Genomic DNA, 57,671 nt, shown 5'->3' on the forward strand with positions numbered 1-57,671 from the left:
TAATATTATATTAAATAAACAAAGTATTGTGATTTGGGTATAAAAAAACCCACTTATATGTGGGTTAACTGCTCAAGCTCATGTATTTATTAATAAGTAAGTCGATTTTTTTGCTTGATTCTACTAATTCTTCACTAAATATCTCTGGATATTCTATATATGTATTTATTTCGTCTCTAACTGATTCGATCTCAGATCTTAATTCTTCTAATTTATTATTCTCCATAATGATCTCCAGTATTAAAAAGTTTGTATTTTTATATGTATATCTTATCAAAGAACATCATATTTTGTCAATATTCTATCAATAAATCTTAATTACAATATACTATATTAAGGCAATATTTTTGGATAAAATTATACTGAATTTAGACTTTTCATAAAAAGTATTTGAATATTAGTATCCTTATTTAATTTAATATCTATTATTACGGAATTTTATACATTTCTGTCGATTAAATTATAATAAAATACACCTGTAAATGATAATAAAATACATTGTTTTTATTTTAAAAATTGTTATAAAAAAATAAAATGAACATCGCTTAATTACAGCGTCTATATTGACTTTTTTAAGTTTACTTGCTATAATAAATTAAATGAAAATGAATCTCATTAGATGGTGTTAATGATGACTGTTCCGTTATTAAAAAGTCTCTCACATCGCCATAAATATATAACATTTATTGTTAAAATACTCACTAGGAGGTGTCGACTATGACTGTTAAAGATTTGAAAGTTGGGCAAAAAGGCACTATTAATAATATATACGGAGACGAAAAATTAGCAAAGAGGCTTCTTGCTTTAGGGTGTATAAATAATACTGAAGTGGAAGTAAAAAAGATTGCTCCATTAGGAGATCCAATCGTAATTAGATTTAGAGGATTTGATCTTGCTATTAGAAAAGCAGATGCCAAAAACATTTCCTTACAACAATAAGGGGGCTTTAAATTGATAAACGTGGCATTGTTAGGTAATCCAAATGTTGGTAAAACTACAGTTTTCAATTTGTTGACAGGATCTAATCAGTACGTAGGTAACTGGCCTGGGGTTACAATTGAAAGAAAAGAAGGTTTTATTGGAAACGACATAAAGGTAACAGATTTACCCGGAATATATGCGATGGATACTTTTTCAAATGAAGAAAAAGTTTCAAAAGAGTATTTAGAGGAAGGCGATGTAGACGTAATTGTAAATGTCGTTGACTCAACAAATTTATCTAGAAATTTATATCTTACAACACAACTTATGAAATATAACAAACCAATTGTTATATTTTTAAATATGTTAGATATTGCAAAATCTAAAGGAATAAAGATTGATGCCGATAAACTTAGTAAAGAATTAGGTGTTCAGGTTGTTCCTTTGATTCACAAAGACAAACAAGAAGTAATCAAAATATCTGAAGTGATAAAATCTATCTCAGGTAGTACAGTTGAATACAAGACAAACTTTGGCGATGAAACACAAACGTATAAAAAGATCGAAGAAATTTTGTCTTTGAGTGCTTTCGAGGAAAATAAACAAAAAACTTCTATTAGTGAAAAAATAGATAACATTGTTTTAAACCCAATACTTGCTTACCCAATATTTATTGCAATTTTATTTCTATTATTCAAATTTACTTTTGACTGGGTGGGTGGACCGTTACAAGAGTTATCAGAATCTCTTATAGGACAGTTTATAGAGGCACCTGTAGCAAGTTTATTGGCTTCAGCAAGCCCATGGTTTAAATCACTTATAGTTGATGGTTTAATAGGAGGACTTGGAGGTACACTTCCGTTTTTCCCTCTTATATTTACTTTATTCTTAGGTATCTCATTATTTGAAGACAGTGGATACATGTCTAGAACTGCTTTTTTAATGGATAATATCATGAAGAAGGTAGGTCTATCTGGTAAAGCCTTTATCCCTATGGTAATGGGAATGGGTTGTTCATCACCCGCAATAATGGCTACTAGAACACTTGAAAGTGAAAAAGATAGAAAAGTAACAGCTCTTATTGCACCCCTTATGACATGTGGTGCTAAGCTACCAATATATGCATTGTTTGTAACTATATTTTTCAAAGAAAATGCAGCAATAGTTACAACATCCTTATACTTACTTGGAATAGTGGTTGCGATATTGGTTGCACTGTTTTTAAACAAAACTTTATTCCAAGCAGATGTAGAACCGTTTATACTGGAGCTACCAGAATATAAAGTTCCGAAGTTAAACTCATTGTTTAAAAGTGCTTGGAATAAATCAAAAGGCTTCTTAATTAAAGTTGTTACAATAATGTTTGCTATGTCTGTTGTTATTTGGGCTTTATCATCTTTTAATTTCAATGGATTTACAGAAGATATAAATAACAGTTTCCTTGCATCACTTGGGAAAATAATTGCTCCACTATTTAAGCCATTAGGTTTTAAAGATTGGAAAATATCAGTTGCCTTACTAACTGGACTTAGTGCAAAAGAGATAGTTGTAAATACTTTAAATATACTATACAGTAACATTTACACAACTTTGCCAACAGTTTTTACAGGAGTTACTGCATACACATTCTTAGTATTTACAGCTTTGTATACTCCATGTATCGCTGCACTTGCTACTATGAAAAAAGAATACGGCAACAAAATGATGTTTGCATCATTTGCATACCAATTTATACTTGCATGGGTAGTTGCTTTCATGGTTAATACTATTGGAGGTGTAATATTTATGAATGGATCAATATTTGAACTACTTATAGGTGGTGTTATCGTAGCTGTAGCACTATTTATACTATATAAAAATTTAAAATCTGCTAAATCAGGAAAAGGCGGATGTAGCGGATGTTCAGGATGTCCTTCAGCTTCACAAGGATGTCAAAGTGAAAAAGTAAAAGAAAAAAATTAATAAAAAGTTTTAATCCTAAATTCAAAAAAAGAGTATCTTTATGTATTAAGTACATTAAAGATACTCTTTTTGTTTTGTTATTACTTACTCATTTCTACTGATTTTTCAACACTCGCAACAACAGCTTTTATAACAGCCGATCTAAACCCTTCATCTTCAAGAACTTTTACAGCTTCAATTGAAGTGCCTGCTGGAGAGCATACCATGTCTTTTAGATCTCCAGGATGTCTTCCTGTTTCCAGTACCATCTTAGCAGATCCTAAAACTGATTGTGCGGCAAACTTATAAGCCTGTGCTCTTGGCATACCTGCAACTACTGCGCCATCTGCCATAGCTTCTATAAACATAAATACATATGCTGGAGCCGATCCACCAACTCCTATAACTGCATCCATCAAATACTCATTTATTATCTCAGCTTGTCCAAATGACTCAAAAAGAGATTTTATCTCTTGAAGTTCTTCATCTGTAACATTTTTATTTTTGCTAAGTGCTGCCATTCCTTCTCCAACTAGAGCTGGAGTATTCGGCATAGTTCTAACTACTTTTTTATCTGATCCTATAGCATCTTCTAATGATGCGATAGTTTTTCCTGCTGCTATAGATACTATTATTTTATTTGTATCTATATATTCTTTAACTTGCCCCAAAACTAATTCAACTACATTTGGTTTAAGTGCAATTATTATCACATCAGAGTTTTTTACTACCTCTGCTGAATCAGTAGTAGTATTTACACCATAATCAGCTTTAACTTTATCAAGAGCAGCCTTATTAAGGTCTGATATAGTTACATCATTTGCTTTTACTAATCCTGCATTAAGTATACCACCCAATATAGCAGTTGCCATATTTCCTGAACCGATTATCCCTAGAGTTTTCATATTATATCTCTCCTTTTAAATGTTTATTGTAACAATTCGTTAAGTGTCCTATATTAAATAATATCCTAATAAATTAATAATTATTAACTATAGATTATTTAATATCCTATGTAGTAGAGCAATAAATTTAATAAGCTAACTCCAATTTTGAAGTTAGCTTATTATTATAAGCCATGCTTATATTATATATAAGTTTAGAATATTCTACAAATTAAATTTAATCTGTATATTCGACATGATTTTCTCTAGAAAGTTTGCTCTGTTCTTCCTATTATCTCGTCTTGTAGAGTTCTACTCAGATTGTTAAAATGATCACTGTATCCTGCAACTCTAACAATCAAATCTTTATAGTCTTGAGGATTTTCTTGAGCTTTTAACAGTACATTTTTATCAAATACGTTAAACTGAATGTGGTGTCCATCCATACTGAAGTATGATCTAACTAAGTTGGCCATATTGTCTAATCCATCGTCACCTTGAACTACTGATGGAGCGAATCTTTGATTAAGTAGTGTACCACCAGTTTTTAAGTGATCCATTTTAGCACAAGATTTTATTACTGCTGTAGGACCATTTGTATCTGCACCTTTTTCAGGTGATATACCTTCAGAAACTGGTTTAGCACAAAGTCTACCATTTGGACTAGCACCCATCACTTCACCAAAGTATACGTGACAAGTTGTAGGCAACATATCTACTCTGTATTGGCCACCTGCAACTGTAGGTCTTCCAGTCACTTCATTGTAGTAAGCCATAAAAGTATCTTGCATTAAAACATCAGCATAATCATCATCATTACCATATTTAGGCGTTTTGTTTTGAAGTATATTATGAATTGCTTCATATCCTTCAAAATTAGCATCCATAGCTTTAATAAGTGTATCCATATCAAATTTTTTATTTTCAAAAACATTGTACTTAATTGCAGCTAAAGAATCAGTTATTGTTCCTATACCAACACCTTGAATATATCTAGTGTTATATCTAGCTCCACCCCTTTGATAATCCTGAGCTTTTTCTATACAATCATCAACTATAGTAGACATAAGTGGACAAGGCATGTGCTTTCCATACATTCTCTCTATTACTGAATTTCCTTCTACTTTTATATCGATTAAATATTTCATTTGTTTTTTAAATGCATCAAATAACTCTTCATAAGTTTCGAAGTTTCTTGGATCACCTGTTTTGATTCCTATTTGTCTCTTAGCAATTGGATCATATCCATTGTTTAGAGTAAGTTCTAATACTTTTGGAATGTTAAAATATCCAGTTAAGACATAAGCTTCTTTACCGTAACAACCAGTCTCAACACATCCGCTTGTTCCACCAAGTCTAGCATCTTCTATTGTCTTTCCAGCTTCCATTAATTCTTGTATTATTGCTTCTGTGTTGTAGAATGCTGGTTGACCCCAACCTTTTCTAGATATTTCACAAGCCCTTTTTAAGAATTTTTGAGGAGTTTTTTTACTTATTTGAACATTTGAACTTGGTTGAAGTAACTTCATCTCATCCATGACGTCAAGTATAATATAACTTACATCATTTACTCCATCTTGACCATCAGGGTTTACCCCTCCAGTATTGATATTTGCAAAATCTGTGTAAGTACTACTCTCTTTTAGTGTAATACCTACTTTAGGTGGAGCTGGTTGGTTGTTGAATTTAACCCACAAACACTCTAATAGTTCTTGAGCTTTGTCTCTGTTTAAAATTCCATCTTCAAAATCTTTCTCATAGAACGGATTAAGATGTTGATCAAGTCTACCAGGTGTGAACGCATCCCAAATATTAAGTTCTGTAGTAACACCTATATGAGTAAACCAATACATTTGTAACGCTTGATGATAAGTTTCTGGTTTGTGCGCTGGTACAACATCACAAACTTCAGCTATAGTTAAGAAATCTTTTTTCTTGTTTTCATCAGTTTCGTTAGCAGCCAACTCTCTTGCTTTATCTGCATATCTCTTTCCAAGGATCATCATTGCATCACAAACAATACTCATACCTTCTAAATCGGCTTTTTTATCGTAAGCTTCGGGATCATTTAAAAAATCGATTCTTGTTAATCTATCTTCTATATCTTTCTTTAGATCTAAAAATCCTTTTTTGTATATAGTATCTCCACAAACAGTATGACCAGGCGCTCTTTGCTCCATAAACTCGGTAAATATACCTGTTTCGTAAGCAGCTATCCACTCTGGAGTCATAGACTTAATTATTTTATCTCTCATCTGTCTTTTATTCCAAAATGGCATTATCTCTGTTTTGTGTATATCCCTTGATTCTTCTGATACACTAAAATTTATAATATCTCTGTTGTGCATTACCTCTAAGTCTTCCATTGTATGACAGCATAGTTCAGGATAAGTTGGAGCTCCATTTGGAGAATCTCCTTTTTCACCTACAATTAATTCACCATCATTTATACATAAACTTCTATTTTCAATATAATGTTTAAATGATAATGCACGTAATACAGGTGTTTCTACACTACCTTCATACTTCTTGTAGGCCTCAGTCATTAATATAGCTCTCTCCATAGAAATATGTGGCTCTGCATTGATACTTTGTTCTCTTAATTTTTTAGTTCTTTCAAATGTACCTCTAGACATACCATTATCCTCCAATCTTAGTATCAAAATTATTTTGTTCAAATAAATCTTTTATTTCTTCCATTTTTTCATCACTTGGCTTTTCAAATTCTTCTCCTTCATAAGTTTTATACAATCTACTATACTTATGTTTGCCTATATTGTGGTATGGTAAAAGACTTACTGCTTTTATATTTAGAGGTTTTAAAAAATCTATCATTTTTTTCACCTCTAGATTATCATCATCTACATTGACCCCTACTATAAGAGGTATTCTTATGTTGATATTCGCTTTATTGTTACTTAAAAACTCTAGATTTTTAAGTATCAACTCATTTGACTTACCTGTGAACTTTATGTGTTTTTCATTATCAATTACCTTCATATCATATAAAAATAAATCAGCGTATTCTAAAATATTCTCATAGTTTTCTGTCTTAGCAAACCCACAAGTGTCTATAGCTAAGTGAAAACCTTTGCCTTTACATCGTCTAGCAACATCTATTATATAGTCCATATCTTGTGCCATTACCTCTCCTCCAGAGAGTGTAACTCCGCCACCAGATTCTTCATAGAACATTCTATCTTTGTACAGTTCATCTACTAATTCTTTAGCAGTATACACTGTACCTGCGATTTCTCTTGCATTATTTATACAGTAATCTAAACATGTTTCACATTGATCACATTTTTCAAAGTTTAGACAGACTTTTTCATCATCTTTATATATCGCGCCATGTGGACAAACTTTAATACAAGCTTCGCATCTAGAGCATTTCTCTTCATTATATAAAACCTCTCTTGTATACGCCTGACTTTCAGGATTATGACACCACACACATTTTAGTGGACATCCCTTAAAAAACACTGTACTTCTTATTCCAGGTCCATCGTGGATGCTACATTTTTGTAAATTTATTACGAATGTATCCATAATAACTACCCCCCAACAGTTGATTAGAAATTTTCACTGTTAAATAACTATATTAATTATTTTTTAACAAACTATGATACCTCTATATTACTACACTTGTTATAATTTTGTCTATACTTTTTTAAGTAATATTAAATTTATTCACATAATTTTCACATATGTAAATTTTATATCCATTTTTTAACCTTTAATTATATTTATATTAAATTTTCGTATAAATGAAACTTTACTTTTAGTTAATTTTTTATAAAATTTTATCAAAAAATAAGACTATTATTAAATATAATATATTCATCTTCATACATATGAATACTTATAACTAACAATAGTCTTAAAATAATATAATATTTAGGATAAATTTTTTTATGTCGTTAAATTAAAATTGCGCTTTTAATTTAACTTCTTTTCCACCCCTATTTACTACTAAATCTACACTTTTGCCCTTTGAATAACTATAAAGAACTTTATTTAAGTCAGTCATTCCTGTTATTTTCGTATCTCCCACTTTTACAATTACATCTGCTGCTTTTATACCAGCTTTTTCTGCAACCGAACCAGATACAACTTCTGCCACATAAACACCTTCTTTTGCTTCTAAATCAAGTCCTGTAGCTGCCTCATAGTTTGTTAAATCCATTCCTTTTATTCCTAATGTAACTTTTTCATATTTGCCATTTGCTATAACTTCCTTAACTATACTTTTCGCTGTATTTATAGGAATAGCAAATCCCATACCTTCACCTTGAGAAGCCTTTGCTGTATTTATTCCGATAACTTGACCTTTGCTGTTAAGTAGTGGCCCTCCACTATTACCAGAATTTATACTTGCATCTGTTTGTAGAAGTCCAGTCATTTTAGCTTGTTCAGTCTCAATACTTCTGTCTAGCCCACTTATGATACCTTGAGTAACACTTTTTTGAAAATCTAATCCAAGTGGGTTACCAATAGCGATTGATATATCTCCAACTTTTACTTTGTCACTGTCACCAAATTCAGCAGGAGTAAGTCCATCTTTTTCAACTTTGACGATAGCCAAATCCATTTGTGAATCATACCAAATTACTTTACCTGAAGTATCTGTACCATCATTGAAAAGCACGTTTACACTAGTGGCACCACCATCTGAAACAACATGTGAATTTGTAAGTATATATCCTTTTGCATCTACAATTATACCTGTACCAACTCCCTTTGTTTCCGTTGGAAAAAATCCTCCGCTTCTATCAACACTAGTTGTCGTGATACCAACTACTGATGGAGTCGCTTTTTCAGCAACTGCTTGATATACATTCTCTGATTTACCATCATCATTTACAACAATGTCTTGAGTTTTAGAAGAATCATCTGAACTCAGGAATGTATTTTTAAGAACAAGTGTTGTTGCTGCCGAACTGATAATAGAACAGATAACTGCGACTAAAACAGTTGTTTTAATTAATTTTTTTCGAAACATAATAATCTCTCCAATCTGTAATATATTTATACTTTTACACTTTTTGTGATTTATATAAGTAATTTTTTTATTTTTAAGTTATTTTATAATAAAAAATGAAATCATATAGTGTAAACTTATGTCTCACTTAGTATGATTTCATTATATTATCTAAATCTTAATTTAAACTTAACTTATATTCTATTTTCTAATTTTTCTTTGTATGATTCATATCCAGGTTTACCTGAAAGTGCAAACATATTATTTTTGTATTCTTCGACTCCTGGTTGGTCAAACGGATTTACACCAAGTAAGTATCCGCTGATAGCACATGCCTTTTCAAAAAAATACACTAAATACCCAAAATTATACTCGTCCATATTTGGTATATTTATTATAAGGTTTGGAACTCCTCCATCATTATGAGCTAGAATCGTCCCTTGATATGATTTAAATCTTACAAAATCTAAGTTCTTGCCTGCCAAGAAATTAAGTCCATCTAGGTCTTCTTCATCGTACGGTATATCTAATTTACGTTTTGCATTCTCGACATTGAGTACAGTTTCAAACATGATCCTTTTTCCATCTTGTATATACTGTCCTATAGAATGTAGATCAGTAGAATAGTTTACTGATGCAGGAAATAATCCTTTATGTTCCTTACCTTCACTTTCTCCGAAAAGCTGCTTCCACCATTCGCTGATATAGTAAAGTTGCGGCTCATAATTAACTAATAATTCTACATCTTTACCACTGTTGTTAAGTATATTTCTAACTACTGCATATTGATAGCAGTCATTAGATTTTAAATCTGGAGTTTCAAATTTTTCTCTAGCATCATTTGCACCCTCCATAATTTTATCAATATCAAATCCAGATGCGCAAATAGGTAAAAGACCTACAGCTGTTAGTACTGAATAGCGCCCTCCTACATTATCAGGAATGACAAAAGTTTCATAACCTTCATTTTTAGCCATCCTCATTAGCGAACCTTTTTCTTTATCTGTAGTAACATATATTCTTCGTTTAGCTTCTTCTTTACCATATTTCTTTTCTATATATTCTCTAAATATTCTAAATGCTAAAGCAGGTTCTGTAGTAGTTCCTGATTTTGAGATTACATTTATCGAAATGTCTTTTCCTTCAATCACATCAAAAAGATCATTTATGTATGTAGAACTAAGGTTATTTCCAACAAAATAAACTTTGGGTATTCTATTTTCATTATCCAATTCATTGCTGAAAGTATGACCCAGCATACTTATTGCTGCTCTAGCACCCAAATAGGATCCTCCCACACCAATTACTAATAATACCTCAGAATCTAATTGTATTTTTGTAGAGCATTTCTTTATATTTTCAAACTCTTCTCTATCATAATTTTTCGGAAGGTCTATCCAACCTAAAAATTCATTTCCTAAACCGGTTTTATTGTGAAGCATGTAATGCGCATCATTCACACTACCTTGCATAGAATCTATATCATCTTGTGAAAAAAATCCAATAGCTTTTTTATAATCAAAACTTATCATATCCATAAATAAACCTTTCCTAATTATACTCTATTGAAATTATATCACAGGATCGACTCATAAACTACATCTTTCCTATTCTCTGAGCAATTACTTGTTGGGCTATATTAACAGCGTGGTCAGACACTCTCTCTAAATTTCCAACTACGTCTAAGTAAATTACCCCGTTTTCAATACTACAAAGATTCTCATTTAATCTTCTCATATGATTTGCTTTACAAGATTTCTCTAGCATATTAACATGTTCTTCTATTCTTAATACTTCGTATGCCAATTCTACATCATCTTTCTTTATAGATTCTATAGCATTGTTGTAACCAGATATAACTTTGCTAAACATTTCCTCTAATTCTTTTCTTCCTTCTTCAGAGAATACTATTTTAGAGTCTACAGCCTCTTGTGATAGCTCAGCTATATTATTAGCGTGGTCACCGATTCGTTCAATATCATTAACTGTATTAAACAAAGTATCCACAGTCTCTCTATCGTCATCATCCAAAGATGCTTTTGAAAGATCTAGCAAATAGTTCAGTATTTGTTTTTGTAGACTATTAATAAGTCCTTCACGTCTAAGCGATCTATTTATATCATCTTGAGATAGTTCAAACAATCCACTCATAGCTGCATTTAAACTTTCTTTAGCTTTTTCACTCATACGTATAGTTTCTTTAACTGTATTTGCAAGAGCTATTGTAGGTGTTTCAATCATTCTTGTATCCAGATATTTAACGGTTCTTGCTTCATCCTCATCAATATCCCCCTCTTTGTCAGGCACTAGCTTCATTGCCAGCTTGATTATTAACCCATTAAACGGAATCAATACTATAACAGAGATAATGTTAAATAAAGTGTGAGTGTTTGCGATCTGTCTTGCAACATTTCCTGGATCCCAAGATGTGACAACACTTACAACTGGCCTGTTGAGGAATAATAAGAATATAGCAGTACCTAAAACATTAAAAATCAAATGCATCACTGCTGCTCTCTTTGCATTTTTATTTGTTCCGATGCTTGATAACAGAGATGTTACACATGTACCGATGTTTTGTCCATAAAGTATTGGTAGTGCTGCCTCAAGAGGTATAAGGCCTTCTGCTGCTAGTGCAACTAACATTCCCATAGATGCACTTGAACTTTGAACTATTGCTGTAATTGCAAAACCAAGCAATAAACCAAGTATTGGCTTATTGCCAAACGTAACTAATAAATCCGTAAATCCCTGATAATCTCTTAAAGGTTCAACAGCACCTTTCATAAACTCCATTCCTGTAAATAAAATACCAAATCCTATTAAAACCTCGGCAAGGTTTTTAACCTTTGCATTATGAGCGAATAAATATATTATGATACCTATCCCTAAGGCAATTGGAGCCATACCATCTAGGTTAAAAGATACTAATTGGGCCGTTACGGTTGTCCCTATATTAGCACCCATTATAACGCCGATCGCCTGCTTTAATGTCATAATCCCAGCGTTAACAAACCCTACAACCATTACAGTAGTAGCACTTGAACTTTGTATAATCGCAGTAACTCCTGTCCCAACTAAAATTCCCATAATCAGATTACTTGTGAGCAATTCGATTATCTTTTTTAATTTTGTTCCTGCAGATTTTTGAAGTCCATCTCCCATCAAATTCATCCCATAGAGAAATAGCCCCAATCCTCCCATCAAATTAATTGTAATTTCCAATGTATTTCCTCCCTTTAAGAGTTTTCAGAACCTTTTTACACCTCTTGTATTTTACCAAATTTCGAGTTTTGTAGTGTTAAATATATGTTAAAAATTATATTTATATTAAGTAAGTGTTAAATCTTGGATAAATATGTTGTGGGATTTGGTTTGAAAAATAAAATTCAATTAAAAGTATACTAGGTTTTGATATTAGATTATGTTTTATGAAAGGTCATGACTTAATTCTTTTTTTTATTATATCTTATATTATACAAAAAGGATATCTTAAGTGAATTATACACACTTTAAGATATCCCATTATATTTTCTAGATGTTATTATTGTTTAGTATAAATTACATCTATATTTTCTTTATTTAAATCTACAAATAAAACTTCTTCAATTATATATTTTTTTAATTTAGTTTCAAAGTCATCTATATTGTCAATTTGTCCGTAATCTTCTACTATAGACAAAGCTTGCACCTTTTTCCCTAACCTGTTGGATAAAGAGTCTTGAACTTCTAAAATAACTACTCTAACACTACATACAAAGTTATCTTTGTCCCCAATATTTATTTCATCATCGTATTTGTATATAGAATATCCTACTTCGTTCTTATATGGAGTTATATTTTCAATTCCTATAAAATCCATATCCTTAATTACCTTCTGTTATTAGACCTTTTATTATTTTCATGTTATTAAATACTTTTTCAATAAAATTTTCTGCTTCTTCATTGTCTAATAACTCTATTTCTAGAGATTCGTCATCCAAAATACCTTTTGATTCACAGTATTTTTTAGCCATTTCTATTAACTGATCTCTTTTATCCTTTGATAAATTATATTCTTTATAGTCTATAATTATATATTGTCTTGTATCTAGGTGTCCTCCATTATTGTATCCTATTTCAATATGGTATATAAGTGCATACACTTCGTCACCTACGCAAATAGGTACTGCCGGATTTGATTTGATAAAGTTTGTTGACACTGTAATTTCTTTGCCTAGACTAAGATTCATTATCTAATACCTCTTTCTTAAACGTTGTATCATCACAGATCGTTTTTCTTTTATAATTATAAAATTATATTTTAAATTAAGTTAGCCTTACATACTAATAAGCAAACTCCAAAATTTCAAATTATTTAGCATTTTTAAATTCTTTATAACGCTTACCTAAAGTGCTTGCACTTGTATCGTACTTTTTAGCCACTTCTGCTTGAGTTGTAGCTTCTCCAATTTCTTTTTTTATATGGTACTCAACAGCTGCTGCCCAGCTGTTTTCTGATCCTTTTATTGTATCCATATTATTATTTTTGTATTCAGCCCAGAACTTTATGCATTTTGCTGAAAGCTCAGTATCTGAATTTAACATAAGCAATTTAGATACTTCACAATCTTCATTAGAAACATCCGCATCATCTAAATTAGATTCTGTATTCTCAGTTGCAGCTATCTCGTTAGATTTAATATTTTCTCTCTCTTCTTTTAAGTAGTCAGCTACTCTCTTATCAAGTAATTGTTGAATGTACTTATAAAGTATATGTGTATGGTATATTAAGAAAGTTTTCTTATCTTTGTATACATTTTTGTATTGATCGTATAAGTTATTGATATCATTAACGATAAGATTCTTAACTTCATCAGATATACTTAGTGTTATATCTATAAGTAGACTTGTATCTCCAACCTGAATTGGCCTAGCTATTATTGCACTACCAACTTTAAATTCCTTTAATAAATTAACGTCAGCTGTAGTTACTTCATCACCTGTTAAACAATCCTTTAACTTAACCTTTCCAGATGACATGTCCATTATCTCGTAAACACTTAAATACGATTCAAATAAGCTCTTTAATATGTCTATATCTACTTGAGTCAATGTGTTTTTATTTTCCTCGAAGAAATCTACTGTAATAACTTTATTTACTTCGTTTACTTCCATTATATGGTCTTGGATAAAGTAAGTATTGAAGAACACCTCAAATTTTGAATTAATCTCTTCATTATCCATTATAAAGAAAGCCTCTTTTGCCTTCTTTATTTCATCTTTATACTTATCCTGCATTGAATAATTATAAAGTCTCGTATATAAATCAGTATATTCTTTTTGTGAAAGCCCAACTTTTCTCGCAGCTCTCCCTGAAATAAGGTCTTTATTCATACAACATTTTTTATATTTTTTGCCACTGCCACATGGACATAGCTCATTTCTTCCTAACAATGTGACTTTCACTCCCCCATCAATAAATTAAAAGTACAATTCGTTATTATACCACATATTTTCATGGATATGTTAAATTCCAACGTTTTTCTAATCTTTTTCTAAGCTTTAATTTAGCAATATGTCAGTTATTTGTCAGTTGACATCACTTATCCACAATTACCACTTACGATTTTACCATATTTAGATATTTTTTTAAACAGTAATTATCAATAAGGAAAGCCTATCATATTCTGGTTTTTCATATTTAACTATTTTTTATCCATTATATCTTATAAAAGTAATATATATCTACTAATTACTTTATTTAATTTTACTTCATTAAAAATTCCAATAAGAATAAATTATAAATTATTATTGACTACCAAGTTTGTTTTTAATATAATAAAAATAGACTACACGGTCAATTTTATTTAATGTTGGAGGATTTTTATGAAACAAAAAGAAAAAAGTAAAATCAGTAAAGAAAAAATATTAAACTCGGCACTAGCAGAATTTGGCGCTAAAAGCTATGAAGGTGCTTCAATAAATAATATATGCAATGAAAATGGAATATCCAAAGGATTAATCTACCATTATTTTAAAGATAAAGAAGAATTATATCTAACATGTGTAAAAACTTGTTTTGATAAACTTACAGATTTTCTAAAAGACGTAGAAGAAAGTAATATTGTTCCTAACAAAAGCACAAACAGTATAAAAAATTACCTAGATCGAAGGGAACATTTTTTCAATATTAATCCTTTATATAGTAATATATTTTTTCAATCAATTATACAACCGCCGAGACATTTAAGAGAACAAATTAAAGAACTTAGAAAAGAATTCGATGTTATAAATATTAAATGTTACAAGAAGATAATTAATAACATTGCATTAAGAGACGAAATTACAGAAAATGAGGCATTGGAATTTTTCGTAATATTTCAGGAAATGTATAATGCTTATTTTCAAAATAAAGCATTTGGAAATTCAGACTTTAATACTTTGGTTGAGATACATGAATTAAAATTATCTAAACTACTTGATATTATACTTTATGGAATTGCAAAGGGGGAAAAGTAAATTTGATTTTATTAATAATACGTCTTATTGTCTCAATTGTATTAGCAATTTTAGTCGGGAAGATTGTTTCTAAAACCAAATTACCATCAATTTTAGGTTGGCTTTTAGCAGGAATGCTTTTGGGACCTCATGCTTTAGGTCTTATCAATAATGAACTCTTAAATTCTGATTGGTATAAAACTATTATTAGTATATTAGAATGTACAGTCGGTTTATTAATTGGTACAGAACTTGTCTGGAATAGAATAAAAAAAACTGGAAAACAAATAATTATTACAACATTGACTCAATCATTAGGTACTTATTTTGTTGTTAGCATAATATTTTGCATTGCATTTTATTTTACAGGTGTACCACTTTATCTTTCAGTTATATTTGGTGGTATTGCACTTGCAACAGCACCTGCACCAGCTCTTTCAATTGTACGTGAATTCAAAACAGATGGTCCTGTTACAAAAACCTTGATCCCTATGGCAGCACTTGATGATATGGTAGCAGTTATTGTATTCTTTACAACAATTTCTGTAGTTTCTAATCATATATCAGAACAAAAACTTCCTTTATATATGATACTAGTAGTAATTTTATTGCCTATAATAATTGGTGTAATATTTGGATTCTTTGTAGGCTTATTCTTTAAAAAAGAATATCCGACTTATGTTACAAATTTAATTTTGATAAGTACACTATTAATTGCTTCAGGCGTTGGTTTCTTTTTTAACAATATAGTTTTACCAAAACCAGTATTAAATTTCATGCTAATTGGAATGGCCTTTTCAGCTACTTTCGCCAATTTAATTACTGAAGAAAATTTAAATAAAATTATGCTCTCATTTAATCCTATACTTGGTATTTCAATGATAATAGTTATCTTAAATCTTGGTACACCTCTTGATTATAGTTTAGTTTTTGGAGCAGGATTATACACTGTTATATATATACTTGCAAGATCAATGGGAAAATACAGTGGTGCTTACTTTGGAGCAAAGATTACCAATTCTCCTAACACAGTTAAGAAGTACTTAGGACTTGTATTATTACCTCATTCAGGTGTGTCACTAGTTTTTACTGGTATTGCCGTCTCCGTATTATCTACCCCAGCTCCTGAGTGTGCAAAAATTATTCAAGGTACAATAGCTGCAGCCGCAGTTATCAATGAGATTTTGGCTGTTATAATTTCTAAAAAGGCTTTTGAATGGGCAGGTGAGTTTAATAAAAGTGACTCTGATATAGCTACAAAATAGGGTTATGTAGAAGTTGCTTTATATTATTAATAAGTTCTTTTGAATTTAATCTCTATAAGATATGACCCAGCAAAATTTATCGACGACAATTAATTTGTACCAATAAAATTAGCGTGGAGCGAATATAAATGTCGATAAATTTTCGCGGAGTCATCTTTTATAAACTTCTATTTGGGATAAAACTGCTCTGTATTAACTAATACTACAATGTCATTTCCTCCATCTTGGACTTTTAACGAAAAACTACCATCTCTACTTTGAGGTATTGGTATACTATTTAAATATCCCTTTTCTTTCAAAATTTCGACAGTTATATTATCGGACATATTTTTGTCATCACTTAACGCAATATTTGCCGCAGTTGCTATATTAGATGCATTTGTATAATCTGCATTTATTTTTGCATTTTCTTGTACCTTTCCATACTTGACAAGGGCAATACTAGATAAAATCCCCAGTATTGTAATCACAATAACCATTTCTACTAGTGTAAATCCTTTTTTCTTTTTTAGATACCTAAATTTATTATCCCTTTTTGTTAATATTTTTATCTTCAATACACCCACCTTTCTAAAACAACTTTACAGTAATTATATATATCTATACTGAAGATATTATTTCAAACATAGGTGTTACCATTGCTATTATTGAAGAGCCTATTATAGTACCTAAAACCACAATTATCGACGGCTCTAATAACTTTATCAATTGTTCTATCTTTATATTGAGTTCATTTTCATAAAATTTATTGGCTGTCTCTAAACTTTCTTCTAATTTCCCGCTTTCTTCACCTGCCTTTACCATAGATATAAAAAGTTCTGGAAAAATTTTAACTTGTTCAAGCGCGATCCCTATTGAACTTCCTTTTTTAATATGGTTATTAACGCTTGATATATCTTTATATACATATCTATTGTCTACAACATGGGCTGAAATTTCTATCGCTTCAATAATTTGTACGCCACTACTTATAAGTATCATTAACGATCTAGAAAACCTAGTCGTAATAATTAACTTATTTAGCATTTTACTTACAGGTAATTTTAATTTTATTTTATCGAAATTTTTCTGAAACCATCTATTGTAGATAAATAAATAGTATAATAAGATCAACATAGAAATAAAAACCAAAGTTAACACTATTAAATTATTTCTTAGAAAATATGAAGTATTTATTAAAATTTTTGATAGTAATGGTGGTTCTATAGCATTGCTCGAAAATATGATTTGAAAATTTGGTATGATAAATAACAAAATAAATATTATTGATATTAATGATAAAATGATTAGGATTATAGGATAAATCATTATTGTAATTAGCTTAGACCTAAGCTTATACTCATTATCATAATATACTGATAAAGAATTCATAACACGGTCTAAGCAACCACTAATTTCGCCTGCTGAAATAGTATTTGTAAAAAAATTAGAAAATGACCCTGTACTCTGAAATGCTTGCGTTAATGACTTTCCACGCTGGATCTGTTCTGAAATATGTGTAAGAGATTTTTTTGCTATACTGCTGGAATGTTCTTTAACTATGTTTAGTAGCTTTATAATTTCACACCCTGAATCTAAGAGAATGGCAATTTCCCTACACATTATTCTTAATTCTTTAGATTTTATTTTTGTTGATTTTAAATATTTAGCGTTTTTTATTATTTTTTTAATTTTAAAATTTTGTTCTAAATGTATAGAAGAGCTATATAATTTCTTCAATTGATATACACTCCTCTAAAGTGGTAATTTTATTTTCAATTAAGTTTCTACAACAATCATTAAACGTTATCATTCCACTGGTTATAGCAACGTTTTTTATGTAATTTGTATCTGGAGATTCTTTTATACACATCTTTATATCTTCATCTACATTTAATACCTCATAAATAGCGGTTCTTCCAATATATCCTATATCATTGCACTTTTTACAGCCTACCGCGACTTTAGTCTTTATCTCTTCATATAAATTATCTTTTATAGAAATTTCATGGCTGCAACTATTACAAACTTTTCTGACTAACTTTTGTGATAAAACACCAATTATTGAGGCACTTAATAGATAAGGTTCTACCCCCATCTCTATGAGCCTTGCAATGGACGATACTGCATCATTTGTATGTAACGTACTAATTACCAGATGACCTGTTATAGCTGCTCTTATTGCAATCCTAGCAGTTTCTAAGTCCCTAATTTCACCGACCATTATAACATCTGGATCTTGCCTTAGGATCGATCTAAGACCATTTTCGAAGTTGAGTCCAATTTTAGGATTTATTTGAATTTGATTTATTCCTTCCATCTTATATTCCACTGGATTTTCTATCGTCATTATATTTTTACTTGTATCTCTAAGATCTTCTAACAGAGAATATACTGTCGTGGTTTTTCCACTTCCAGTAGGTCCAGTGACTAAAATTAATCCCGATCTTTTGCTGACCATTCCCTCAATCATTTCAATCGATTTACCAGAGAAACCTAACTCTTTTTTACTCTTTAAAAAAGAATCCCTATTTAAAATCCTAAGTACTATCTTTTCTCCAAAAATTGTAGGCATAGTCGATACTCTTATATCTATATTCTTATTTTTTACTTTTATATCTACCCTTCCATCTTGAGGTAGTCTTCTCTCTGTAATATCCATTGATGAGCTTAGTTTAATAATTGTACTAAGTGCGGCATAATCATCAATAAATACATCAGAAATCCTGATAAGTTCTCCGTCAACTCTCATTCTAACATTTGTCATCTCTTCAAATGGTTCAATATGAATATCGCTAGCATTTAATTCTACAGCTTTAGTTAGAAGTTCTAAAAAAAGTGCCTTCATAGTGTTACTGCTATCTACATTTAAGTTTATGTAATCTAAATCTTGAATCTCTAGTGCATAGTTATCACCTTCATCAGTTAATAAGACATCTTGTGACATACTTTTTTCTAATACAGTAATTTTACTCACCCTCTATATATTTTATATTATTAGGTAAATTTATTTTCTCCATATGTATTTTTCTGTCAAATTTAAGATTTATTTTGATTGGGTTCTTGGACTGGATAGAGTTTAAATAATCGCTTCCCTTCTCCATATAATCAGATAACTTTTCATCATCTCCAATTACTTTAATAACATATGGTTGAGCAATGGGGGTCCCATTAATATTAATATGGCTACCTGCAAGTGCAATCTCTGAATACTGATTAACTCTTTGATCGTTTATAGAAATAAATTCTCCTCCCTCTGATTTTAATTCATTTACAATATTTACTAATATTTTATTATAATCAATTAAATTGGCTATGTTACCGATCTTTTCATCCACCGCATCTACTGTAATTATTATTCCAGTTCCATCCACATTTGTATAGGACAGTTTTTTTTCTAATGAATAGATATCTTTTGCTTCTTCAGAACTTTTAAATTTTTCACTTAACACTTCTACTTCCTCATCAAGATCCTCTTTAGCCTTTTGAAGAGATTTTATAGATTTTTTCTTTTCTTTTATTTGAGTCTTAACAATTTTATCTTTATTTCCATAAACAGCATCGTCACTGGTAGTGTCCTTTATCATACTTCCAATAAAAATACCTAACACCATACTCGTTAGTATTATAAACATATATACTTTTTTCATACTGATTAGCTCCCTACAAATTAATTCAAAATCTTTAACTTCTATAATATCATATTAAATATATTGACGGTAAAAAAGAATTATATAGATTAAAGAAAATTAAGTTGTTGCAATTCTCACCCCCCTTTATACTATTAATCAATTCTTGTACAATTCTCATCTCCATTTGGAATTTGTGCTATACTGAATTTAAGTCAATAGTTTAGCACAGTATTTTATACCTACACAATATCCGAAATAGTTATTAATATCCTATACGATATATTTGATAATTTTAAATAGGAGTGATTTAAGTGGACCACAAAATGAAAAATCAGATTAGTTTTGATAAACAAGCAAGTTTTTATGATACTAGTATTTATAGTAGAATCCCTAGAAAGTGTTATCCACATGTTATGGATGCACTTAAAAATATTGAATTTAACAACATATTGGATTTGGGATGTGGAACGGGCACAATATTAAATGTGGTATCAAAAGAAATGGATGTTAAAGAGCTTTATGGCCTTGATTTATCTAAAAATATGTTGGAAATAGCTAGAGATAAACTAGGTGCTAAAGCTGAACTTACAGTAGGTGATGCAGAGAATCTACCTTATGTAGACGACTTTTTCGAAGCAATTGTTTGCGTTGAAAGTTTTCATCATTATCCAAATCCTAAGCAAGCTCTATATGAAATAAACCGAGTGTTAAAACCAGGTGGAACATTAATTTTATGTGATGCATGGATATTTTCGCCTATGAGAGAATTATTTAACCTTTTTATTAAATACGGAAGCAGTGGTGATGTTAGAATATATTCTGAAAAGGAAATAGTGGAGCTACTTGAGTCAGCTAATTTTGTGAATATAGAGTGGAAAGCTGTAATTAAAAAAGCATACATATGTTTATGTAAAAAATAGAACAGCTGAGAACTTAGAGAAGTTAAACAAAAACCTAAAAAAGCAAGTTCACTTAGTTTAAACTCGCTTTTTTAGGCTCTTCTTTCTAATAAAATGATTTTTTTCTTTTATTGTTATTTCTTATAGTTATTTATTTTTTTAATTAAATCTTTTCTCAGTTCGCCTACTTTATCAAAGTCCATGTTAGGAACATAGTAACTTTCTATGATGTCGTGATTTGATTTTGCTCTCTTTAAACACGCAATTGCTAAATTTAAAATATCCTCAAGAGCCTTCTCATCTGCCTTTATATCCTCTTCATATCTTAATAATTTCTTTTTATCTACATATTCATCAAAATCTATTTTCTTGTTATCAAAAAACAGTTTACTAGTTGTAAATCCTATATTTAGATTTTCTATATAGACACTCTCAACTTTATCAGGGATAAGCGGGTAATGATACATTTCTACCTTCATTCCTTTTATCTCAGCTCTTTCAGCTAATCTCTTCAAAAATGTGGACTTGCCTGTACCAATTTGTCCTGATAAGTAGTATACATCTGCATCTTCAGGGAATATATTATCAGTATGATCAACACACCCAACTGGAGTTATTGCTGATCCAAACAAATGTACTTTTTTCCTAAAAACACCTGTATTTTTAATATCTTTAAAAAGTTCTTCTATAAACCTTTCTGTCATCTTATTAAGTTTTCCAAGATTTAAGCAAGAAGAATACTTCTCCTGAATATCTAAAAATATAGGTTCCGCTGCAGCTAGATATTTATATGTTCTCTTAAAACTTTCACTTATATCTCTATCCGCCTCTATTATCTTGTCTTTATTTTTTTCTAATTCATTTGTATTTAGAAAATCACCAAGGTTAACTATTTCGTCTTCAGCTCCCGGAAGTTTAGGGTCCACAATATGTGGAGCAGTTCCGTCTAATAAAAGCACACCCAGTTCTTTAATTACTAATGCATCAAGTGAATGTGGGTCTGATGGGCAGTGAAATAATTCTATATCATAACCATCGGTATTGTATTCTTTTGCTAGTTTTTTCATCAAAGAAGATTTTCCTACTCCTGGTCCACCTTTTAAACAAAAAACTCTATTAACGTTTTCTGGCACAATATAGTTAAAAAATGAATACGAGCCTTTTGAAGTGTTTCCACCGGGAAATGCTCTTTTAATTCTACCTTTCATTGACAATCCCCTCCTAAAAAATATTTTCACTCTAATAAGCTTATTACTAAATTACGAAATTTATTACTTAAATTTTTATTTTATTTATGTCTTTGATATGTATTCTTGCCTTTAAGCTAATTTAAAATCCATTATTTTATAGCTCTATATTATATATACAAAAAAGGATTAACTATTTTGTTAACTACAATTTAAATATGCAGTAACCAATAGTTAATCCTATATCGTTAGTCTACTCTAATTTCGTATCCGTGATCTTCATACTGAGCTATTATCTCTTGCCACAGCTCTTCTACTCCAGTTTTCTTTAATGATGAAACCGGAATTACTTTTTCTTCATGGGCCATTTGTAATTTTTTTCTTATTATACTTATGTGTTTTTGATATTGTCCTCTAGATATTTTATCTGACTTTGTTGCCACCACTACACAGTTATATCCATAGTGCTTTATCCATTCATACATAAGTTTATCGTCTTCAGTAGGCTCATGTCTAATATCTATAAGTAATAGGATTGAGCATAACACATCCCTATCTTCTAGATATCTTTCCATAATTCCGCCCCATTTTTGTTTTTCTGATTTTGCTACCTTTGCGTACCCATAACCTGGTAAATCTACAAAGTAAAATTCCTCATTAATTAGGTAAAAGTTTATTGTTCTGGTCTTACCTGGAGTCTGGCTCGTTCTAGCAAAGTTTCTTCTATTTAGAAGTGTATTTACTATTGATGATTTACCTACATTAGACCTTCCAACAAGGGCAATTTCTGGTATGCCCTCTGGTGGATACTGTGATTTATTTACTGCACTCATTGTTATTTCTGTGCTTCTAATTTTCATCTTTTACACCACTTTTCATTAATGCTTGTTCTAAGACTTCTTCCATATGTTCAACTAAAACAAACTCCATTTTTTCCTTAACATTATCTGGAATTTCTTCTAAATCCGCCTCGCACTCTTTTGGCAATAGTACTTTTGTAATTCCCGCTCTGTGTGCTGCTAATAGTTTTTCCTTGACTCCACCTACTGCGAGTACTCTACCACGAAGTGTAATCTCTCCTGTCATTGCTATGTTCCCTGGAACAACTCTCTTTGTAAGTGCTGATATAACCGCAAGAGCCATTGTTATACCTGCAGAAGGTCCGTCTTTTGGCACTGCACCTTCTGGAATATGGATGTGTATATCATTATCCTTGTAAAAATCAGGATTTATATTGTATTTATCAGCAATCGATCTTATATATGAGATAGCTGTTCTAGCTGATTCCTTCATAACATCTCCTAGTTTACCAGTAAGCACTATTTGACCTTTTCCTTTAAGAACATTAACTTCAACTTCTAGAGTAACTCCGCCAACTTCTGTCCAGGCAAGACCATTAACTAATCCTATATGTGCTTCTTTATCAGCAAGTTGATATCTGAAGATGTCTTTCCCTAGATACTCTTCTACGTTATCTTTTGTTATTTTCACACCTTCAAGTGTTGGGTCTTCTACATATTTCTTAGCAACTTTTCTACAGATCTTTCCTATAGTTCTCTCTAGAGTTCTAACTCCTGCTTCTCTTGTATAATGATTTATAATCTCTCTTATGGCACCTTCATCCATCTTGATAAAGTCTTCTTTAAGAGCGTGTTCTTTAATCTGTTTTGGAATTAAGTATTGTTTTGCTATATTTACTTTTTCTTCCTCAATATATCCTGTTACTTCTATGATCTCCATTCTGTCTAGTAATGGTCTTGGTATATTGCTTAAACTATTTGCTGTAGTTATAAACAGTATTTTAGATAGATCAAAAGGTATTTCTAAATAATGATCCACAAAATCTTTGTTTTGCTCTGGATCCAATACTTCAAGCATGGCTGATGCAGGATCTCCTTTATAATCTGCTGCCATTTTATCAATCTCATCAAGTAAGAATACTGGATTTTTAGTTTGGGCTTCTTTAACACCGTTAATAATTCTTCCAGGAATAGAACCTACATAAGTTCTTCTGTGACCTCTTATTTCAGCTTCATCTCTAACCCCACCAAGTGAAAGCCTTACAAAGTTTTTATTAAGGGATTTCGCTATTGATTTTACTATTGATGTTTTACCAACTCCTGGCGGTCCAACAAGACAAATAATAGGCCCTTTGTGAGTTTTAGATAATTTTCTCACTGCCAAATACTCAAGTATTCTTTCTTTAACTTTTTCTAGGCCATAGTGGTCTTCATCAAGTATATCTTTGGCTTTTTTGATATCTAGTTTGTCCTTTGTTTCTTTGCTCCATGGTAGTGAAAATATAGTATCTAAATAGTTACGACTAACAGATACATCTGGTGACATAGGAGAAATTTTAGAGAATTTATCAATCTCTTTACTTATTTTCTCCCTTGTAGCTTTAGGTACTTTAAGTTTGCTTAGTTTTTCTCTGTACTCTTCAGCCTCAGAATTTATATCTTCCTCTTCACCTAATTCTTTTTGAATGGCTCTAAGTTGTTCTCTAAGATAGTACTCTTTTTGTACTTTATTCATCTGTTTCTTGACTCTTAAAGTGATTTTTTTCTCTATTTTAAGTATATCTATCTCTTCTAATAGGATTGAGTATATTAACTCTAATCTCTTCTTAATATCAAATTCTTCTAGTATTTGTTGCTTTTGATTTGGTTTTAGATATATGTTAGATGCTATTGTATCTATGTATCTATCAACGTCGTCTATATCTGCAAGGGAGATAAGTATTTCTGGTGATACTCTATTTCCTATGTTGATATACTCTTCAAAAGAATCAAATACATTTCTCACAAATGCTTCAATTTCTGCTTCTGTTTCCGCATCTTCATCTTTATTATTGTAGATTATCTCTTCAACTACAGCTTTAAAATATCCTTCATCTTGATTTAGTTCTTTTACTTTTCCCCTCGAAACTCCCTCTACTAAAACTCTCACTGTATCTCCAGGAAGTCTTATCATCTGTTTTACTTTACAGATAGTACCTACATGATAAAAGTCCTCTTCAGTTGGATCATCTACATCCGCCTCTTTTTGAGAAGTCAAAAATATTAGATCTTCTCCCAACATAGCTTCATCAAGGGCTTTAAGAGAAAGTTCTCTGCCTATATCGAAATTCAAAATCATATATGGGAATATTGATAACCCTCTTAGAGGAATCAATGGCAATTCGTGTTCTACCTTAGTATAATTTTCTTCCATATCATATCTCCTTTACTTATACTTTTAGTGTCGCTTGTTATATTATATATTTACAATAACTAATTTTCAACATAATAACCCTTATTTAATAATATTTTAATATCTGTTTATTATGATATAATGGAAAGGTACTACAAACTTTGCATTATGGAGGTTTACATTATGTTTAAACTATTTTTTACATTTTTAAAGATAGGAGCTTTTACATTTGGCGGCGGATACGCCATGGTTCCTCTCATTCAAGACGAACTTGTCACAAAACAAGGTCTGCTTACAGAAGAAGAATTCCTAGACTATCTATCTATAGCTCAAAGTTACCCCGGGGTGCTATCTATAAATATTTCAGTTTTGCTCGGTTATAGATTATACAAAATACCAGGTGTGCTAGTATGCGCTCTTGGATCAGCGCTTCCTTCTTTTTTTATAGTACTTACTGTTTCATATTTGTACTTTAAAAATTCATCATCTAAAATTTTAGATGGATTCTTTATGGGAGTAGCACCGGTAGTTATTGCACTTATACTCTTCTCTTTCGCTAGTTTATTCGAAAAATTACCTAAATCTAAAGTAAATATTATTTTTTTAGTAATTACATTTATTTGTGTTGCTATATTTAATATTAGCCCTGTTTACTTAATAATCGGAGGAGGAGTGTATAGCTTATGTCAAAAATAGCATTACTATTTTTATTATTCTTTAAAATTGGTGCATTTAGTTTTGGTGGCGGTTATGCAATGCTTCCTTTTATACAGCAGGAATTTATAACTAAAAACCACCTGATAACGAGTCAAGAATTCTTGGATTTATTAGCCATATCACAGTCTACACCTGGACCAGTAGCAATTAATAGCGCAACTTTTGTAGGCTATAAAACAGCTGGTGTGCTTGGCTCTTTAGCTGCTACAATAGGTGTTTCTTTGTTTGCTATAATCGGGCTTACAATTATTTCTAAGCTATTTGATAAGTTTAAAAACAACAAAAGAGTTGAAAATCTACTTATTGTTCTTAGGCCGATTACTATAGGCTTCATTCTAGCCGCAGCATTTTCTTCTGGCAAAGAAGTATCCTGGAATTGGTATGCTATTATAGCATTTGCGTCATCATACTTACTTTTACATAAGAAAAAAATTGGTTCTATAGCAATAATATTCATTTACGGTGCGATCGGAATCGCCCTTGCATTTATTTAATTACAAAAAAGGAGCTTAATAAAGCTCCTTTTTATTATGCACTCTCTTCTTGATCTTTAAGTACAATTTCAGGTTCGACATCAGAATTTTCAACAGATTCTTTCGTAACCAAAACCTTCTTAATATTTTCTCTAGATGGAACTTCAAACATTGTCTCCATCATTATCTCTTCGACTATGCTTCTAAGACCTCTCGCACCTGTATTTCTCTCTATCGCTTTTTTAGCAATAGCTATAAGTGCATCGTCTTCAAACTCAAGTTCAGCATCATCAAGTTCAAATAATTTTTTGTACTGTTTAACTAGAGCATTTTTTGGTTCTTGTAGTATACGAACTAAGGCACTCTCATCCAGTAACTGTAAAGTAGCTATTACTGGTATTCTTCCTATAAATTCTGGAATTATACCGAATTTAAGCAAGTCTTCTGGAAGAACTTTTTCGTACATTTTACCGATATCCATATCTTTCTTGCTCTCTATTTTAGCCCCAAAACCTAGAGTATTACTTCCTCTTCGTTTTTGAACAATCTTTTCTATGCCATCGAAAGCCCCACCTAATATAAATAATATATTAGTTGTATCTATCTTTAGGAATTCTTGGTGTGGATGCTTTCTTCCACCTTGCGGAGGAACATTTGCAACTGTACCCTCTAAAATTTTTAGAAGTGACTGTTGTACACCCTCACCACTAACATCTCTAGTGATAGATGGATTTTCTGATTTTCTTGCTATTTTATCGATCTCATCTATATAGATGATACCTTTTTCTGCTTTTTCTATGTCAAAATCTGCTGCTTGGATAAGTTTTAAAAGTATATTTTCAACATCTTCACCAACATATCCAGCTTCTGTTAAAGAAGTCGCATCTGCCATTGCAAATGGAACATTTAATGTTTTTGCCAATGTTTGTGCTAATAATGTCTTACCAGAGCCAGTAGGGCCTAATAAAAGAACATTACTTTTCTGTATCTCAACATCTTTAGAGATAGTTTTTTTACCGCCTATTCTCTTATAATGATTGTATACTGCTACAGATAGAGATTTTTTAGCTTTTTCTTGACCTATTACATAGTCATTTAGTATCTCCATCATCTCTTTAGGTTTTGGTAAAGATATTGAACTATCTTCTATAATATCTTCCATTTCCTCTTGGATGATTTCGTCACAAAGCTCAACACATTCATCACAAATGTAAACATTTGGGCCTGCAATTAATCTTCTTACTTGATCTTGATTTTTACCGCAGAATGAACATTTTAACTGTCGTTTATCTTCGTATTTAGACATATTAACCCCTCCCTACGGTTTGCTTATAATCACTTCATCAATTAAACCATATTCTTTTGCTTCTTCAGCACTCATAAAATTATCACGTTCAGTATCCATTTTAACTTTTTCAAGTGGTTGACCTGATCTCTCTGATAATATTTTGTTTATTGTCTCTTTAATATTTAATAATCTCTTAGTGTGTATTTCTATGTCTGTCGCTTGACCTCTTGTTCCTCCAAGTGGTTGATGTATCATTACTTCACTATTTGGTAAAGAGAATCTTTTTCCTTTTGCTCCTGAAGTAAGTAGAAAAGCTCCCATTGATGCTGCCATTCCTATACATATTGTACTTACATCTGGTTTTATATACTGCATAGTATCGTATATAGCCATTCCAGCTGTAACACTTCCTCCCGGAGAATTTATATATAGGTGTATATCCTTATCTGGATCTTCAGCTTCTAAAAATAAAAGCTGTGCTACTACAAGTCCAGCTGTAATATCATTTACTTCTTCACCTAAAAATATTATTCTATCTTTTAGTAATCTTGAGTAAATATCGTAAGATCTTTCTCCTCTTCCAGTTTGCTCAACAACTACAGGTACTGATGCCATTATGCATACCCCCTTTTTTATTATTTATCAAACTTAGATAGATATACTACGGTTTATGAACTATAACCTCATCGATTAAGCCATATTCTTTGGCCTCTATTGCACTCATAAAGTTATCACGTTCAGTGTCCATTTGAATTTTTTCTAATGGTTGACCTGTTCTCTCAGATAAAATTTTGTTTAGACTCTCTTTAGTCTTAAGTATTCTTTTAGCATGAATTTCTATATCTGTAGCTTGACCTTGTGTACCACCAAGTGGCTGGTGAATCATTATTTCACTGTTTGGTAAAGCTAATCTCTTACCTTTTGTCCCTGCTGCCAATAGGAAAGCTCCCATTGATGCTGCCATTCCTATACATATTGTGCTTACATCTGGTTTGATATATTGCATAGTGTCATATATAGCCATTCCAGCTGTAATACTACCACCTGGAGAGTTGATATATAAATGTATATCTTTATCTGGATCATCTGCTTCTAAGAATAACAGTTGCGCTACTACTAATCCTGAAGTAACGTCGTCAACTTGATCACCAAGAAAGATTATTCTATCTTTTAATAATCTTGAGTAGATATCATAAGATCTCTCTCCTAACCCAGTTTGTTCAACTACCATAGGTACTAATGCCATATGCCATACCCCCTTTTATCTATACAATTTGCAGTGGGCTAACCACCCACTGCAAGTTGTTTTTGTATTAATTTATGCTAATTTTGCATTTTCAACTAAGAAATCTATTGTTTTTCTCATCTTGATTTGATTTTTTATATCTTCTATATCTTCTTCTCTAAATGCTTTCTTTATTTCTTCTAAATTCATATTGTACATAGTTGCCATTGACTCTAACTCAGTGTTTAGTTCTTCGTCAGTAGCGTCTATATCTTCTTTATTGCAGATAGCTTCTAATACTAATGATGATTTAACAACTTTTTGAGCTTCTTCTTTTCTTTCTTCTTTCATCTCATCTATATTTCTACCTGTCATTGATAAAAGTTGATCTAAGCCAAATCCTTGAGCTTGAAGTTGATAGTGTAACTCGTTTAACATATTGTCTACTTGAGTTTTTACCATAACTTCTGGAACTTCAACCTCTGTTCCTTCAGCTACTTTTTCAACAACTTTGCTTCTTAATTCATTTTCAACTTTAACTTTAGTCTCTTCTTCTAACTTTTCTCTAATATCTTTTTTAAGTTCATCTAGTGTATCAAATTCACTTACATCTTTAGCAAATTCATCATCTAATGTAGATAATTCTTTTACTTTAACGTCTTTAATAGAAACTTTAAATACTACTGGCTTACCAGCAAGATCTTCAGCATGATACTCTTCCGGGAATGTAACATTTACATCTACATCATCTCCAACTTTTTTACCTACTAATTGATCTTCAAATCCTGGTATAAATGAGTTTGATCCGATAACAAGGTTGTGGTTTTCGCCTTTTCCACCTTCAAACGCTACTCCATTGTCAAATCCTTCGAAGTCTATAACAGCTGTATCTCCATCTTCTATAGCTTTTTCTGGAGCACTTACCATTCTAGCATTGTTGTCTAACATTTGATTTAATTTAGCGTCAACATCTTCATCTTTTACAGTATCTTCAACTTTTTCTACTTCTATACCTTTATATATACCCAATTCAAACTCTGGTTTAACTTCAACATTAAGAACCATTACTATTCCGTTATCTTTACTTATTTCTTCTACATCTAAATCTGGGTTATCTATTGGATCTATTCCTAATTCTTTTACTGCATCTGGATAAACTTCTGGGAATAATATCTCTATAGCGTCGTTATAGAAAAGCCCCTTACCAAATTGAGTTTCAAGTACTACTCTTGGAGCCTTACCTTTTCTAAATCCAGGTATGTTATAGTTCTTTCTTGTTTTTTTATAAGCTTTATCAACTGCTACGTCGAAGCTTTTGCTATCAACTGTTATTTTAAAATTAACTTTATTTCCTTCTTTTTTTATAAGTTCTGCTTTCATTCTCCTACTCCTCCTAATTATCTTTATGCAATTCCCCATATTGGTATTATAATTCATTCGTTCAATAATGCAACCTCTTAATTATATCACATAAGTTTTTTTATTTACAAGTGATCAATCATATCAATTTAACAATTATACTTTGCCTATAATTTTACGTCTTTGACGTCTAATTTATCTCCATTTATTCCCATTATAACAATGCTTTTATAATTTACATGTCTAGGAATAGAAGTACTCCCTGGATTTATAAAAAATATGCTGTCTTCTTCATCTTTATACGGTATATGAGTATGTCCAAATACTACTATATCTGCTCCAATATCTTTAGCTTTTTTTTTAAGTAGGTCTACTCCATGTTTTACATTGTATTTATGACCATGACATAAAAAAATTGTTTTATTTTCAATTTCAATAGTTAATTCTTCTTCCACATTTTCGTAGTCACAATTACCTTTTACTGCAATTATATCTATCCCTGTTACTTGATTTATATATTTTGAATCTACAAAATTATCACCAGCATGAAGTATCAAATCACAATCTTTTAAATACTCTATTGCTTTGTCGATACTTTTTTTCATTCTATGAGTATCACTTACTACTCCGACTTTCATTATTTATTAACTCTTTTTTCAAATTCTACTCTCATAAATCTTAAAGCTTGTGCTCTGTGGCTTATAGTGTTTTTCATGTCGCTAGACATTTCAGAAAATGTTTTGTCGTATTCATCTACTATAAACAGACTATCATATCCAAATCCATTTTCTCCAACTTCTTTAAATCCTATTCTGCCATCACATGTTCCTCTAACAGTAAATGTTTTACCATCCGGGAATACAACTGCTATAGCAGATACGAATTTTGCACCTCTTTTTTCTTTAGGAACATCTTTTAAATCTTCTAGTAATTTTTTTCTATTATCTTCATCAGTTGCATTTTCACCAGCAAATCTAGCAGAGAATATTCCAGGTTTACCACCTAAAGCTTCAACTTCAAGTCCAGAATCATCAGCAATAACTATCATATTTGTTTCTTTTGCAATTCTTCTTGCTTTTATTAGTGAATTGTGTTCAAATGTCTTACCATCTTCAATAATCTCTATTTTATCTAGATCTAAATCTTTTAACGTATATATTTGATAGTCTAATCCTTTTAATATAGAGTTCATTTCTCTTAGTTTATTTTTATTTCCAGTAGCCACAACTATCTCTTTTCCGTACTCCATTCCAATTATAGCTTCAGTAATTTCACCGAGAACTTCTTTTTGTACCTTTATAAGTTCTTTATTACCTATTTCTGCAAGTTCTAAAAGCATGTATAAATTCCTTTTAGAGAAAGGCTTGTCTTCCCCAGCTCCTTGAACTTCCACAAATTCGCCTCTGTTTGTCATTACTATATTCATATCTACTGATGCCTTTGAATCTTCTTCATAACATAAATCTAAGGCATATTCATTCTCTACGACTCCTACACTAACAGCTGATACAAAGCTGGTAATAGGTATCTCTTTTATAATTTTTTCCTGATACATTTTGTATATAGCATCAGCTACTGCTACAAAAGCTCCAGTAATTGAAGCAGTTCTTGTCCCACCATCTGCTTGTATAACATCACAATCTACCCAGATAGTTCTCTCACCTATTTTATCTAAGTCTACAACTGATCTAATCGATCTACCTATGAATCTCTGTATTTCCTGAGTTCTTCCGTCCAATTTACCCCTAACTGCATCCCTTATTTTTCTTTGCTTAGTTGACATAGGAAGCATTGAATACTCTGCATTTATCCAACCTTTACCTGTATTTCTTAAAAATGGTGGGACTTTATCTTCAACATATGCTGTGCATATTACTTTAGTCTCTCCCATCTCTATAAGTACTGATCCTTCAGCGTATTTAGTATAGTTTCTTGTTATTTTTACAGGCCTAATATCATCATAATTTCTTCCATCAATTCTCGTCATACTTATTCCTCTCCTAAGCTATTTTCTTCTTGCATTACTTTAATCCTTTATCGTCATAATAAAAGACTATCACTATTTATAAAAGTTATCTACATTATATACACAAATTATAGCTTATATTGATAATTTTTCTTCAACTTCTTCTTTAGTTGATAGTTCTAATAGTTCCTTAAAGTAATTTTCATCTACTATTTTTACATTTAACTCTTCAGCTTTTGTAAGTTTACTTCCAGCTTCTTCTCCTGCTAATACGAATGTAGTAGATTTACTCACACTTGAAGTAACTTTTCCTCCTCTTTTCTCTATAAAATCTTTTGCATCATTTCTCTTCAGAGTTGGAAGTGTCCCTGTAAGTACTATCTTCATCTTATCAAATATCTTCGTTATATCATCAAAATCATCTTTTAACGATTCAGTATTTACTCCAGCCTTTTTAAGTTTATCTATTACTTCTATATTTTTATCCTCATTAAAGAATTCTACTACACTACTTGACATAATATTTCCAAATTCCTCTAAGTTGTTTAAATCATCTACTTTTGCATCAATTAATTCATCCAAATTCTTGTAATTATCTGAAAGAATCTTTGCAGCCTTAGTGCCAATAAATCTTATTCCTAAACCATTAACTAATCTCCATAAATCATTTTTCTTAGAAGCTTCTATAGAATTGAGAAGGTTGTTAGCTGATTTGTCTCCCATTCTCTCTAGGTTTACTATATCTTCTTTCTTTAAATAGTATAAGTCAGATATATCTTTGATAAGACCTTGATTAAGCAAAAGGGTCACTATAGATTCCCCAAGTCCATCTATATCCATTGCATCCCTAGATACATAATGAATGATACCCCTTCTTATTTGTGCTGGACATGACATATTTATGCACTTGACAGCTGCTTCGCCTTCTAATCTAACAGTCGGCTCTAAACAAGCTGGGCACTTGTCAGGCATTATAAAGTCTATCTCTTCTCCAGTTCGATCTTTTTCTATCACTTCTAAAACTTTCGGAATAACATCCCCAGACTTTTGCACAAGCACAGTATCGTTAATTTTAATATCTTTTTCCTTTATATAATCCTCATTATGAAGTGTAGCTCTGCTTACTGTAGTGCCTGCAAGTCTAACAGGTTGTAAAATAGCACTTGGTGTAATAGTTCCAGTTCTACCAACTTCTACTACAATATCGAGTATTTTAGTGGTTTTCTTTTCTGCAGGAAACTTATATGAAGTTGCCCATCTTGGACTCTTTGCTGTATTTCCCATAGCTTCTCTAGCTTCAATATCGTTAACCTTAATAACCATACCATCTATCTCAAATCTAAGCTTATCTCTATTTTCAGACCAATAGTTTATATGTTCTATCACTTCATCTATGCTTTTACATACCTTATAATTTTCTATTACTTTAAATCCTTGCTCTTTTAAAAATTCAATTGAACCACTGTGTGTTTTGATTGAAAAGTCGTCGATATTCTCAAGATTAAATACAAATATATCTAAAGGTCTCTTTGCAGTAAGTTTTGAATCTAATTGTCTAAGAGAACCAGCGGCAAGATTTCTAGGATTAGCAAATAACTGTAATCCTAAATCATCTTGCTGTTCATTTACTTTTTCAAAATCCTCTTTAGATATATATACTTCCCCTCTGACAATTAGCTCTCTTTTTTCATCAATTTTTAAAGGTATCGTCTTTACTGTCATAAGGTTTTTGGTTATATCTTCTCCAACTACACCGTCTCCTCTTGTAGAACCATTTTTTAGTTCTCCATCTTGATACGTAAGTCCAACAGATAGTCCGTCAATTTTGAATTCGACTACATATTCTAAATCTTTCCCAGCCAAATCTCTAACTCTTTTATCAAAGCTTCTAATCTCTTCTTCCGAAAATACATTTGCAAGGCTTAACATAGGAGTCTTGTGAACTATTTGATTGAATTTGTCCAGTGGAGCACCTCCAACTCTATTGGAAGGAGAATCCACTTTTTTAAGTTCTGGATGTTCTTCTTCTATAGATATCAGTTCCCTCATCAACGTATCATAATCATAATCCGAGATTTCTGGTTGGTCTTGATTGTAATATTTCTCATTGTGATAGCTAATCTCTTTAATTAAATCGTTCATTCTCTTTTCTATATCCATAATTCAATTATCTCCTATTGCAGTATATTTTCTTTACTTTTTACTCTTTAGTATTTTAATATCCTCTTTTTAGGTCTACTACATTTTTTAAGTTATCATTATTTATAAATTTTTTAAGATTATTATATACTAAATCAAATACCCTATCTGGATTTTTATCAGACCACCAAGAATTATGGGGTGTAACAATTACATTATCAAAATCCCATAGTTTATTATCTTCGCTCAACGGCTCCTCTTCAAAAACATCAAGAGCTACACCCCTAAACTTACCAATGCAATCAATGAGATCATCTTGATTTATTAAATCTCCTCTTCCTATATTAATAAAAACAGATCCTTCATTCATGAGTTCAAACTTATCTTTATTAACAAGTCCTATAGTTTCTTTTGTAGAGGGCATTGAAGCTACTACAACATCACATGATTTAAATATTTCATCCAAATTAGATGTAGAAAAACACTTATCGAAATACTCTCTTATACTTCCTTTAGTATTAACTCCCCACACTTCAACATCAAAGGCTTTTAGTCTCTTAGCAGCTTCCATTGCAATAGTTCCTGTGCCTAAAAATCCAACTCTTATTCCACTAACTTCTTTTGTTGTGAAATCCGGTTTCCATACTTTATTTTTCTGATTTTTATAAAAACTCACTGTGTTTTTGTATATGTCTAATATAGATTTTACTATCCACTCACCAATTGGTATACTATATCCGCCTCTATTATTGGATACAATTATTTCTCTTTCTACTATTTCTTGTTTTGGTAGTTGGTCGATTCCTACACTCGTTGTTTGAATGTATTTCAAGTTTTTCATTTGATTTATATCTAGTCTAGAAAAACTATCATATGTTACTAAAACATCAGCAGTATTTATTTCTTCAGTATTCTCAATAATCTTCTCTGACTTGTATATTACCTCATATCCTAAATCTTTTACCATATTTATTTTTTCTTCATCATATTTAACTGTGAATAAAACTTTCATTTATATTCCCCCCTCGTAAAATATCTAATTGGCTATTATTATTTATGTTCAAAAGATTTTCCACTAGAAAGGGCTGTGTTTTCCTCAATAAGATTTGCTATTAAGTTGCTTAGTGTCCAATCTATAGATGTTTCTGTAACCATAGCTGTAAGTGGTCTTCTCATTCTCATTTTTTTAAGACTATCCAAAAAACCACTAACCTTTTGTGCAGGTATGTTATTGAAAATAATCGCCTTGCTTGATAAAACTTTTTCATTATTTTCTTCTATTTTCCCAGATAATATGTCATTTATTGTATTTTCCCCATGTTTCCCGCTAACAACTATATTTTCCTTTATTCCAGCAAACCTACTCACATTTCTAATCAGAGATAATTCTTTTTTATCGAAATTAACAAGAATTATACATGTCTTACTGTCATTGCTGTTTTTATTATCACTTGATATTTTTTCAAAACTCATTTAATTCGCCTCTTTTTTCCATAATTTAAAAAACATTTATATATTTTAATTTACCCTATAAATTTGAATTAATCAATTTTTATGATAAAAGTTTTCATTTATTTATTTTCTCAATTAAAATAAAACCAACTCTTCATTTATATTTGATGTACGAAAAGTTAGTTTTTTTATTATTTACACGGAATCTTTGTAGAGCATGGTAACCCTACCACACATTTTCCACATATATCGCAAAGTCCAAGATATGAATATTTCCTATCGTTTTCTAAACACATCTCATAACAATTCTTTCTAATAAAGTCATCCTTTTTTAATGCATTGTTCACGCATCTACTTACACAACTTCCACATTTACCATTATTTTTATATATGCAAAACTCCTTATCGGGTCGTTTTGAAGGTTTTAATTTCATACTTGTAACAACACTTCCAATCCTTCCACAGCATCCTTTTTCCGTAATTAACATATTGTTTAATCCAAAAGTACCAAGTCCTGCTATATACGCTACATGCCTTTGAGACCAATCGCTTATGAGTTTATCTGTATCAAAATGATATGTACCAGGTATTGCGTAAGCTTTATCCCCTAGTTTATCAATTTCATCAGCTAAATTTTTATTTATCTCATATATTAATTCATTTGTCTCAACATACGCTTTTGCCCATTCTTCAGAAGATTCTCTCCCTTTGATATTGCTTTTGTTAATCTCATCTGCAAATGGTATAAAGTAAACTATTACGGTATTCGCTTCTGCTAAAAAATCTTTAGGCATTGCATGTGTTACAGCAACTGCTTCTTTAAGATCATAAAACAGCTTGTCACTTGCATCTGCATATTTTACTATCGCTTCTTTCCAGCTAGTATTTACATCTACTTTATTTGTAAATTTATTTATATATTCTTTGATAAACAATTCGATTTTTTCATGCATAGTTTTAACCTCCAGAAAAATAGTCTACTATTATAATGTGATAAAGGTTATAAAAAGTCCTTTTTTATTAGATAATAAAACTATCTTTTAATTCAACATAAATAAGGCTATATAGTATCTACATAGCCTTATTCTATTACTATAATTACACTTTTAACTATATTCAAAGCAAGAATATAGCCAAAAATTGTAATATCAACAATAGTCATCACAATAATACCTACAACATCCAGAGAAGCGGTATTTAACGCAATGGTGAATCCAATTATTTTTTCTTATTCTTTAAACCATTAAAATAGTTTTCGTTATATAAAACGGCATCATTATTAGGTTTAAGCTTTTTTGCCTTTTCATGATAAAATATTGCTTTTTCAATATCACCTAATCGATCATAACATACACTTAGTTGTATACTCGGAATAAAATCATAACAATCATTTAACTTAAATCCTTGTTTTCTATCATTTATATCTTTAGTTATTGCAATTTTATACCAAAATATTGCTTGATTAAATTTTTTTCTATCAAATAAATGTTTTCCAATATCACAGCAAATCTCAGCTCTAGGATCGTCAAACTCGAAACTTCTAAAAAGAGAATATAATGCATTTTTTTCATCTTTAATCAAGTAATAACAAGTTGACATATCTTTGCATGCACTTATACAATCTTCTACCCAACCCTCGCCTGAATTTAAAAATTTATTAAATCCTTCAATTGCTTCATCATATCTGTCATTGTAATAGAGCTCTCTTGAATAATAGAATTGCTCTCTCGGCCCAAATAATTTTCCATCTTTTATCATTTTTTCAAAAATTCTAATGTTCCTCTTTGGATCTTTACCACCTTGCTTTTTATGTGTAACTGCAACATCAGAATGAATCATGTTACCAGAGGGTGTTATAACTTCATGTATTTCTCCAACCCATTTGTAGTTATTTATTCTCTTAAAAATTCTTTCCCTAAAATACGAATATGTTGGTTTACCGTCTTCATCAAAAGCTACATTGTATTTCATAAACACCATGTCAATTGTACTGCTTAATGATTTCTTTAATTTTAATAAACCAACTTTATCCTTTTGCGTAATAACATCATCAGCATCAAGCCACATAACATATTCCTTAGTAGCTTTTGAAAATGAATAGTTGCGTGCAGCAGCAAAATCTTCTATCCATCTAAAATCATATAATTTATCTGTATATTTTCTAACTATTTCTTTTGTTTTATCAGTTGAACCTGTGTCTACGATAATTATTTCATCAACTACATCTTTAATAGAATCTAGGCATCTCCCTATAACTGCTTCTTCATTTTTGACAATCATGCATAAACTTAAATCTATCATAGAATTCCCCTCTCATAAATATTTTTATCTTATTTAATAAGTTTTCAGCATAAAAAAACTACTTATATATTTCAACTATTACTCTTTATAAATCATAAAATGACCTAAATTACATACGAGTTAAAATAGATTTTGAAATATAAAATAGTTATAGTTATTTGAATAATTAATAAATCACTATATGAAATTTATATTTATAATATTTTATTAATTACTTCTGCATGTATTAAATATATTATATTTAAACAAAATTTGTTACTAAACATGTTAAAATTTCAATCTTATAGCATAATATATATTTTTTTTATCTAAGATACAAATAAAAGCTATCAGCGATTATTAATCGCCGATAGCCTTAATTGGCACTTACATTTTACAATTTTTTTATTTTAATCAATTATAATATATTAACTCCCGCACTTGCTTGACCTGCAAGAGTATTAACTAGAGTAAGTCCTGTAGCTGTTATTGAGAATACCATCATTATTCTTGTTTGGTTTGTAACTGGGATACTTAGACCAGTTAAAGTTCCATTTGTTGTAGCTCCTACAACGATTGGAGTATTAAATGAAGCTAACGCAACATTTGTTCCTGCTATAGGTGTAAATGTATCGTTTGGTGTAGCTGAACTGTACAATTGTGCATGTACTGTTACTGTTGAGCCTGGAAGTCCTATACCTGCTGTTACACTGAAATATGCAGAAATTGAGGAAATAACTCCATCTCTAGACATAGAATATGCCACGTTATCTAATCCAGCTAAGTCAATTGTTGCACCTAAAACCGCTACTCCTGGTACCGCAAAACCAAAGCCTATAAATGCTGGTAAACCTGCTAATCCTCCAGCTATAGATGTCAAAGTGATTGGAATTCCTGAAGCAAATGGAATTATAGCTCCACTACCTGTTGCTCCTGTTGAGCCTGTCGACCCAGTTGCTCCTGTCACTCCTGTTGCTCCTATTTCTCCTGTCGCCCCTGTTGAGCCTGTTACTCCTGTTTCTCCTGTCGCTCCTGTTTCTCCTGTCGCTCCTGTTAAGCCTGTTGCTCCTGTTGAGCCAGTTGCTCCTGTCAATCCTGTCTCTCCTGTTGCCCCTGTTGAGCCTGTTTCTCCTGTTGCTCCTGTTTCTCCTGTTGAGCCTGTTTCTCCTGTTGCTCCTGTTGAGCCAGTTGCTCCTGTCAATCCTGTCTCTCCTGTTGCCCCTGTTGAGCCTGTTTCTCCTGCTTCTCCTGTTTCTCCTGTTGAGCCTGTTTCTCCTGTTGCTCCTGTCGATCCTGTCTCTCCTGTTGCTCCTGTCGATCCTGTCTCTCCTGTTGAGCCTGTTATTCCTGTCGATCCTGTTGCTCCTGTCGATCCTGTTTCTCCTGTTAAACCAGTTTCTCCTGTTGATCCTGTTGATCCTGTTGAGCCTGTTGCTCCTGTCGATCCTGTCGATCCTACTTCTCCTGTTGATCCTGTTGAGCCTGTTGCCCCTGTCTCTCCTGTTGAACCAGTTGCTCCTGTTTCTCCTGTCGATCCTGTTTCTCCTGTCGATCCTGTTTCTCCTGTTGAGCCTGTTGCTCCTATTTCTCCTGTTGCTCCTGTCTCTCCTGTTGCTCCTATTTCTCCTGTTGCTCCTGTTGCTCCTATTTCTCCTGTTGAGCCTGTTGCCCCTGTCGATCCTGTTTCTCCTGTTGAGCCTGTTGCTCCTGTTTCTCCCGTTGAGCCTGTTTCTCCTGTCGCTCCTACTTCTCCTGTTGAACCAGTTGCTCCTGTTTCTCCCGTTGAGCCTGTTTCTCCTGTTGAGCCTGTTGCTCCTGTTTCTCCCGTTGAGCCTGTTGCTCCTGTCGATCCTACTTCTCCTGTTGAGCCTGTTGCTCCTGTCGATCCTGTTACTCCTGTTGCTCCTGTTGAACCAGTTGCTCCTATTTCTCCTGTTTCTCCTGTTGAACCAGTTGCTCCTATTTCTCCTGTCGCTCCTGTTTCTCCTGTTGAACCAGTTGCTCCTGTTTCTCCTGTTGCTCCTGTTGCCCCTGTCTCTCCTGTTGATCCTGTTGAGCCTGTTGCTCCTCTTGATCCTGTTTCTCCTGTTGCTCCTGTTGCTCCTGTTTCTCCTATTGCTCCTGTCGCTCCTATTTCTCCTGTTGCTCCTGTTGCCCCTGTCTCTCCTGTTGAACCAGTTGCTCCTATTTCTCCTGTTGCTCCTGTCGATCCTGTTTCTCCTGTTGAGCCTGTTTCTCCTGTTTCTCCTGTTGAACCAGTTGCTCCTGTTGAGCCTGTTTCCCCTGTTGCTCCTATTTCTCCTGTTGAGCCTGTTGCTCCTGTTGCTCCTATTTCTCCTGTTGAGCCTGTTGCTCCTACTTCTCCTGTTGCTCCTACTTCTCCTGTTGCTCCTGTTTCACCTGTTGAGCCTGTTGCTCCTGTTGAGCCTGTTTCCCCTGTAGCCCCTGTTTCTCCTGTTGCTCCTGTTGCTCCTATTTCTCCTGTTGAGCCTGTTGAGCCTGTTGCTCCTACTTCTCCTGTTGCTCCTACTTCTCCTGTTGCTCCTGTTTCTCCTGTTGAGCCTGTTGCTCCTACTTCTCCTGTTGAGCCTGTTGCTCCTGATTCACCTGTCGATCCTGTTTCTCCTGTTGCTCCTGTTGAGCCTGTTGCACCTGTCGATCCTGTTTCTCCTGTTGAGCCTGTCTCTCCTATTGAGCCTGTTACTCCTGTCGCTCCTGTTTCTCCGGTTGAACCAGTTGCTCCTATTTCTCCTGTTGCTCCTGCTTCTCCGGTTGCTCCTGTTTCTCCTGTTGAACCAGTTGCTCCTGTTTCTCCTGTTTCTCCTGTTGAGCCTGTTGAGCCTGTTGAGCCTGTTGCTCCTATTTCTCCTGTTGCTCCTGTTGCCCCTGTCTCTCCTGTTGAACCAGTTGCTCCTATTTCTCCTGTTGCTCCTGTCGATCCTGTTTCTCCTGTTGAGCCTGTTGCTCCTGTTTCTCCCGTTGAGCCTGTTGCTCCTGTTGGGCCTGTCTCTCCTATTGAGCCTGTTGCTCCTGTTGGGCCTGTCTCCCCTACTTCTCCTGTTGCTCCTGTTTCACCTGTTTCACCTGTTTCTCCTGTTGCTCCTATTTCTCCTGTTGAGCCTGTTGCTCCTGTTGCTCCTACTTCTCCTGTTGCTCCTGTTGCTCCTGTTGCTCCTGTTTCACCTGTTGAGCCTGTTGCTCCTGCTTCTCCTGTCTCTCCTGTTGAACCTGTTGAACCAGTTGCTCCTATTTCTCCTGTTGAACCTGTTTCTCCTGTTGCTCCTGTTGCTCCTGTTGCCCCTGTCTCTCCTGTTGAACCTGTTGAACCAGTTGCTCCTATTTCTCCTGTAGCCCCTGTTGCTCCTGTAGCCCCTGTTTCTCCTGTAGCCCCTGTTTCTCCTGTTTCTCCTGTTGCTCCTGTTGAGCCTGTCGATCCTGTTTCTCCTATTGCTCCTGTCTCTCCTGTTGAGCCTGTTTCCCCTGTTGCTCCTATTTCTCCTGTCGCTCCGGTTTCTCCTGTTGCTCCGGTTGCTCCTGTTTCTCCTATTGCTCCGGTTGCTCCGGTTGCTCCTATTGTTCCCGCTTCTCCTGTTGAGCCTGCTGCTGCAATAAGAGTATAATCTGGTGATGTTCCTGGTGTTCCTGTTGGTGCTGTGGTATTAACTATATAAGTTGATCTGTTATATGTTACTACCTGACCTACTGAATATCCTGGTGCATCGCCTGGATTAAACACTACTATTCCTGATAATCCAACCCCTGTCGCTCCTGTTGAGCCTGTTGAGCCTGTTGCTCCCGTTGCTCCTGCTTCTCCGGTTTCTCCTGTTTCTCCTGTTGAGCCCGCTGCCGCAACAAGAGTATAATCTGCTGATGTTCCTGGTGTTCCTGTCGGTGCTGCGGTATTAACTATATAAGTTGATCCGTTATATGTTACTACCTGACCTACTGGATATCCTGGTGCATCGGCTGGATTAAACGCTACTATTCCTGATAATCCTATTCCTGTTGCTCCGGTTTCTCCTTTTTGTCCTGTTTCTCCTGTTTCTCCTGTCGCTCCTGTTGCTCCTATTGCTCCCGCTTCTCCTGTTGAACCTGCTGCTGCAATAAGAGTATAATCTGCTGATGTTCCTGGTGTTCCTGTCGGTGCTGCGGTATTAACTATATAAGTTGACCCGTTATATGTTACTACCTGACCTACTGGATATCCTGGTGCATCGGCTGGATTAAACGCTACTATTCCTGATAATCCTACTCCTGTTGCTCCTGTTTCTCCTTTTTGTCCTGTTTGTCCTGTTACTCCTGTCGTTCCTGTTACTCCTGTCGTTCCTGTTGCTCCCGCTTCTCCTGTTGAACCTGCTGCTGCAATAAGAGTATAATCTGCTGATGTTTCTGGTGTTCCTGTTGGTGCTGCGGTATTAACTATATAAGTTGATCCTTTATATGTTACTACCTGACCTACTGGATATCCTGGTGCATCAACTGGATTAAACGCTACTATTCCTGATAATCCTACTCCTGTTGCTCCTGCTTCTCCTGTTGCTCCCACTTCTCCTGTTGAGCCTGCTGCTGCAATAAGAGTATAATCTGCTGATGTTCCTGGTGTTCCTGTTGGTGCTGCGGTATTAACTATATAAGTTGATCCGTTATATGTTACTACCTGACCTACTGGATATCCTGATGCATCGGCTGGATTAAACGCTACTATTCCTGATAATCCTACTCCTGTTGCTCCGGTTTCTCCTGTTGCTCCAGTTGAGCCTGTTGAGCCTGCTTCTGCAATAAGAGTATAATCTGCTGATGTTTCTGGTGTTCCTGTTGGTGCTGCGGTATTAACTATATAAGTTGATCCGTTATATGTTACTACCTGACCTACTGGATATCCTAGTGCATCGGCTGGATTAAACGCTACTATTCCTGATAATCCTACTCCTGTCGCTCCTCTTTCTCCTGTTGCTCCTCTTGTTCCTGTCGCTCCTGTTGCTCCTCTTGCTCCTGTTGCTCCTGTCGCTCCCCTTACTCCTCTTGCTCCTGTTGCTCCTGTCGCTCCTCTTGCTCCTGTTGCTCCTGTTACGCCACGTGGGTAGCAACATTTTGGTCTATGTTGACAACTATCGTCGCAACATTTGTCACACCAATCTTTGCAACTTTTGTCATACCAATCGTTACAACATTTGTCACAACTATCGTTACAACATTTGTCACAACTATCTTTACAACATTTGTCACAACTATCTTTACAACATTTGTCACAACTATCTTTACAACATTTGTCGCAATTATCTTTACAACATTTGTCACACCAATCGTCGCAACATTTGTCACAACAATCGTCGCAACACTTGTCGCAACAATCGTCGCAACATTTGTCACACCAATCGTCACAACATTTGTCACAACTATCTTTACAACATTTGTCACACCAATCGGCGTGACAATAGTTACAAGAATCATGTTTATTATTTTTAAATCTATCTTTTTCACTAAAATATTTATAGTACTTTCCCATTAATCACAACTCCTAATCTTATTTGAGCATATACGCTCTCTATATATTATTCAGGTACGCAAATTCTTGTGATTAATTTACAATTCGATTTTATTTTATGTTTTTTTATAATTTATTATATTTTTTTACAAAATATTTTTCAAAATTAGAATATGTTATTAAATACAAAATGAAAAAGAGGTATGCAAATTTAATATCACATACCTCTATCTTTATATATTCTATTTAAAAACTTTATATTTATGTTCTAATGGAGCAAACTCTTTCTCATCTGGTGTTGATGTTGGATTACCAAATGGCATCTGTGCAATAAATTTCCAGTTGCTTGGAATATCCCAAGTTTTATAAACATCCTCATTTATAAGTGGATTGTAGTGTTGTAATGATGCCCCAAGACCTTCTATTTCTAATGATGACCAAACTATATACTGTAACATACCACTGGTTTGCTCAGCCCATATAGGGAAGTTATCTTTATAAAGAGAAAATCTATTTTGAAGATCTTCTACTACTGTTTGATCCTCAAAGAATAAAACCGTTCCGTATCCTTCTTTGAATGAATTGATCTTACCTTCGGTAGAACTTTTAAATTGTTCCTCTGGTGTTACTTCTATCAACTTGTCTTTAGTTATTTCCCATAATTTTTCATGTTGTTCTCCAAATAATACTACTACCCTTGAACTTTGACTATTAAAAGCAGAAGGAACATAGTTTACTGCATCCTTAATAATCTCTTCTATTCTATCCTCACTTACTTCTATATTTCTATCTAAACCATATATTGTACGTCTTTTTTGTAAAATTTTATAAAAATTTCTTCTCATCATAACTTACCTCCGAAATATTATTTGTTCTTAAAAAATCATTATATATTATATCGTATATATTATTTATATATACCTTGATGATCGTTTTTAAAACATATAAATTGCTAAATAGTTATTTCAATGAAGTTATCTATTTCAAATAATCAAATATTATTCTGTATTCAGTTATTAAGTCTTCATACGAATACCTGGCTCTGTTAGCGGAGCTTGTAGACGGAAGATATATTGATTCTATTGTTGTATCATTATAACAATACTTTTTATATAAATCTGTTGCCTTTTTACCTGTAGTAAATACTGCTTTCACCTTACTGTTTTTAATTATTTTATTTATATCATTCGCTTCAGGATTTTTTATACTACTATCCTCGGCACCTTTTATTTCGCATGATTTTAATACATCCCATAAGGCTATTTTCTTCTCTCTTAAGAATCTCATCTTCTCTTCATTATTACTAAGCTTATCTATTGAAAACAAATCAGACATAATAGGCCAGAACCTGTTTTGAGCATGTCCATAGTAAAAACCTACTTCTCTCGATTTTGGAGACGGCATCGTTCCTAGTATTAGAATTTTCGAATTTTCATCGTATACAGGATCTATCGTATGTGTAATTTTATCTAGCATATTCCCTATATCCTCCCAATATCTACCTCTTACTTCCCATTGAGAAGGAGGCAATGTATTTAATATATATCTTACTTAATTTTTATTAATTTAAATTTGCATCTTATATTTAACTTTATATTTTAAATCAATATATTTTCTAATTAAAATTGTAATTACCGTTCTAATAAGGTTGTATACTGGAATAACAGTTAATAATAAGGGTATCGCTATCGTAATTATTTTAAAGCTTAATATGCTTTCTAAAGAAAATATATTTCTAAAAAATACTATTAAAGTAACAAAAGTACTTATCAATGCTATTAACATGATTCCTATCTTTTTATTAATAGGTTTAGATATTCTAACTAAAGATGTAAAACATACCGCACCTGTAAGTAAAACACATAATGTCGATTTCATACCATAACTAAGTTCGAATATACTTCCGAGAATCATTATAGTTATAATATAAGCAACTACAGAGATACCAGAAGAAAACGCAGGAGTTAAAACATTTATTAGAAACCCATCTTTTATCTGAGAGTAATTTGGTCTTAACGCTAAGAAAAAAGATGGTATGCCAACTCCAAGTGCAGTTATTGGCATTAATTGTATTGGATGAAATGGGTAGGCTGAGTTTATAAATATAAATAAAGTTGCAAGTATTGTTGAATACACTGTTTTCATTAGATACTGAGATGCAATTTGTTGTATATTATTAACAACCCTTCTTCCCTCCATAACAACTCCTACCATTGATTTGAAATTGGAATCTAATAATACAAAGTCCGATACTCCCTTTGCTGCATCGCTACCTTCTGCCATTGCAATACTGCAATCTGCCTCTTTTAAAGCTAATATGTCATTTACACCATCCCCTGTCATACCGACAGTATAACCTTGTTCCTTAAATGTTTTTATTAATTTTTTCTTTTGCTCAGGGCTTACTCGACCAAAAACCTTATATGATTCTGCATAAAAAGCTAGGTCTTTTGAATCTTTTATTTCGCTCATATCAACATACTGTTGAGCACCTTCTACTCCCGCTCTTGTTGCAATTTTAGATACAGTTTTAGCATTGTCCCCAGAAATAATCCTTACTGCAACACCCTGATCTTTAAAATACTTAAGTGTCTCTTCAGCTTCATACCTAATTGTATCCTCCATTGTAGCTAGTCCAATTATCCTTAAATCATCAGGTATTTTATTATCTTTTATAACTATATCTGAATATGCGAATGCTAATATCCTTTCACCTTTACAAGCAGACATATCTATTATTTTCTTTACACCTTCTGATAGATCTTTAAATATAAATTCTGGTGCTCCCATTACATAACTTCCATGTTCTTCAAATGAAACAGCACTCCATTTTCTCTCCGATGAAAACGGAATCTTTTTAACAATACTCCAATTATAAGATTCAGTTAAATAATCTTTTAAAGCTAAGCTTGTAGAATTATCATCCTCAAGGCTATTAACTAGAGTTAATATACATTTTTTTAGATTATTTACATTCTCTTCATTTGCCGAGCCGTCATTTGAAATTGAAATAAAATCTTTAACCTTTATATTTCCATCAGTTATTGTTCCTGTTTTATCTAAACATAATAGATCTACTCTAGCCAAATTTTCTATTGATCCCATAGTTTTAACTAAAACTTTTTTTCTTGTAAGGTTAATTACACCCACTGCAAGTGCAATTGATGTAATTAAGATCAATCCTTCTGGAATCATACCAATCACAGCTGCTGAAGTACCCAATATAGCTTGATTTTTATCTATACCAGATGTCATTTTACTAGTAAAAAGCAATATACCTATAGGGATTATTGCAAATGTAAGCATTTTAATTATTTTTTTTAAAGTTCTTATAAGCTCACTATTAATATCTTTAGACTTCTTGGCCTCCATGGCAATCTTAGATGCATAACTTTTTACACCTACATTGGTTACATTAATATATGCTGATCCACTCAGAACAAAGCTTCCAGACATAACTTCCGACTCATTATGTTTATAAACTGGATCTGATTCGCCTGTAAGTTGAGATTCATCTACCTCTAGTCCATCTGTTTTAATTACTATTCCATCTACGCAAAGCTGATCTCCTCTACGAACTATTATCAAATCATCTTTTACCAACTCTTGTTGTTCTATCTTTCTTTCAATACCTTCTCTAATCACAGTAGTTTTTGCTTGATTTAACAAAGACAATTTATCTACACTCTTTTTAGCTCTTATTTCTTGGATAATCCCTATACTTATATTAGAAATAATTACACCCAAAAATAATACGTTTTTGTAACTTCCTGTATATATAATTAAAGCTGTTATAACTACATTTATAAGATTAAAAAGAGTGCAAATGTTATCTATAAATATTCTTTTATAGCTTCTTGTCATTGGCTTTATAGGTAGGTTGCTTTCCTTACACTTGACTCTATGTTCGACTTCAGCGCTTGTCAATCCGTTAAGTTTTTGATCCATCAACATTCATCATCCCTTCTACCTAAATTAATTCCTCAGTACTAATATTCCAAAATCTATTTTTATTATTTTCTTTTAGAGAATATTTATTTTTTTAATAATATCATACTTAAAGGAGTTCTAATCGAAAATTAAGTAAATCTTTAGTATTTTTAATATATTTTTTTCTTTTTTCATATATTTAAATGGATTTCTTCACAAGTACTATTTCTTATAAATCATATCTATTATATATAATAATTGAAAGAGGGAGTGTTCAAAATTAAGATATCTAACTTGAACAACTCCCTTATACTGTTTAAATTATTTTTATGTGTATACTTTAGATTTTATTTATTATAATATTTTATGCTATCACTATCAAGTTAGTTTTTTCTATTATTACTTTGAAACTACTGAAAAACGTTTTTGAATATATATTGCATTTTCAGCTTCATCGATCATAGCTACAGCAAAATCAGCATAACTTATCTCACTTTCACCTTTGCTATTTAATGTTAGAACATCTCCCCCCAGGTTATAACTTCCAGTTCGTTTACCATCTGCAACAAAATTAGCTGCTGGACTTAGATAAGTCCATTTAACATCGTTTCTTGATTTTATTTCATCAAATGCTTTACCCATATTTACAGCAATTGGCATATAATCATCTGGAAAATCTGGTGTATCCATCAATCTAGTCTCAAGTTCTTTATCAATGTATAAACTACCTGCACCACCTACAATTAAAAGGCGATTATCTACTTTACTAAGTATATCCGCTAAGTGCTTTAATGTAGTATAGTGCAAAGGTAGAGTCTCCTCTGTCCAAAATCCTAATGCATCTACAATTACATCAAATTCTTTAAGATCATTAATGTTTAAATCTAATGCATCCTTCACTAGTATACTAGCTTTATTATTTATCTTTCCATTGTCTCGTCTTACAATTGCTGTTGTATCATGCCCTCTATTTATTGATTCCTCTAAAAGTAAACTTCCTTGTTTTCCCGTTGCTCCTATAACTGCTATTTTCATAATTTTTCCTCCTGTATTTTAATTTAATTACTTAATATTAATGTCATTCTTGTTTGCTTATCTTATTATTATTTTAAAATTAATAGTATCTATAGTAAAGTAAGCACTTTATAGTAATATAGTATCTATTTAGATACTATTATGTATTTACAATACATATAATCTTAAACTTAGTCAAAAAATATATACATCTATTTGTAATTTATTAACGTAAGTATTATAATTAACCTACAAAACAAAGTTAGGTAAAAAATCATATATTTTAATTAATGATAAATCTCATAAAATTGTAATATTTTAAGGAGGAATCGATATGAAAGAAAATACTTTGCCTGCATGTCCTGTTGAAGTTACTCTTCAACTTATCGGAGATCGCTGGAAGGTCATTATACTAAGAGATTTAATGAATGGAACAAAACGGTTTGGAGAATTAAAGAAATCTGTCGGTAGCATAACACAGAAAGTTTTAACATCTAATCTAAGGGCTATGGAAGAAAGTGGCCTTCTGACTCGTAAGGTATATGCTGAAGTTCCACCAAGAGTCGAATATACTCTTACTGAAATAGGCTACAGTCTTAAACCCATTTTAGATGTAATGTTTGATTGGGGAACTGCTTATAAAAATAACGTTGAAACTAAAAAAAGGTCGCAAGTATAATAATCTCTTGTGACCTTCTTTTTATATTATATGTCGGATATTAATATTTTAGACTTCATAGTATTTATAAAGAACTTTTACAAATTCCGGTATATAGGATGATATATTTATACATTGATCTTTTTCTTCCCATTCCCTATGTTTCTCAAGTATGCCAATAGACCTCTTTATGAGATCCTTTGAGGTAAGATTCTCTCCTGTTTTTTCATTTATTAAGTTAACTAAACAATCAATAGTTTCTTTGTTTTCTAAAAAAGGAAAAATAGCGAACATACAAATCCCCAAATTATCAAAACTGCTCATTATGCTATAAAGATACTCATGATCGCTTAAGTACTCACACTCACTGACTCTATATGGTATTTTTATATTAAATTCATTTCCTCTAGTATTTGAAGGCTTTGCTACCATTATATCTAATGCTTTCTCATCTCTGTATAGAGAAGATATCCCTTTTGAAGTACTTGAAAGTATTCTTCCAATTGGTGTCAGCTTCTCTATTTGCTCTAACATATAATTTATGTTTTCTTTACTATATTCTATACGCTCTGCTTTTAAAAATAATGCACAACTAGATAAAAACTCTATTGTCTCGACTCCCAAATCGAAGCACTTTTTATTTAGATTTGAAACATAAGCATTGTCAACGATTCCAAATAAATTTTTACACGCATTTATAGCTTCCGTTTCCGAAGGAGCATCATAAGCCTTATCTCCATCTTTTCTATGTCTATTTAGACAACCTATAACACATCCTGCCGCACAATTCTTGTTTATTTTCTGCGACGATTCTCCTTCATATAAATGATATCCTTTTATTTTTCCAGCTTTTATTGTCTCCTCATCCATATGAAACTTCATACCTTCATTCATCAACTTAATGAGAGTAATCGAACCGTGAGTTGGAAGTGCATTCCCACAAATTGGATCATCGATAATGCTTTTAGATATAGTCTTACTGTTATCTATGAATATTGACCTATCCTTAACTGGTGATTCTGTAATCTTGTCTGTAGTAACAGCTACTGCCTTTAACCCCTTAACACCAAATATATCTCCCATAGTTCCTCTAGATCCATGAAATTTAGGTATCCCATTTGGATAAGTACTAAAAAGGCTAGCAATACCTAGTGCGTGTTCTCCAGCAGGACCGATTCCAATTATTGATGTGTTTTCTCCCCATTTTATTCTTAAACTATCAATGGTTTCTTCTACTTTTTTATACTTAAAATCATTTAGTTTATTTATACTTATACAATCTTCATTAATATGTAAAACTACGGTATCCATTGAATATCCTATTACTTCAATTGCCCCAATGTCTAAAGACGCCAATTTTTGAGATATTGGTCCTGATAGATTTCCTGACTTAATTCTATTATTATCTAGCCTTTTTGATACAATACTAAGTCTTCCTGTGCACGGGGCTAAAGTTCCAGAAAGAAGTCCCGGCGCCAATACCAATTTTGATGAATACTTATCAGTGGTATTATCATCCCTTATTAATTCTAAAGCAAGAGATTTACCTAGATTCTCAAAGGATTTTTCGAGATATCTTTCAGTAATTTTTTCATTGGTTAAGTCAACTGTAATAATTCTACTCATTTTGCTCCTCCAATTACATAATTTATTCAAACATTTCCATACACTCTAACAATACTTAACTATATCAATCATTTAAATCTGCAACATCATAGATAATAAGTACTGCCGATAAGACCAATGTAGCAAATTTCTTCATAAATTTCACCCCTTAGCATGATTTACTTTCAAGTTCATTATAGATTGTAAATATATGGCATGTACAATAGCTTGTATCTATATTTTATCTACGATTTATAATATATATCGATTTATTAAATAAAAATCATCTTGTTTCATGAGTATCACTAATCTTGATATTTTCATCAATATTAATTAATAATAAATAAACACTTTTTCGATCTATATATATAATTAAATATCTTTTTGTATGATACTATTACCATACTAGAAAAAACGACCTTCACTTTTTAAGTAAAGGTCACTTTCTAATAACTTTAATAATTTTTTAATAAATTCAATATTAAAAAAGGATATCCAAATTATAATTTTTAGATACCCTCTTTTGCACAAATTAAAAAATATGATTGCTTTATTACTTAAATAGAGGTTTTCCTACTGGAAGAACCACTCTTTTATAGTGCGCATTTAATACCGCTGCACCAGATCCATAAAATGATAATAATGCTATTAGTAACTCAGAATATGCAGCAAGGCTATGTCCAAATTCTGGAGCTATTCCAAAAGTGTTCATTGAAAGTCCTAAGAAAAGGAAATCAATTAATACAAATATAGAGAATAGAACTTTATGTGTTCCTGCTGCTCCAAAAGTCATAAATAATGTAAATATAAGGTAGCCAAAATAAATAAATCCTAATTGATTTACATCAACTGCTTCTTGTAATGTAGTACCAAATACACCATAGTTTATTAGCCAACATGAAGCAACTACTAACCAAAAGAACCCATAAGCTCCAAAAGCTGTACTTCCAAATGTATTTTTTATCTTTGCATCGTTAATGGACGCATAAATTTGTGCTAATCCTCCTAAAAAAATTGCCACAGGTAATGCATAAGATAAATCTGATGTAATTCCTAGTTTTTGACTTGAAGCAACTAAAGTCACCATTGCCAATCCAAAAAGACCTATTGCTGAAGGATCAGCTACAGTTATTGTTACATTCTGTGAATTCTCTGTCGAGTGTACACTCATTAAAAAATACCCCCTAAAGTTTAATTTTCCCTTTATAAACATTAACACAAGCAAGTGACTAATTCAAGAATTTTCAATCAATTTAGTGGTATTAAAGTGATTTATTATAATTTATCTACTCATATAACTTAACTAAAAGATAAAATAAGTCTATTTACATAAACTATTAACTGACAGTTTTATTCTATCTAGAGCCTCACTCAATAACTCTTTAGAACAACCGATGTTTATTCTAGCAAAGCCTTTACCATCAACTCCAAAACCCGATCCAAATGTAAGCGCTACTTTTGCATTATTTATAAAAAAGTCTTCCAGCTCAACATCGTCCAAATTTATATCTCGACAGTCAAGCCAAACCATATATGAACCTTCTGGTTTTATCACTTTTATCTTAGGTATATTTACTTTAAAATAATTTATTAAAAAATCTAAATTTCTTTGCAAATAAATATTTAACTCATCAAGCCACAATTCACCACCTGCATAGGCTGCCTTTACAGCTGCTAGACTAAATACGTTTACAGCAAAATCAAAATCATACCCTGTTAAAGCGGAATTATAAGTATCTAATAGTTTTTTATTTGGAATTATAAGTATTCCATGAGTTAATCCCTGTAAGTTAAAGGCCTTACTCACCGCAGTTATAACTATTGAGTTCATAGCTAAGTCCTCTGAAATAGATGCATATGGTATGTGTTTGTGACCTTCATATACAATTCCACCATGAACTTCATCTGACAATACTAAAACATTATGTTTATTGCATATCTCTCCAATCTTAGTTAGTTCTTCTATTGTGAATACTCTACCACTTGGGTTATGAGGGTTTACTAATATAAACATTTTTACATTATTCTCTACTATTTTATTCTCAAAATCAACAAAGTCTATAGAGTAATATCCATCATTAAGTACTAATGAACTTTGAATCAATACACGACCACTTTTCTCAACTATATCATTTATGGGATGAAATGTTGGCGAGTGCGCTAATATTTTTTCTCCCAGGTTGGTAAAAGAGTCTACACAAATTCTAACACCTGCCCAAATTCCAGGTGAATTAGATATCCAATCGCTCTTAATGTTCCATGGATATCTTTTTTTATACCAGTCAACTATTGAACTATAATATGATTCAGATTTTATTTCATAAGCAAATATACCAAGTTTGGATCGTTCTATAAGTGCCTCTGTAACACACTTAGGTGCTTTAAAATCCATATCTGCGGTTCCCATAGCTATAATTTCTTTATCATTGTATCTATCCCACTTAATTGATTTGGTTCCTATCCTCATGATCTTTTCGTCAAACATAGCATAAACCTCCTTTGATTAACATACTCCTTTATTCTATTAACACATAGAATTTATTTAAAACTACAATATTAAAAACCTCTCACCCTATATTTTAGGACGAAAGGTTTTGCTTCCGCGGTACCACCTACATTAACTTAATTAGTTCGCTTGTAATCAGTATAATTTCGTACTGCCTAATATATAACGATTTAGCTAAGTCCTAACATACTTACTAAAATAAGATTCCCACAGGAAGCTCCAAGATGTTATTCATTACACACTTAGTGTAATGAGACTTATTTTATTTTTTAAATTTAGATTTTTCGTAATTATATGGTATGCTAGTCCCTACGACAACATCTTCTATCTTTTCAATTATCAACCAATCGTCCATATTACCCTGATGATCGAAATCTAAAGGACTTATTTCCTCTAAATCCTCAAATTCCACTAAACATAAACACTTTTTATGCCAACGAGTTTTTTGCTTTTCAGATAAGTTTAATTTATCTTGATTTCCTTCAAGTGTATTTGTTATCTCTTCCTCTGTTAATTTTACATAGTTTTGTACACTTGAAACTATAGCACTTGCAGAGATCTTTTTTGTGCCTTTCTTCATAAAGTAAAGTTTCTCCCCTTCGAAAACTCTACTATGAGGTATCTTCCTTCCCGCTGCACCTCTAATTACCATCGTTTTTTCTCCATCAATTATCTTTTCTAATACATTTTCTTTGTCATCACAATACACTAAATGTACCATAATAATCCTCCTAACTAAATATAATAACTATTGAAAATTAACTTTCAATTATTTTATCACATCTTTAATAAACATACCTCTCATTTCATGCACAAAAATGTAGTTTATTATATTTTATAACTAATGCTCATTTACAAGTTCAATTATAGGCTTTAAAAACTCTTTATCGGTCCAGTCACATTTTTGGCCCTGTGATTTAACAAGAACTTCCTCCCATGGTTTATATATTGCTGAGTCCTTTTTTGATAAAGACTTTATTAAAAATCTACAAAGAGTTCTATCTTTAAAACTCATCTTCTCTTCATCCCAACTTCCTCTGCAGTAGTAAAAATGTGCATTTTTTATATTATCTTTAAAATTATGTGAGAAGACTGCATCCATTGATTTTTTATCATATGTGAAGTATAGCCTCTATACCAGAATAAAACATTATTATTCCTTAAAACAACTAGTTTTTTTCATCTATAAAGTTCTTACATAACATTTTTAAAATTGAATATTTTCCTAAAGTTAATTAATTATAGTGACTAATTATAAAACTGTCAATAAATAAAAAGAGAATCACAAAAATTTATGAGATCCTCTAATTGATAATTATATATTTAATTTATATTTTTTATTTCTTCCGAAATCTTATTTATAACTTTTAAAAGATCCTCATATGGATGTGCTCCTGATATCTTGTATTTTCCATTTATCACTAAAGTAGGAACTTCCTCTATCTTGTACTTAGCTACAAGTTTAAAATCCTCATAAACTGCATCCTTCACACGATCAGAATCAAAATGTTCTTTCCACTTTTTGTGATCTAAATCAGTTTTGTCAACACATTCGTATATCACTTCATGTTTTTCAACATTTTTATTTTCTACAAAGAAAGCATGTTGAAGACTATCAAACAAATCCCAATATGCGGACTGTCCACCAACAAAGCCTGCCGCTTTTACTGCATACAGTGATGGCATGGAAATTGGAAATAAGAAATTTTGTTTTTTCATACCTTCAATATTCATTCTATGCAATTCATCAATTTGATTTGCATGCTCCCAATGTGATAAAATTTCTTCTTTAGCTGCTTCTCTAGATCCAAACATCGTTTTAAAATCTTCCAAGTTGCTTATTAATGCAAATGATCTATGAACTATTTCTATATCAGGATTTTCTTTTACTAATTTTCTCATCTTAAAAGACATTGGGAAACAATAACTACAAAGTATATCGTGAAAAAATTCTATGCTTATCTTTTTCATTTAAAATACCTCACATTCTTAGAATTTAATTTCAAAAGCTTGTTATATTATTATTATATGAATAATACTATAATTTTTTACTTTCTTTGCTTAGTCTCTTATATTAAATAAATACCCAAACAATAAATAAAAATACACTATTTAACTAAAAAATACACCTCTTTATAAATCTAAAGGGCGCATTTTTTTCTATGTAAATTTATATTTAAGCTTTTATAATATTTTACTATAATTTATATTTTTATTCTAAGTTTTATTCCTAATCTTCTACACTGAACTGAAGAATTTCACCTGAAATTGCATTAACCTTTGCGTCATACTCTTTATTAGCTTTTATAAGTTTGATCTCATAATAGCCATTCCCATCTGCTAACTCACTACTAACAATCGTCCCACCACCAACATAATCTAATAACTTTTGTTTAGCTTCATCTATACTGATCGATTTATCTACTGAGATATATGTTTCTTTATCCATTTGAATTATATTGCCTTCTGTGCTAATTTCAAAATCATATTTTTTATCTCCATCTAAGACTTCAATTTCATAATAGCGTATCTCATCGTCATATGATTCATATGCAACTAAAATCTTACCATCGACTTTTTTTTGAGCTATTTTTTTTGCCTGATCTAATGTTATATCTCTAACATTATTAATACTTTCATTTTTTGATTTTTTAATTGTTATATTAGATTCAGCATCAGATTGTCTATTATCTTTAATCACTACTGAATCAGCTTTATTATTGCTTGTTGTACTATGAAAATCTTTTTCAATTTTTTGACATCCTGTTATAAAAACAATTCCTAATAAAAACAATCCTAATATTCTTTTCATTAATCCTCCAATCTATATAGTGATAAGGAAAATTTAACACTATATTATCTAAAATTTTAGTGAACTTAACTGGTTGAATTCCTACATAATATTAAGTTTAGTAAAATTATTTTAGAAGATTATTAGAAAAAGATGAGAATTAGATTAGAATTGTTATATTTTTCTTGATATATATAATGATCAATAAATTAATAATAATTATACGACATATTTTAAGGAGGTTTATTATGCAAAATAACTTATACGAAATAGCTAAACTAAGACATCCAGAGGAAAATGCTATAAAAAAAGCTGAACAATTAATTAAAGATGAGACTGGTAAAGATCTAGTTATTATAGCTTGGGAGAAGAATATGAGCAACAATGTAAACGAAAATACTCATCACTAAAATTTAATAATCTACTAAATATAGGTTAATATTATTTTATAATTAGTAAAAAACCTCTCATTAAAAAAATTTATGAGAGGTTTGATTTTTAAATGATTATAAATTATCTGAGATTTTTTGAATCGTCCTTCTAAAATCAACTAATCCATAACCTTGCGAGCTATTTGGATAGTCATAGAGTTCATCTTTTCGTGTTGCTCCCAACTTTAAGTATGAAGCTAAAGCTTCTGGATACAGTAACATTTTAGGCATACTACTCTGTTTTTTTATATATTCTATAATCAATGCCAACATTCCAGAAACAACTGAACTACTAACACCTGTTCCCGTTCCTAAACTGTAACTATCATTTCCATAAGTCGAAATAATATTTACTCCTGGTGCTACAATATCAGGCTTTATTCCAATAATTTTTGTTGGGCCTTTTGATGACCCAACCCATGTTCCATCGTACCTGTTATCATAAGCTCCAACAGTAATTGTCTTTATACACATAAAGAGTTATGGTAGAAAATGAATCTGAATCGATAAATCCATCACCATTATCTAGAAGATTTTGATTAGGAAGGTAAACATGGTATTCTCCATTCACATATACATCTGGTCTTACCCTAAGAGTCCATGCCCCCGGCTTCATGTTTCTTAAATTTATTTCAAGAAGCTCAGATCCAGTTGATATCCACGGATAAAAGTATCTAACTACATATCTTGTATTTTCTAAATTAAAAATTCCAGTGTATTCGTAATAATCAGGTGCATAGTGTGCCGTATAACTAACTTCTCCAGATGGTGAAATAATAGTCGCATTAACCCTATCCAAATCAGCACCTTCTAAGTAAATATCTAAATTTTCACCATCTCCGAATTTTATAATAATATCATTCAAATCAAATTCATCAATAAATTTACCTGCATAATGCATATAAGTATTTTTTTGATTCCCAGCTCCTGTAACAACAACTACTCCTGGGTATTGAAGTTCATTAAATGTATTAAGAAGGGTATTAAGACC

Annotated in this window: 51 protein-coding genes (1 of these 51 cut by a window edge); 9 read left to right on the forward strand and 42 right to left on the reverse strand. The window is 31.8% G+C overall.

Annotated features, from left to right (window positions below; genetic code table 11):
* Positions 1-64: 64 nt before the first annotated feature.
* Positions 65-226 carry an aspartyl-phosphate phosphatase Spo0E family protein gene (locus KQI18_RS04865; RefSeq protein WP_216466552.1) on the reverse strand — a complete coding sequence of 54 codons (162 nt, stop codon included), beginning with the start codon at positions 224-226 and terminating at the stop codon, positions 65-67.
* 491 nt (positions 227-717) lie between these two features.
* Here KQI18_RS04865 and KQI18_RS04870 point away from each other — a divergent pair, with 491 nt between their 5' ends.
* On the forward strand, positions 718-939 hold the full coding sequence (locus tag KQI18_RS04870; RefSeq protein WP_216466553.1) for a FeoA family protein: 222 nt from the start codon (positions 718-720) through the stop codon (positions 937-939).
* 12 nt (positions 940-951) lie between these two features.
* Positions 952-2,883, forward strand: coding sequence for a ferrous iron transport protein B (gene feoB, locus KQI18_RS04875; protein ID WP_216466554.1), 1,932 nt, complete (start codon positions 952-954; stop codon positions 2,881-2,883).
* 80 nt (positions 2,884-2,963) lie between these two features.
* On the opposite strand, the gene proC is transcribed toward feoB, so the two are convergent.
* From proC to KQI18_RS04920, 9 genes are all read right to left on the reverse strand, one after another.
* Positions 2,964-3,767, reverse strand: coding sequence for a pyrroline-5-carboxylate reductase (gene proC, locus KQI18_RS04880; RefSeq protein ID WP_216466555.1), 804 nt, complete (start codon positions 3,765-3,767; stop codon positions 2,964-2,966).
* Positions 3,768-4,012: 245 nt separating this feature from the next.
* Positions 4,013-6,382, reverse strand: coding sequence for a trans-4-hydroxy-L-proline dehydratase (hypD, locus tag KQI18_RS04885; protein ID WP_216466556.1), 2,370 nt, complete (start codon positions 6,380-6,382; stop codon positions 4,013-4,015).
* Positions 6,383-6,386: 4 nt separating this feature from the next.
* Positions 6,387-7,295: a trans-4-hydroxy-L-proline dehydratase activase gene (locus KQI18_RS04890; RefSeq protein ID WP_216466557.1), complete on the reverse strand. Its 909-nt coding sequence runs from the start codon at positions 7,293-7,295 to the stop codon at positions 6,387-6,389.
* A 376-nt stretch (positions 7,296-7,671) separates the two neighbouring features.
* Positions 7,672-8,751 carry a serine protease HtrA gene (gene htrA, locus KQI18_RS04895; protein ID WP_334299394.1) on the reverse strand — a complete coding sequence of 360 codons (1,080 nt, stop codon included), beginning with the start codon at positions 8,749-8,751 and terminating at the stop codon, positions 7,672-7,674.
* 170 nt (positions 8,752-8,921) lie between these two features.
* Complete coding sequence (locus KQI18_RS04900; RefSeq protein ID WP_216466559.1) at positions 8,922-10,265, reverse strand: glucose-6-phosphate isomerase; 1,344 nt, start codon at positions 10,263-10,265, stop codon at positions 8,922-8,924.
* Positions 10,266-10,323: 58 nt separating this feature from the next.
* Complete coding sequence (locus tag KQI18_RS04905; protein ID WP_216466560.1) at positions 10,324-11,952, reverse strand: Na/Pi cotransporter family protein; 1,629 nt, start codon at positions 11,950-11,952, stop codon at positions 10,324-10,326.
* Between the two features lie 319 nt (positions 11,953-12,271).
* Positions 12,272-12,589, reverse strand: coding sequence for a hypothetical protein (locus KQI18_RS04910; RefSeq protein WP_216466561.1), 318 nt, complete (start codon positions 12,587-12,589; stop codon positions 12,272-12,274).
* Positions 12,590-12,593: 4 nt separating this feature from the next.
* Positions 12,594-12,959 (reverse strand): hypothetical protein, encoded by a 366-nt coding sequence (locus tag KQI18_RS04915; protein WP_216466562.1) that lies wholly within the window; start codon positions 12,957-12,959, stop codon positions 12,594-12,596.
* A 121-nt stretch (positions 12,960-13,080) separates the two neighbouring features.
* Positions 13,081-14,175 carry an SEC-C domain-containing protein gene (locus KQI18_RS04920; RefSeq protein ID WP_257431898.1) on the reverse strand — a complete coding sequence of 365 codons (1,095 nt, stop codon included), beginning with the start codon at positions 14,173-14,175 and terminating at the stop codon, positions 13,081-13,083.
* A gap of 420 nt (positions 14,176-14,595) precedes the next feature.
* Here KQI18_RS04920 and KQI18_RS04925 point away from each other — a divergent pair, with 420 nt between their 5' ends.
* Both KQI18_RS04925 and KQI18_RS04930 read left to right on the forward strand, forming a co-directional pair.
* Positions 14,596-15,228: a TetR/AcrR family transcriptional regulator gene (locus KQI18_RS04925; RefSeq protein ID WP_216466563.1), complete on the forward strand. Its 633-nt coding sequence runs from the start codon at positions 14,596-14,598 to the stop codon at positions 15,226-15,228.
* A gap of 2 nt (positions 15,229-15,230) precedes the next feature.
* Positions 15,231-16,472, forward strand: coding sequence for a cation:proton antiporter (locus KQI18_RS04930; RefSeq protein ID WP_216466564.1), 1,242 nt, complete (start codon positions 15,231-15,233; stop codon positions 16,470-16,472).
* 167 nt (positions 16,473-16,639) lie between these two features.
* Here KQI18_RS04930 and KQI18_RS04935 read toward each other — a convergent pair whose 3' ends face one another.
* From KQI18_RS04935 to KQI18_RS04950, 4 genes are read right to left on the reverse strand one after another with little or no spacing between them, the layout of a single operon-like run.
* Positions 16,640-17,029: a type II secretion system protein gene (locus tag KQI18_RS04935; protein ID WP_236887643.1), complete on the reverse strand. Its 390-nt coding sequence runs from the start codon at positions 17,027-17,029 to the stop codon at positions 16,640-16,642.
* A 43-nt stretch (positions 17,030-17,072) separates the two neighbouring features.
* Complete coding sequence (locus KQI18_RS04940; protein ID WP_236887644.1) at positions 17,073-18,191, reverse strand: type II secretion system F family protein; 1,119 nt, start codon at positions 18,189-18,191, stop codon at positions 17,073-17,075.
* Positions 18,175-19,428: a GspE/PulE family protein gene (locus KQI18_RS04945; RefSeq protein WP_330654355.1), complete on the reverse strand. Its 1,254-nt coding sequence runs from the start codon at positions 19,426-19,428 to the stop codon at positions 18,175-18,177. The genes KQI18_RS04940 and KQI18_RS04945 overlap by 17 nt, the downstream gene beginning before the upstream one ends.
* Positions 19,421-20,101, reverse strand: coding sequence for a DUF881 domain-containing protein (locus tag KQI18_RS04950; protein WP_216466565.1), 681 nt, complete (start codon positions 20,099-20,101; stop codon positions 19,421-19,423). The genes KQI18_RS04945 and KQI18_RS04950 overlap by 8 nt, the downstream gene beginning before the upstream one ends.
* 305 nt (positions 20,102-20,406) lie before the next feature.
* Here KQI18_RS04950 and KQI18_RS04955 point away from each other — a divergent pair, with 305 nt between their 5' ends.
* Positions 20,407-21,003 (forward strand): class I SAM-dependent methyltransferase, encoded by a 597-nt coding sequence (locus KQI18_RS04955; protein ID WP_216466566.1) that lies wholly within the window; start codon positions 20,407-20,409, stop codon positions 21,001-21,003.
* Positions 21,004-21,116: 113 nt separating this feature from the next.
* Here KQI18_RS04955 and KQI18_RS04960 read toward each other — a convergent pair whose 3' ends face one another.
* The 3 genes from KQI18_RS04960 to lon all read right to left on the reverse strand — a co-directional run bounded on the left by KQI18_RS04960 (position 21,117) and on the right by lon (position 25,382).
* Positions 21,117-22,190, reverse strand: a complete 1,074-nt coding sequence (locus KQI18_RS04960) for an ATP-binding protein (protein ID WP_216466567.1) — start codon at positions 22,188-22,190, stop codon at positions 21,117-21,119.
* 227 nt (positions 22,191-22,417) lie between these two features.
* Positions 22,418-23,029 carry a ribosome biogenesis GTP-binding protein YihA/YsxC gene (gene yihA / locus KQI18_RS04965; protein WP_216466568.1) on the reverse strand — a complete coding sequence of 204 codons (612 nt, stop codon included), beginning with the start codon at positions 23,027-23,029 and terminating at the stop codon, positions 22,418-22,420.
* Complete coding sequence (gene lon / locus KQI18_RS04970; protein ID WP_216466569.1) at positions 23,019-25,382, reverse strand: endopeptidase La; 2,364 nt, start codon at positions 25,380-25,382, stop codon at positions 23,019-23,021. The genes yihA and lon overlap by 11 nt, the downstream gene beginning before the upstream one ends.
* A gap of 162 nt (positions 25,383-25,544) precedes the next feature.
* Between lon and KQI18_RS04975 the strand changes: the two genes are divergently transcribed.
* Entirely contained in the window at positions 25,545-26,057 is a 513-nt protein-coding gene (locus tag KQI18_RS04975) for a chromate transporter (protein WP_216466570.1), read from the forward strand.
* Complete coding sequence (locus KQI18_RS04980) at positions 26,045-26,572, forward strand: chromate transporter (RefSeq protein WP_216466571.1); 528 nt, start codon at positions 26,045-26,047, stop codon at positions 26,570-26,572. The genes KQI18_RS04975 and KQI18_RS04980 overlap by 13 nt, the downstream gene beginning before the upstream one ends.
* A 34-nt stretch (positions 26,573-26,606) precedes the next feature.
* Here the strand turns inward: KQI18_RS04980 and clpX are convergent, their stop codons facing one another.
* The 16 genes from clpX to KQI18_RS05060 form a co-directional block, all read right to left on the reverse strand.
* The gene (gene clpX / locus KQI18_RS04985) at positions 26,607-27,857 is read right to left on the reverse strand and encodes an ATP-dependent Clp protease ATP-binding subunit ClpX (protein ID WP_216466572.1); all 1,251 of its coding nucleotides are present in this window, start codon (positions 27,855-27,857) and stop codon (positions 26,607-26,609) included.
* Positions 27,858-27,869: 12 nt separating this feature from the next.
* Positions 27,870-28,454, reverse strand: a complete 585-nt coding sequence (clpP, locus tag KQI18_RS04990) for an ATP-dependent Clp endopeptidase proteolytic subunit ClpP (protein WP_216466573.1) — start codon at positions 28,452-28,454, stop codon at positions 27,870-27,872.
* Between the two features lie 46 nt (positions 28,455-28,500).
* Positions 28,501-29,085: an ATP-dependent Clp endopeptidase proteolytic subunit ClpP gene (gene clpP, locus KQI18_RS04995; RefSeq protein ID WP_216466574.1), complete on the reverse strand. Its 585-nt coding sequence runs from the start codon at positions 29,083-29,085 to the stop codon at positions 28,501-28,503.
* A gap of 72 nt (positions 29,086-29,157) precedes the next feature.
* A complete protein-coding gene (tig, locus tag KQI18_RS05000) occupies positions 29,158-30,444 on the reverse strand; it encodes a trigger factor (RefSeq protein WP_216466575.1) in 1,287 nt (428 codons plus the stop codon).
* A 146-nt stretch (positions 30,445-30,590) separates the two neighbouring features.
* Entirely contained in the window at positions 30,591-31,061 is a 471-nt protein-coding gene (locus KQI18_RS05005) for a metallophosphoesterase family protein (RefSeq protein ID WP_216466576.1), read from the reverse strand.
* Complete coding sequence (rph, locus tag KQI18_RS05010) at positions 31,061-32,410, reverse strand: ribonuclease PH (RefSeq protein WP_216466577.1); 1,350 nt, start codon at positions 32,408-32,410, stop codon at positions 31,061-31,063. The genes KQI18_RS05005 and rph overlap by 1 nt, the downstream gene beginning before the upstream one ends.
* A gap of 114 nt (positions 32,411-32,524) precedes the next feature.
* Positions 32,525-34,549 carry an NAD-dependent DNA ligase LigA gene (gene ligA, locus KQI18_RS05015; protein WP_216466578.1) on the reverse strand — a complete coding sequence of 675 codons (2,025 nt, stop codon included), beginning with the start codon at positions 34,547-34,549 and terminating at the stop codon, positions 32,525-32,527.
* Between the two features lie 55 nt (positions 34,550-34,604).
* Positions 34,605-35,540, reverse strand: coding sequence for a phosphoglycerate dehydrogenase (locus KQI18_RS05020; protein ID WP_216466579.1), 936 nt, complete (start codon positions 35,538-35,540; stop codon positions 34,605-34,607).
* Between the two features lie 38 nt (positions 35,541-35,578).
* Positions 35,579-36,001: a DUF3783 domain-containing protein gene (locus KQI18_RS05025; RefSeq protein ID WP_216466580.1), complete on the reverse strand. Its 423-nt coding sequence runs from the start codon at positions 35,999-36,001 to the stop codon at positions 35,579-35,581.
* A gap of 170 nt (positions 36,002-36,171) precedes the next feature.
* Entirely contained in the window at positions 36,172-36,933 is a 762-nt protein-coding gene (locus KQI18_RS05030; RefSeq protein ID WP_216466581.1) for an epoxyqueuosine reductase, read from the reverse strand.
* Between the two features lie 265 nt (positions 36,934-37,198).
* Positions 37,199-38,281 (reverse strand): glycosyltransferase, encoded by a 1,083-nt coding sequence (locus KQI18_RS05035; RefSeq protein ID WP_216466582.1) that lies wholly within the window; start codon positions 38,279-38,281, stop codon positions 37,199-37,201.
* 397 nt (positions 38,282-38,678) lie between these two features.
* Positions 38,679-43,766 (reverse strand): hypothetical protein, encoded by a 5,088-nt coding sequence (locus KQI18_RS14430; protein ID WP_330654356.1) that lies wholly within the window; start codon positions 43,764-43,766, stop codon positions 38,679-38,681.
* Between the two features lie 221 nt (positions 43,767-43,987).
* Positions 43,988-44,593, reverse strand: coding sequence for a nitroreductase family protein (locus tag KQI18_RS05045; protein WP_330654357.1), 606 nt, complete (start codon positions 44,591-44,593; stop codon positions 43,988-43,990).
* A 130-nt stretch (positions 44,594-44,723) separates the two neighbouring features.
* The gene (locus KQI18_RS05050; protein WP_216466583.1) at positions 44,724-45,221 is read right to left on the reverse strand and encodes a DNA-deoxyinosine glycosylase; all 498 of its coding nucleotides are present in this window, start codon (positions 45,219-45,221) and stop codon (positions 44,724-44,726) included.
* Between the two features lie 90 nt (positions 45,222-45,311).
* Positions 45,312-47,693 (reverse strand): HAD-IC family P-type ATPase, encoded by a 2,382-nt coding sequence (locus KQI18_RS05055; RefSeq protein WP_216466584.1) that lies wholly within the window; start codon positions 47,691-47,693, stop codon positions 45,312-45,314.
* Positions 47,694-48,074: 381 nt separating this feature from the next.
* A complete protein-coding gene (locus KQI18_RS05060; RefSeq protein WP_216466585.1) occupies positions 48,075-48,710 on the reverse strand; it encodes an NAD(P)-dependent oxidoreductase in 636 nt (211 codons plus the stop codon).
* A gap of 313 nt (positions 48,711-49,023) precedes the next feature.
* On the opposite strand from KQI18_RS05060, the gene KQI18_RS05065 reads away from it, so the two are divergent.
* Positions 49,024-49,368: a winged helix-turn-helix transcriptional regulator gene (locus tag KQI18_RS05065; protein WP_216466586.1), complete on the forward strand. Its 345-nt coding sequence runs from the start codon at positions 49,024-49,026 to the stop codon at positions 49,366-49,368.
* A 48-nt stretch (positions 49,369-49,416) separates the two neighbouring features.
* Here KQI18_RS05065 and KQI18_RS05070 read toward each other — a convergent pair whose 3' ends face one another.
* The 7 genes from KQI18_RS05070 to KQI18_RS05100 form a co-directional block, all read right to left on the reverse strand.
* A complete protein-coding gene (locus KQI18_RS05070) occupies positions 49,417-50,973 on the reverse strand; it encodes an aldehyde ferredoxin oxidoreductase N-terminal domain-containing protein (protein WP_216466587.1) in 1,557 nt (518 codons plus the stop codon).
* 532 nt (positions 50,974-51,505) lie between these two features.
* Positions 51,506-52,123, reverse strand: coding sequence for an acetate uptake transporter (locus tag KQI18_RS05075; protein ID WP_216466588.1), 618 nt, complete (start codon positions 52,121-52,123; stop codon positions 51,506-51,508).
* Positions 52,124-52,273: 150 nt separating this feature from the next.
* Positions 52,274-53,437 carry a MalY/PatB family protein gene (locus KQI18_RS05080; RefSeq protein ID WP_216466589.1) on the reverse strand — a complete coding sequence of 388 codons (1,164 nt, stop codon included), beginning with the start codon at positions 53,435-53,437 and terminating at the stop codon, positions 52,274-52,276.
* A 283-nt stretch (positions 53,438-53,720) separates the two neighbouring features.
* Positions 53,721-54,179: a hypothetical protein gene (locus tag KQI18_RS05085; protein WP_216466590.1), complete on the reverse strand. Its 459-nt coding sequence runs from the start codon at positions 54,177-54,179 to the stop codon at positions 53,721-53,723.
* A 120-nt stretch (positions 54,180-54,299) separates the two neighbouring features.
* Positions 54,300-54,473, reverse strand: coding sequence for a hypothetical protein (locus KQI18_RS05090; RefSeq protein ID WP_216466591.1), 174 nt, complete (start codon positions 54,471-54,473; stop codon positions 54,300-54,302).
* A 308-nt stretch (positions 54,474-54,781) separates the two neighbouring features.
* Positions 54,782-55,429: a DsbA family oxidoreductase gene (locus KQI18_RS05095; protein WP_216466592.1), complete on the reverse strand. Its 648-nt coding sequence runs from the start codon at positions 55,427-55,429 to the stop codon at positions 54,782-54,784.
* 259 nt (positions 55,430-55,688) lie between these two features.
* A complete protein-coding gene (locus tag KQI18_RS05100) occupies positions 55,689-56,270 on the reverse strand; it encodes a PepSY domain-containing protein (protein ID WP_216466593.1) in 582 nt (193 codons plus the stop codon).
* 227 nt (positions 56,271-56,497) lie between these two features.
* On the opposite strand from KQI18_RS05100, the gene KQI18_RS05105 reads away from it, so the two are divergent.
* On the forward strand, positions 56,498-56,659 hold the full coding sequence (locus KQI18_RS05105) for a hypothetical protein (RefSeq protein ID WP_216466594.1): 162 nt from the start codon (positions 56,498-56,500) through the stop codon (positions 56,657-56,659).
* 96 nt (positions 56,660-56,755) lie between these two features.
* Here KQI18_RS05105 and KQI18_RS14145 read toward each other — a convergent pair whose 3' ends face one another.
* Positions 56,756-57,154 (reverse strand): S8 family serine peptidase, encoded by a 399-nt coding sequence (locus tag KQI18_RS14145; RefSeq protein WP_236887645.1) that lies wholly within the window; start codon positions 57,152-57,154, stop codon positions 56,756-56,758.
* A protein-coding gene (locus KQI18_RS05110) for a S8 family serine peptidase (protein ID WP_236887646.1) crosses the window boundary here: on the reverse strand, positions 57,120-57,671 show its end. 753 nt of this gene lie beyond the right edge of the window; the window shows 552 of its 1,305 coding nt (coding positions 754-1,305); its start codon lies off the right edge, out of view; its stop codon occupies positions 57,120-57,122. The genes KQI18_RS14145 and KQI18_RS05110 overlap by 35 nt, the downstream gene beginning before the upstream one ends.

It is taken from the genome of Metaclostridioides mangenotii (assembly GCF_018917235.1).
GTDB lineage: Bacteria > Bacillota > Clostridia > Peptostreptococcales > Peptostreptococcaceae > Metaclostridioides.

Excerpts from the sequence above, each read along its gene's own strand:
- KQI18_RS04925 (WP_216466563.1), top strand. The coding sequence starts at position 14,596 with ATGAAACAAAAAGAAAAAAGTAAAATCAGTAAAGAAAAAATATTAAAC.
- lon (WP_216466569.1), bottom strand. The coding sequence starts at position 25,382 with ATGGAAGAAAATTATACTAAGGTAGAACACGAATTGCCATTGATTCCT.
- KQI18_RS05085 (WP_216466590.1), bottom strand. The coding sequence starts at position 54,179 with ATGGTACATTTAGTGTATTGTGATGACAAAGAAAATGTATTAGAAAAG.
- KQI18_RS04955 (WP_216466566.1), top strand. The coding sequence starts at position 20,407 with ATGAAAAATCAGATTAGTTTTGATAAACAAGCAAGTTTTTATGATACT.
- KQI18_RS05030 (WP_216466581.1), bottom strand. The coding sequence starts at position 36,933 with ATGCATGAAAAAATCGAATTGTTTATCAAAGAATATATAAATAAATTT.
- KQI18_RS05065 (WP_216466586.1), top strand. The coding sequence starts at position 49,024 with ATGAAAGAAAATACTTTGCCTGCATGTCCTGTTGAAGTTACTCTTCAA.
- KQI18_RS04890 (WP_216466557.1), bottom strand. The coding sequence starts at position 7,295 with ATGGATACATTCGTAATAAATTTACAAAAATGTAGCATCCACGATGGA.
- KQI18_RS05005 (WP_216466576.1), bottom strand. The coding sequence starts at position 31,061 with ATGAAAGTCGGAGTAGTAAGTGATACTCATAGAATGAAAAAAAGTATC.
- KQI18_RS05055 (WP_216466584.1), bottom strand. The coding sequence starts at position 47,693 with ATGGATCAAAAACTTAACGGATTGACAAGCGCTGAAGTCGAACATAGA.
- KQI18_RS05100 (WP_216466593.1), bottom strand. The coding sequence starts at position 56,270 with ATGAAAAGAATATTAGGATTGTTTTTATTAGGAATTGTTTTTATAACA.
- KQI18_RS04960 (WP_216466567.1), bottom strand. The coding sequence starts at position 22,190 with ATGAAAGGTAGAATTAAAAGAGCATTTCCCGGTGGAAACACTTCAAAA.
- rph (WP_216466577.1), bottom strand. The coding sequence starts at position 32,410 with ATGACGAGAATTGATGGAAGAAATTATGATGATATTAGGCCTGTAAAA.
- KQI18_RS04975 (WP_216466570.1), top strand. The coding sequence starts at position 25,545 with ATGTTTAAACTATTTTTTACATTTTTAAAGATAGGAGCTTTTACATTT.
- KQI18_RS04980 (WP_216466571.1), top strand. The coding sequence starts at position 26,045 with ATGTCAAAAATAGCATTACTATTTTTATTATTCTTTAAAATTGGTGCA.
- proC (WP_216466555.1), bottom strand. The coding sequence starts at position 3,767 with ATGAAAACTCTAGGGATAATCGGTTCAGGAAATATGGCAACTGCTATA.
- KQI18_RS04870 (WP_216466553.1), top strand. The coding sequence starts at position 718 with ATGACTGTTAAAGATTTGAAAGTTGGGCAAAAAGGCACTATTAATAAT.
- KQI18_RS05070 (WP_216466587.1), bottom strand. The coding sequence starts at position 50,973 with ATGAGTAGAATTATTACAGTTGACTTAACCAATGAAAAAATTACTGAA.
- KQI18_RS05050 (WP_216466583.1), bottom strand. The coding sequence starts at position 45,221 with ATGCTAGATAAAATTACACATACGATAGATCCTGTATACGATGAAAAT.
- clpX (WP_216466572.1), bottom strand. The coding sequence starts at position 27,857 with ATGTCTAAATACGAAGATAAACGACAGTTAAAATGTTCATTCTGCGGT.
- KQI18_RS05105 (WP_216466594.1), top strand. The coding sequence starts at position 56,498 with ATGCAAAATAACTTATACGAAATAGCTAAACTAAGACATCCAGAGGAA.
- yihA (WP_216466568.1), bottom strand. The coding sequence starts at position 23,029 with ATGAAAATTAGAAGCACAGAAATAACAATGAGTGCAGTAAATAAATCA.
- hypD (WP_216466556.1), bottom strand. The coding sequence starts at position 6,382 with ATGTCTAGAGGTACATTTGAAAGAACTAAAAAATTAAGAGAACAAAGT.
- tig (WP_216466575.1), bottom strand. The coding sequence starts at position 30,444 with ATGAAAGCAGAACTTATAAAAAAAGAAGGAAATAAAGTTAATTTTAAA.
- KQI18_RS04950 (WP_216466565.1), bottom strand. The coding sequence starts at position 20,101 with ATGAAAAAAGTATATATGTTTATAATACTAACGAGTATGGTGTTAGGT.
- KQI18_RS05035 (WP_216466582.1), bottom strand. The coding sequence starts at position 38,281 with ATGATAGATTTAAGTTTATGCATGATTGTCAAAAATGAAGAAGCAGTT.
- KQI18_RS05020 (WP_216466579.1), bottom strand. The coding sequence starts at position 35,540 with ATGAAAGTTTTATTCACAGTTAAATATGATGAAGAAAAAATAAATATG.
- ligA (WP_216466578.1), bottom strand. The coding sequence starts at position 34,549 with ATGGATATAGAAAAGAGAATGAACGATTTAATTAAAGAGATTAGCTAT.
- KQI18_RS05060 (WP_216466585.1), bottom strand. The coding sequence starts at position 48,710 with ATGAAAATAGCAGTTATAGGAGCAACGGGAAAACAAGGAAGTTTACTT.
- clpP (WP_216466573.1), bottom strand. The coding sequence starts at position 28,454 with ATGGCATCAGTACCTGTAGTTGTTGAGCAAACTGGAAGAGGAGAAAGA.
- KQI18_RS05075 (WP_216466588.1), bottom strand. The coding sequence starts at position 52,123 with ATGAGTGTACACTCGACAGAGAATTCACAGAATGTAACAATAACTGTA.
- KQI18_RS14430 (WP_330654356.1), bottom strand. The coding sequence starts at position 43,766 with ATGGGAAAGTACTATAAATATTTTAGTGAAAAAGATAGATTTAAAAAT.
- KQI18_RS05080 (WP_216466589.1), bottom strand. The coding sequence starts at position 53,437 with ATGTTTGACGAAAAGATCATGAGGATAGGAACCAAATCAATTAAGTGG.
- KQI18_RS04900 (WP_216466559.1), bottom strand. The coding sequence starts at position 10,265 with ATGGATATGATAAGTTTTGATTATAAAAAAGCTATTGGATTTTTTTCA.
- KQI18_RS05045 (WP_330654357.1), bottom strand. The coding sequence starts at position 44,593 with ATGATGAGAAGAAATTTTTATAAAATTTTACAAAAAAGACGTACAATA.
- clpP (WP_216466574.1), bottom strand. The coding sequence starts at position 29,085 with ATGGCATTAGTACCTATGGTAGTTGAACAAACTGGGTTAGGAGAGAGA.
- KQI18_RS05090 (WP_216466591.1), bottom strand. The coding sequence starts at position 54,473 with ATGAGTTTTAAAGATAGAACTCTTTGTAGATTTTTAATAAAGTCTTTA.
- KQI18_RS05025 (WP_216466580.1), bottom strand. The coding sequence starts at position 36,001 with ATGAGTTTTGAAAAAATATCAAGTGATAATAAAAACAGCAATGACAGT.
- KQI18_RS05095 (WP_216466592.1), bottom strand. The coding sequence starts at position 55,429 with ATGAAAAAGATAAGCATAGAATTTTTTCACGATATACTTTGTAGTTAT.
- KQI18_RS04865 (WP_216466552.1), bottom strand. The coding sequence starts at position 226 with ATGGAGAATAATAAATTAGAAGAATTAAGATCTGAGATCGAATCAGTT.
- KQI18_RS04910 (WP_216466561.1), bottom strand. The coding sequence starts at position 12,589 with ATGGATTTTATAGGAATTGAAAATATAACTCCATATAAGAACGAAGTA.
- KQI18_RS04915 (WP_216466562.1), bottom strand. The coding sequence starts at position 12,959 with ATGAATCTTAGTCTAGGCAAAGAAATTACAGTGTCAACAAACTTTATC.
- KQI18_RS14145 (WP_236887645.1), bottom strand. The coding sequence starts at position 57,154 with ATGTGTATAAAGACAATTACTGTTGGAGCTTATGATAACAGGTACGAT.